Raw genomic sequence first — 57,671 nt, forward strand, 5'->3', positions numbered from 1 at the left:
AGCGGGGCATTAGCTCAGTTGGTAGAGCAGTTGACTTTTAATCAATTGGTCGATGGTTCAAATCCATCATGCCCCACCATTCTATGAGCAGTGAAAGTAAAGTATTAGTCGGCGGATTTACGCAATCAACTAACTAGCAGCCTTGCTAATTAGTTATCAAAGGGGGGCATTAGCTCAGTTGGTAGAGCAGTTGACTTTTAATCAATTGGTCGATGGTTCAAATCCATCATGCCCCACCATTTTTAGACAATCCCTTCTTAATAGCGTCTTTTTAAAACTTCAACTTTTTATTTATAAACACCTTGAGCAGATAGCTGTTATTTAGCTTTATATTCTCGTATAATTCATCGTAATTAATGCAATATAGATGAAGTGGTCGAGAACATGAGTCTAGCTCAAACTATTATGCCTGAAGGCTATATTTTCCCTCCTAAGCCAGCACCGTTAACACAAAACGAACAAGGCGAATACAAAGCACGTATAAAGCAACTACTGCAAGAAAAAAATGCCGTATTAGTTGCCCATTACTATACCGATCCTGAAATACAAGCACTAGCCGAAGAAACCGGCGGCTGCGTTGCCGACTCGCTAGAAATGGCGCGTTTTGGTACACGCCACGATGCCGACATGATCATTGTAGCGGGTGTGCGTTTTATGGGTGAAACCGCAAAAATATTAACGCCTAACAAAACCGTGGTTATGCCAACGCTCGAAGCGACTTGTTCGTTAGACATAGGTTGCCCGGTAGATGAATTCTCAGCGTTTTGCGATCAGCACCCCGACCGCACAGTAGTAGTGTATGCAAATACTTCTACCGCAGTAAAAGCGCGTGCAGATTGGATTGTAACCTCATCGTGTGCACTGGAAATTGTTGAGCACTTAGATGAACTAGGTGAAAAAATAATTTGGGGCCCAGACAAGCACCTAGGTAGCTATATTCAAAAGAATACCGGCGCTGATATGATCATGTGGAATGGTGCATGTATCGTTCATGACGAGTTTAAAACTAAAGCTCTAAAAGACATGAAAGCGCTGCACCCAGATGCGGGCGTACTCGTACATCCAGAGTCGCCAGAGGAAATTGTTGCCCTTGCTGATGCAGTTGGTTCAACCAGCCAGTTAATAAAAGCAGCGCAAACAATGAGCAACAAAAAGTTTATTGTAGCAACTGACCGCGGTATTTTTTATAAAATGCAGCAACTATGCCCAGACAAAGAATTCTTCGCCGCTCCAACAGCCGGTGAAGGCGCTTCATGTAAAACATGTGCGCATTGCCCTTGGATGGCAATGAACGGCTTAAAAGCGATTGAAGAAGCTCTGATAGACCCCAAAGGTAAAGAAGTGTTTGTTGACATGGGCTTACGCGAAGGCGCACTTAAATCACTTAACCGCATGCTTGATTTTACCGCCACAATGGCAAAGTAAAGTTAACGAATATAAAAACGCACGTTAAGTTAACGCTTAAAAAACGGTTATGCCACCCGCATAGCCGTTTTTTGTGCACAGCATAAAAAATATGAATGATAAGTGAGCAGTTAAAAGCTCAAAACTAAAAATGCCTTGCACCTATGGCAGCTATTTCATACTATAGCGCGCTTGTTGCACTACCTAGTATGTAGCAACGCCGTGGAGGGATGGCTGAGTGGCTGAAGGCGCACGCCTGGAAAGTGTGTTTAGGTTAATCCCTAACGAGGGTTCGAATCCCTCTCCCTCCACCATTATTCAATATCAGGACGTCTCATGACGTCCTTTTTTGTGCCTGCAATAAAGTAAAATCAATGACTTAGCGTTTTACAGCGTCCTACCGCGTCTCATCAAAGCTTAAAGTTTTAGTATTCCATTTAGTATTCCTATAATAAGCTGTCATAATTAGGAATACTAAAATAGAACGGAGTTAATTTGTTATGGCCAGATCTGTAAAACAACTTACTGATACAGCGCTCAAGAAAGCAAAAACAGAAGATAAAGATTTTATTTTATCTGATGGCAACGGCCTACAAGTCAAAGTTAGAAAGAGTGGAACTAAACTCTGGAATTTTAATTACTACCATCCAATTACAAAAAAGCGTATTAACATGGTATTGGGTAAGTATCCCGCTCTATCCATTGTTAATGCACGAAAATTAGCCCAAGAAGCCAGAGAGTTGGTTGCATTAGGAACTGACCCAAAAGAGCATAGAGATGAAACTTTAGCTTTTAAACGAGCACAAGAAGAGTTAACACTAAGTAAGGTCGCTTTAGAGTGGTTTGAGGTTAAAAAGCCTGATTTTACTCAAGCTCATGGTGAAGATATTTGGCGCTCATTAAATAACCATGTTTTACCGGTTATTGGTAAATACCCAATTGGTAAAATTAACGCACCACAGGTAATAAAAATATTAAGGCCTATAGAGGCTAAAGGTACCCTAGAAACAGTTAAGCGTTTGAGCCAACGATTAAACCAAGTTATGACCTACGCAGTTAATAGTGGTTATATTCAAGCTAATCCGCTTGCTGGAATAAAAGAAACTTTTAAAAAGCCTCAAAAACAAAACATGCCTTCGTTAAAACCTGAAGAGTTGCCTGAATTGATGCAAACGCTTGCTACAGCTTCAATTAAACGTGTAACTCGCTTTTTAATTGAGTGGCAGTTACATACTCTTACACGCCCTGGTGAAGCTGCAGGTACTCGGTGGGATGAGATCGATTTTGATAATAAACTTTGGGTTATCCCAGCTGAACGTATGAAAAAGCGCAGAGAGCATGTTATTCCTTTATCAAAACAAGCTGTAGAGTTATTAGAGGCAATAAAACCAATTTCAGGGCACAGAGACTTTGTTTTTCCGTCAGACAGAAACCCGAGAAACCATATCAACAATGAAACAGCTAATATGGCTCTAAAACGCATGGGGTTTGAAGGTAGATTAGTAAGCCATGGCTTGCGCTCGCTTGGCAGCACAACATTAAATGAACATGAGTTTAATCCAGATATAATAGAAGCCGCACTTGCGCATGTAGATAAAAACCAAGTTCGTTCTGCTTATAATAGAGCTGAATACATAGAAAAACGCAGAGAGCTAATGAATTGGTGGAGCGAGCATATAGGCCGAGCATCTCAGGGTACATTGTCGGTATCAGGACATAAGCACCTTTTAAAAGTTGGTTAGAAGGGAATAAAAATAAGGATATTAAATGGCTTTAACACAAATGCTAATTATTCAGTCTCTTGAGAAATGTGATCTGGTTAGAAAGGGAGTTAGTTGGGGTGTACCAGCAACTGAGCTTAAGCATTTAACTGGGAGAATAGGGGAGTTATATGTAGCGCTGATAACTAATGGTCGTATGGCAACGGAGGTTAATCAGGCTGACTATGGTGTTGCATCAAGCCTATGGCATAACAATAGGTTAAAAAGACCGCTAGGCTGCATACAGGCGGTTATATAGGCTTGTATGCTAATACGTTAGGCTTAGTTGAACGTATAATTATTTTAAGAATCAATACCGACGAAATTCAAGTTTAAACCCTATTAGATGCGCCGTAGAAGAAGCTAAACGACTAATGAACAATGTAGCAACAGGTAAAAGCTTTATTACAATGAGCAAGTTAATAAACCCACCTGCTAAGCCACGTACTTTATTAAACCTAAAAGAAGCTATATGGCATAACTACAAATTAGTAGAGCTTGAAAACGGTACCATAGGAGTGTTTTTAAATGGCGAATTTGTAACACCAAGTAAGCTTTACTTGCTTGATATTGCTAAAGAGTTAGGGGTTTCAATTTTAAATGGCAACGGAAATCCATTTAATACAAGACAGTTGGGTTCTTTATTATTGAAAACAATTAGGTAGCTGATATACATTTGGAGCGTACATAGATAAAATCAAACTAAATGATTTACTTAACGTCAAATAAAAGGAATTAATCATGAGTCAGCAAAGAGCGCTGGAATTATTGAGGCAAGGTGTTGGCAGCCCAACAGCTAATTTTCATGAGCATCAGTGGGAATCTGTTAATGCAATTGTAAATCAACGCTGTCGTTTAATATGTGTGCAACGTACTGGTTGGGGTAAAAGTTCAGTTTACTTCATCTCAACTAAAATGATGCGTGAACAAGGCCATGGTCCTACAATTATTATTTCCCCTTTACTGGCCTTAATGCGTAATCAAATTGAATCTGCTGCTAAATATGGAGTAGCACTCGGAACCGTTAACTCATCGCAAACACGTCAACAAAACACGTTAAACAAACAACAATTGCTATCTGGCCATTTAGATGCATTAATCATTGCGCCTGAACAACTGGCAAATCAAGAGTTTGTAGATAATGTAATAATACCATCTAACCCTGGATTCTTTGTTATAGATGAAGCGCATTGTATTTCAGATTGGGGGCATGATTTTAGGCCTGATTATCGTCGTATATCAAGAGTGCTTGGTAATATTGCTGATACACCAGTTTTAGCGACAACAGCCACAGCAACTAGTCGTGTTGTTGAAGATGTTGTTGAGCAGCTAAGAGTTGCAGAGCAACAAATATATTTATTACGTGGTCAATTAACACGAGAATCTATTCACCTTCAAAATATACATCTAGATAAACGTTCAAAGCGCTTAGCTTGGCTCGCTCACAATATTCCAAAAATTGAAGGTACAGGTATAGTTTATGCGACAACAATAAATGATGCATTTTTGGTAGCTGCTTGGTTAAGAAGTTGCGGTATAGAGGCTGAAGGCTATGCAGGCTCAATTCCAGGCTTATCAACAGCTGAAAGTGCAATTAAACGAGAGCAACTAGAACAACAACTACTAAATAACGAAATTAAAGTACTAGTTAGCACATCAGCTTTAGGTATGGGCTTTGATAAAGGTGATTTAGCTTTTGTTTTTCATTACCAAAGTGCAGGATCAGTTGTAAGTTATTACCAGCAAGTTGGTCGAGCAGGACGCAGTATTGATGATGCTTATGGTGTATTACTGTCTGGCGATGAAGACGAAGAAATCCAAAACTACTTTATTAGAGAGGCCTTCCCTAAAGAAGAGCTCGTACGAGACTTACTCGCTCTACTCGAAGAAGACAGTTGTGACGGCCTTAAAAAAGCTGATTTGGAAGCACAGCTAAATTTTGCACCTATGAAAATAGAAGCTGCGCTAAAGTTTCTATTAGCTGAATACCCAACACCGATAGTTAAGGAAGGCTCTTTATACAAGCGTACGATTAATAATTACTCATTACCGACAGAAATGATCCAACGTTTATCAAATAGAAAAACAGGTGAGTGGCAAGAAATTCAAGCTTACCTTCAAAGTGACCAATGTTTAATGCAAGTATTAGCCTCTGCGCTTGACGATACCCTCGCAGCTCTATGTGGAAAATGTGCTAACTGTGATCCTGATAATGCGTTTGAAACGACATATCCTCAAGAATTAGGACAACAAGCTTTCGAATTTTTGAGTAATACCATGATTGAAATTGAACCTAAAAAACAAGTAGGTAATGGACATGCTCAAGCGGCTGAAAGATTTCCGGTGTATGACTTTGGCTATAAATTTGGCGCATTAGAACATGAGCCTGGCGCTGCACTATGTCATTGGGGAGAAGCTGGTTGGGGCGAAATAGCCGCTGCTGGTAAACGCGACCATGTTTTCGACCCTAAATTAGCCGACGCCTGTGTGAAGATGATAAACGAACGCTGGCAGCCAAATCCTATGCCTACTTGGGTAACTTATGTGCCATCGCAAAACTATCCGAATTTAGTAAAAGACTTTGCTGAGTTAGTAGCACAAAAACTTGGTTTAGAATGTGTTGAAGCTGTAGTCAAAGTAAATCAAACATTACCTCAAAAGCGCATGGAAAATAGCGATTTCCGGTGTAAAAACCTTGATGGGGCTTTCGCTGTTCAAAATGTACGTGAAGGCGAGCCAGTATTATTGATTGATGATGCTTCAGACTCAGGTTGGACATTTGCTGTTATTGCGGCATTGTTAAGGCGTGAAAGAAGTGGCCCTGTATTTCCAATGGCTGTTATGTCAACGAAATCAAATTAAAGAGTGATAAATTGAATACTCAAAACACCCAATATAACGAAAATACACAAGCAGTTTTGCTGTTATCAACTTTTTTTAGTAAGCCTAAAAAAGATGAGGCTCGCCCACTAACCGCCATAGAGTATGGCCGTTTTGCTCGTTGGCTATATGAATTTAATTACACGCCCAGTTCGTTGTTTCATCAGTTTGATGAGGTGCTATCCAAATGGAAAGATCCTAAAGGCAAAATTACCGCTGATCGCCTATCTGAGATTTTAGGTCGTAAAGCAGCTATGGGTTTAGCACTAGAAAAATGGCAACGTGCAGGTGTGTGGGTTATAACAAGGCAAGACAGCGAATATCCTCAGTTACTTAAAAAGAAACTCCGCCATATTTCACCGCCGGTATTTTTCGGTGTAGGGAATAAGGCACTACTGCAAAAAGGTGGTTTAGCTGTTATTGGCTCACGTGGTATTGATGATGTTGATGAAAAGTTTACCGAAGATATCGCCATACAAGCTGCCAACGAGAACATTAATATTGTATCTGGAGCAGCAAGAGGTGTTGATGAAACAGCTATGCTGGCTTCGCTGAATGTAGGTGGTACAGCTGTTGGCATTATGGCTGATAGCCTTTTAAAGGCGGCTACTGCCAGCAAATGGCGTAAACACCTACAAAATGAACAACTGGTGCTAATCTCAAGTTTTTATCCTGAAGCTGGTTTTAGTGTTGGTAATGCTATGGCCCGTAATAAATACATATATACCGCAGCAAATGCTGCACTAGTAGTGCGTGCTGATGAAGGCAAAGGTGGAACTTGGGCTGGAGCTAAAGAAAATAACGAAAACCAATGGGTGCCTTTATTTGTTAAACAACAATCAGACGCCAGTGGCAATATAGTGCTGTTAAATAACGGGGCTATCCCACTTGAGTTGCAATCAAGTACCGAACCTTGGCTTGCTAATACATTAGGCACAGCTCAAAATGTTGATTCAAATAACAGCCAACCTAATACCTTAAATTTATTTGAGTAATGAATATGCTAGCAAGCCAATTATTAAATGACATTAAACACCAACTCACAGCACCTATGATGCTTAGTAAATTGATGCAAGAGCATAATAAATTAATTAAACAGCTGGAATGGCTGCCAGAGCAACTGGCTTTGTTTTTAGCGGTATTACCTGAATTTACCGTAACCAAATTTGAAAGTGGTGAAACCCAAATCAGTATGGGGGAAGTTGAAGTTACCTTGGAGCTGGCACTTGAAGCTTTATTAAAAGAAGCCAACAAGCCATTGCCAACAGATAAATTAATACAGCAGTTAAAAGAATTTAAAACCAGCGGTCCACAGTTGTTGGCAATTGCGAAAAAACACCCGAATATGAATGTGTTTGGTGGCCGAGCCATTCTTTATCGAGCTTAAAACTATAAAGCTTAAAAGTAACGAGCCTAATCATAACGCTGGCAACAATTACGCAATAAAATAACGAATTTATAAGTAGACAAACATGACTGAAGAAACAAAAACGAAGAAATTAAGCAAAGCAGAGCAAGATAAGGTCGACCAAGGCGAAGCGCTAAAAGCCCAAGTACTGGCTACGCTCGAATTGCAAAACACCGCTTACGCTGCTAAAGGTTTTGATCAACAAGCTAATTTAAAGATTAGTAGCGAAGAGCAGCAAGTCAGTTTAGTTTACGGTAAAGACAATAATGGTGAGCCGACTCACCGGGTGATGTTATGGGTATTGCCAGAAGGTCATTGGCAGTTAGTCGGTGTAGATAATGTAGAAATGACTGCCATTGAAGCTGCTGGGGTATTAGATGAACATGAATTCCCTAAATTTATCCACGTAACCGATGGTAAAAACGAAAAGTTCTTTGAAATGGACTTTCCACCAATGGAAGTGGACCAAATACCCAGTGTTAATGAAATAAACAACTACAAACAAATTAAGCGTGATCCTACGTATTATTGGTCTCGTGAAATGTACCAGCGTTTGATGGATGGTTTAGATGATTTTCATGAAACCGTTTATACCAAAACCAAAGATAACGTCAGTAATAAAAACGAAATCATTGAAGAAGTGGCGAAGTTTCTATTTTTGGAAACTTTCCGTATTCACCATCCAGACCAACAGTTTAAATATGAAGATAAAGTACTTCAGTTTAAAGATGTTTTTGACTGGAAGTACATAGAAATCAACAAAGGTGATGCGGTAAAGCAAATTAAAGTTGCGTTTGATGCATTAAAAGAGCATCAAGATTATAAAGTGACCGATGATAGCGGCGAAGCTCACCCAATTTTTGATGTTGAAACTCACCTGCGCCTCGCAAAGCCAGAAAACTACTTGGCATTGATGAAGTTGATACAAGATTTACCAGGTGTATTTTTAAACAGTGAGTATCAAAAACCAAAAGATAAACGCGCCATTGTTGCCGGTAAAGAGCACCCTAATTTAGGTCATGTCGCAGCTGATGTTTTAGGCCGGGTATTTGATGTTTTTTTACGAGGAAACTTTGAGTCGAAAGGTGGTATGGGGGTTTACTTAACACCAGCGCCGGTGAAGCAATGTATGTTGCAAATGGCGATGCATGATATTTTAAAAGAATCACCTGAAATCCTTAATACTAAAGGTAAAGATGGCAAACCTGTATTTCGTTATTGCGACCCAACTTGTGGAAGTTATGGCTTTGGCTCAATCGCCCTTGGCCATATAGAACGTGCCTTAATGGAAGTGTTAGGCAAAGAAACAGCCGATGATGTGCGCCGAGATGAGCACTTTCAAGCTATGTTAGAACATAGTTTTGTCGGTGCAGATGCCGCACCGTTAATGGTAAAACTTGCCCGAGTAAATATGGCTTTGTTAGGCGCACCAAAAGCCAATATTTTTAAAACCGATAATTCTCTTACTACGCCACAATTAAAAGCAGGCAGCTTTGACCTAATTTGTACTAATCCACCATTTGGTAAAGCAAAATCAGGTGTTACAGAAATATTAGAACAATACACTACAGACTTACATGAAGCGCCAAAAGGTAAAGATTGGATTTATAAACCAACAGTTTATGGCCGTGCCTTAGGCGGCAAGCCTAATAATAAAGATCGCTGGAAACTATCAAGTAGTAATATTGATATGGCAGTGTTATTTATTGATCGCTGTATAGAGTTGCTTAAACCCGGTGGTCGCTTACTGATGGTATTGCCTGACGGTATTTTATGTAACTCAGGAGATCGTTATGTACGTGAGTACATTATGGGTAAAAAAGATGAAGAAACAGGAAAGTTTAGTGGTGGTAAAGCCATTGTAAAAGCCGTGGTATCACTGCCATCAGATACCTTTAAACTCTCAGGGACGGGGGCTAAAACTAGTATTCTATATCTTCAAAAACGCGAGGCTCACCACGAAGATGAAAATACTTTTGCTAACCAAGAACAAGGTGATGTTTTTATGGCGGTGGCTGATACCTTAGGTTATGTCGTTAAAAACAAAATTGAGGATTATTCAACGGGTGTGCCAAATGATTTGGCTGCAATTTCTGGTGCATATGCGAGAGGTGAATAATGCAAATTAATAGAGTCCCTATTTCTGAGATAAAAACAAATCGTTTAGACCCTGACTACTACAAGCCAGAATATTTAACTTCTGAAAAGGCTGTAAAGGATTTTGGTGCGTTTAATCTTGGTGATGCGGGGAAGTTATTCGCTGGTCCTTTTGGTTCTAAATTGCCGAGTAAATTGTATTTAGATGCAGGCATTCCACTTTTCCGTATTGGTAACATAGGTAATATGGAAGCAATACCTCAGAATATGGCGCACCTAGCGCCAGAAGTTCATCAAGAACTCAAAACTTCAGAGGTAGGTGCTGGCGATCTACTTATAGTTAAAGCCAGTGTGAGCGAAAAAATATGTAAGGTCCCATCAAACATAGAAAAAGCTAATATTACACAACATATTGTGGCACTTCGAGGCAATGGTAAATATAACACGGATTATTTAATGGCATTTCTATTTTCTAGATTTGGCTGTCATCAACTTTTAAGGCGCTCTTTAGGTTCTATTATTCAATACCTTGGCATTAGTGATACAAGAAATGTATCAGTCCCTGATGTCGATGATAAGGTTCAAACCTACATCGGTGATAAAGTTCACCACTCAGAGTTATTGAGAGAAATGGCTCAATCTATTGAGTCAGCAGTAAATACAGATTTGGATAGCCTACTTTCACCCTATGAACGAGAACCAAAGAAATATGCAATTACGAACATCCATGAGTTAGAAGGTAGGCTTGATCCCAGACCTTACAGAAGTCATTACAAAAGTATGGTTAATGAGATAAAAAATCATACTTACAGTGAAGTCGGTGATATAGCCAACTTAACTTCAGGGGATCCAGTTCCTAGCGAACTTTTTGGACAAGAAGGCATACCTTTAATCCGAATTAGAAATATCGGGTCAAATGATTTTATAGATTTGGATGCTTGGCTGCCTAATGACTACATAAAAAATAAGCAGCAATACAATGCGAGAGCTGGCGATATTGTTGTAGGAATGGATGGAATTTTTAGAGCTCAGTTTTTTATTGATTATGATTTACCTGCTCGCATAAACCAGCGAGTAGCAATTTTTAGATGCCATGATATTGAGCCAGAGCTGTTATGTTTTTGGTTAAATCGTATTGAAGGGCAAAATCAATTAAATCAATGGGCTGTTAAAACAACAGTAGAGCACACTAGCCTTGATTATATATCTAGAATAGTTATACCTCGATTTGATAGAACAGAAGAAAATAATCTGGCAAAGGAATTAAACACACGAAGAAGATCAACCTATCTTTCTAAAAAGTGTTCTGAAGCTTCAAAGTATATTATTGAAGCTCTAATTGAAGGAAAAATCACGGAAAGTCAGTTAATCGAAGCACAACAGGCTTTGGAAAATGGTGATAATAGTAAAGACAGAGCTATTTTAAGTAAACTTACTGACAAAGGTTATTTAGCTGATGATGGTAAACCATTGTTTTCTGACTTAGACAAACTCTATGAACTATTAGATGAGGCAAAACAAGCGGTAGATACTGGAGAGGAATCTGCTTAATGACTGCTAGCATTTCCGCCCACCTTACTGAAAAAGAAGCGCAATTACTGTTAACGCTGATTCAACAAGGGATATGTGTGAATCAGACTGAACTTGAAGTATTCCAACCGCTTGGCTTTTGGCTATTTAGTAAAGATAAAAAAACACTAATTGCTAGTAAGAAATTATTGCTGTTACGCCAGACACTTAATACCGATTTAGATGCTGTTACTGCGATTTTGGCAACGATTCCTGAATTACAAACCGCCTGGGCCAATATTGTCGCTGCACAATTAAATGATGCGGCTGCGAGAAATGATGTTCAAGTATTAAGCGAACAAATAACTAACCTTGGTGGTGGTGCTGGTTTTGTATTATCACAAGAAAAGAATGGCTCACTTAACCCAACAGAGTTTACAACACTGGAAAATTTTGTCTTCGGCCAAGGGGCTGAACAAAGTGCCAGTTATCCGAAATTATTAAGAGCCTTATCCACTGCGGCTAAGCTAATAGACGATTCAACAAAAGTTAAAGCAGAAGCAAATGAACTTTCACCAATTGATGACGGGAATGTTACCTCTCATTGGTTAGCTCAACGTTTAATTGAGTTACCACTAATCACTGAAGCTAATATAAAAAGTCACGTAACGAATGGCTATCACCTTAATGGCCTAGTACAAGCACCAAGTGTCGATTTAAACGATAAAGCAATCATTGAATGGCTAGTGACCAACCCTTGGGCTTATTTGTTAGCGCAAATTATTTATACCCAAGATATGTGGCGCAGTGAACAGGTTTCGGGTGGCTTAGCCTTAGAAGTCGACTCAAGCCAAATAAAACACTTTATGCAGCCAAATGCTATCCAAGTAGTGGTAACGACTAATACAGGTTATGAGGTTAGTTGTGGTAGTTTAGCTGAATTAATTTTACGGGTGCTTGATGCACTTGATATTCATTTACTTACACCGCTTAAACACCCACTGCAAATTGAAGCACTTAATGCTGCGATTAGCCCGGTGATTGGCTATATGATTTCTGCCAAGGTATGGCAATTTATTGAAGGCAGCAGCCAAGATATTCCGCAATATAAAACCCACAGCAGTTTTGCTCGTATTCCTACTTCACGACTTGGTACTATTAACTTTGCCAGACCGAGCAAGCATATTACTGCGGCTATTCGAGAACAGGCACAAAGCTGGGCCAATGAATTGGTAGGGCTAAAAATATGATTTATTTTAAAATACTAGAACAGCAACTAAGCCTTAAAAAGGATTTAAAGAGGAAGTGTCAATGAACAACGCAAGCTCAAATAAAAATATAAGCAATAATAATTCTTTGGGTGTTGCTGAAGCGTCAACACAGTACGCTATAGCCAATCATCATTGGCAATCAGATGGGTTATCATCTTATCCTCCGCGTGACCCTTTAGTTGGCCAAAGCCAATTTTTTAATGATTTTGAAAGCTTTATTCATTTGGTTGATAAAGAAGAAAATGAATTTACTCAAGTGTTTTCTGTGGTTGCTGAATGGGGTCGTGGTAAATCACGTTTAGGGTATGAACTTATTGCCCAAGTAAATGATGCAAGCCCGGGTTGGTATTGCCGTGATAACGCAGGTGATTTAAACCCTGTTAAGTTATTTAGAAACGATGAAGATCGTGAACAGTATTTAAGTTTGTATATCCGCTATAGCCAAATAGCTACCGAAAACCAAAACCATGAAAATTGGTTTGCTTACGGTTTATATATGGCGCTGCAACCATTGGCTAAAAATCAATTTGATGGTTCTATTCAAGCTGAAGTTGCCAAGCAATGTTTTAATCGATTAGAAGTGGAAGGCTTTGATCATCAAGAGCTTGCAAACCGTTTAGAGCTTGATAAGAATTACTCAGATCAAGATTTATATGACGATGAGTTTCTAGCGACACGATTAGTAAATGCTGCGTATGAGTATTTAAACCAGTTTGGCATTAAATACATTCTAGTGGTACTTGATGAATTAGAAACAGCCGCAGAAGCAGCCACCTATGGCTTAGAAAGTGATGATATTAAACGCCTTGATGGACGTGCAATAAGCATTGTAGGTAGTGCGATTAAAGAGGAAGATCCTCGTCGTAAATTACCTTGGCTGCGCTATGTTACCTTATGTTCACCTGCTATTGGTGATGAACTGAGAGAAGTGACCTCTTTGCGACGTCGCTTTAATTTGGTTGATTTAGAGCACAATGCTTTTTCTGATGTTAGTGATTATGTTGCCACGTTAAAAAAGGATGGTCGTTTAGCACAAGATTACATTGAAGGCGTGGTTGAAGCTGCTTATGCCATGAGTGGCGGTAACTTTGGTTGGTTTAACGTGATTATGGCAGCGGTTGATGAAAAGCTTGCCAGTATGCAGATGAGCGGTGAAGCAGTAAAAAGCATAGGCCAACTGTTTAATGCCGTTTTGAAAAGCTCAGCAAGAGTGCGTGAATACGTTTTAGATTCTGGTGCTATTCAAGCAATTAAAACTGAAAACATTGGTATTAAAGATGCTGCTCTTGAACTTCTTTATGGTCAGTTGCCTGTAAATTTAAAAACGGTTGATGAAAGCACTAAAGCATTGGTCACTACGGTTAATGAATTTGATGATGCCGTTGCTAGCTTTTATTGTTTGGTTAATTGGGACAGAGATAATTGCCGTCCGGCACTGCAAAATGCCAAGTTTGTGCGTGATAAAGCAGACTTATGGACCTTTGAAGGCATAGAGCAAAAGCTAGATTTAACTCAGTTACTGGCTAACTTAGCTACATATGCTATTCACGAAGGTAGTAATCAGTTATTGGTCCCTAATAATAGAGCCGAATTTATTCAGTTGCTGCAATTATTGTATCCCCATGGAGCCGCTGAAGATGTAGCAAGAGCCTTATGGTTGCATCACTTTGGCGATCAAGAGCAATTAACACAAGCTGCGACCCATATAGGGCCTAGTGTTAACATGCTGAACCGCTTAAATCTTAGGTATCGTCAGCAAAGCCAACAATCGCTTATTTTTAAAACGCCAGATTCTGCTAATGCGCATTTTGAAGTAATGAAAGAAGCAAGCGATAAAGCTGCTGATAAACAGTTGTCGCGTTTAACTGGTTTAATGCGAGTATTAGATAGCCATTGGCAATATGACGCGACTGATGCGGGTTTTGATAATAGTTGTGACTTAGTAAGCATTGCGACCTCGCATACGCGTAACCAGCAAGAAGTGAGCGGTTTATCTACGTGTCGAGCTTTACATTTACACCCTAAAGGTCGTTTAGTATTAGCTTATGTGAACAACGAAAAAGAGCTCAAAGCGCTTTGTTCACAAGTGACTAAGCAGTTTGCTGATGAAGGGAAATTTCCTGTTTTAGCGGTTACTTCTTCTATCGATTTAGGCAATAAGTTTAATAACCCATCAGATCCTGTGCTGCAAAAGGCGCAAGATTATTTAATGCTGTATCGTTTAAGTCATAACGAAGAGCATATTTTAGAGCAAGTGGGGATGCCACTGGCAGACTGCCAAGGTTTTACCATTGAGCGTAAAGATTTAACCTCTAAGTTTTTACAGCGCCTTGATGCATTAAATAGAAGCTTGGTTGATTCTGCCACTCATTGGCGACAAGGCCTACATGAGCGTGGCTTAATTGCTATGCCATTACGAGCGAGCAATAAACTTACGCAAAAAGAACTGGAGTTATTAGCCGATGGTTGGGCTGATTTAATTGTGCGAAGCGATGTAAAAAAATTGAGCCGTTACGATCAAACACCTCAAACTGTTGAAGATGGCGCATTGTACGATTTAGTTAGGCAATTAAAAGTACCGCAAAAAGAACTTAATGATGGTTTTGGTGAACAAGAGTGGAGTCAAATATTTTCTTCTACTGATGAAATAACGGCTCAAGCACAGTTTCCTACTTTTATATGCCGTTTATTAAAAGAGCGTTTGTTTAAGCATACTAAAATCACTTTAGAATATGCTAAACAAGCCTGGTTTTTTGGCTACAGCTGGCACACAAAGAATCCTAATGATGTATTTAAAGAGTGGATGTTGTTATTAGATAGCGCTCTATTAGTTGATCAAAGTAGTGATCCTAGCAAACCTAAAGTTCCAGTTTATTCATTAAATGAACGCAGTGCTTTTGAAGGCAGGTTAAAAGAAGCTGAGAATTGGTTAGAAAATGATTACCCAACACGTGTTAGTGAGATTGCTACCTTATTTGGAGAAGGTCGAATTAATACCTTGTTTGCGCCTAAAGGTAAAAAAGAAGTTGGGGCTAAAACTCATATGGCACAGGCAAATTTAAACAAGGCGAGTTCACTTCAATCAGAAATTAAAAGGTTAGAAGAAACTACATTACCGAGCATTGATGATTGGTTTGATTATGCCAACCAGTTAGCTACAACCAGTCAGGCCAGATATGCACATCAAAAATCTGTTGAGTGGGTATACCAAGCAGAAGGTTATCAGCAAGAATTGCAGCAAAAGCAGTTTGCTAATTTAGATTTTGAACAGGATAGCTCGCCTCTTTGGAAGCGTATTGCCAAAGCAAAATCGTTTGCCGATCAGGTTTATAAAATTGAAAAAGCAGTAACGACTCAAACCACAGCGCTTATTTCTGAAATAAAATCAGATGCTGAGAGCAAACCACCATTCCCGCAAAATATCTTCACTTTATCGTTAGATAAAATCTCTCGTATTCTTGCTGGTGCTATTAGGCCGGGGACATTGCCAGGAGAAACACCAGAGAAACAACACACTGAAGCGGGAACCTTAGGTTTCTATTTGCGTAATTTAGACGTTGAACATGCTTTAAAGCGTTTAGAACAATTAGCCCAGGAGGTTGGCTATAACATTGATAGTGAGCAGTGCTTACCACTTGAGGATATAAGTGGTGCGGTAATTTCTAGTTATGTAGATTTGAAAGCTGAGTTTTTAAAGCAACATACCCGTGCTGATGAAGCTGTTGCGGGGCTGGAAGAGGTTAAACAGTCTTTAGATAATGTACCTGCGGATTTTGCATCAATATACCCTGACGCTTTAACAAAATTAGAACAGCTCAATAAAAAGGTTAAATACGTTGCTGGCTTGTTTGATGACATTCAAGATGAAGCCGATTCGTTAAAAGATAGAATTAATTCTGATCTGCAATTAGGACAGTTCAAATTATTGCGAGAACAAGTTCCGCCACTGCTAGCTGATGTTAAAAAGCAGCTTACACAGTGGTCTGGTGATATTGCGACCTTAAAAAACTATGTGATTGGTTATCGTGAGAAATTACTTAAAAATCAGAATTGTAATTTTGATCAAGCCTTGCATGTTCTACAAACAATAAATGGTGAAGCGCAAACTCCTACGTTAACCATTAAAGAAGTAGAAAGTATGGGCTCTTTAGCGCAAGCCAAAAAAGAGCTAGACGCAAGAGAAGCCAAAGTGAAAACTAAAATAAATACTTTGCTTGATTCACATATTGTTAGCGCTGAACGCTGGGCAGTAATTGTTAATGATTTAGCTGAAGGAAAAGATCCTAATTTCACCCATGATGAAACCCAAGAGCTAGTGAACAAACAGCTGATTGTGCAAACCTATCGATTAGGCGGGGCTTAACGGTTTGACTATTAATACCTATTTAGTTGGAAAATTAGCAACTCATCGCCGTGGCAGTGTCATCGCTGATATTTTGCCGGTAGAGGTACTAGCTGATATTGAAGCGCTTCCTGATTGTGGATCATTACTGATGTTTGGCCAAAATTGGCAGAAACTGACAAGTGAACAACAAGGTGGATTTAGAGAATGGTTAGCGTTACCGGGTCGTCAGTTGCTGTTGATCCCACCATTTAACGATGGCTTGGTTTCAGCCAATTTAGATTGGCAGGTACAACTACAAAGTGAAAGTTTAGTAGGTGAAGGTTTAGCTGCTAGTTTATGTGACGAAGTTAAATATGTTTTTGAGGCTATAACTTGTCAGTTTGAGCGTTCATTAGGTCATAGTTGGCAGAATGGCTCTTTGAATACCTTGTTCTTTAAACAGCATGCTACGTCAGGCCAGTTTGCTGTTACGTCTTTACCGCTTTGGTCTTTAACTTGTTTGGATGAAATTGAAGCAGTGAAAGGTTGGTTTGAAGCATTATTTAATTTTGCTGGCATTGCTAAAGTAAGCGAACAGGATTCAACTAGTGAAAAGGAACAACTAATTTTACAAGATGCGCATCATGTATTGCTTTGTTGTGCTTATGGTAAAAGCTTTGAGTTAGGCACACAGTTGATAGAGAGAGTGAAGCGGCTAGCTTTATTTAATGTTAATGATGAAAGTTTAATTAATGCGTTAACTGATATTGAAACGCACCAATTATTTACAGACGGGAGTTTAAGCCAGTCAGGTGAGGATACCTTAATGGCAAGCCCGTATAAGCTTTATGCTGATGAATTAAAAAGGATGGCTCCATGAGTAGTTTAGGTACAACTAATCGTAGTTTGGCACAAACATTAGCAGTGCAAACTCAGTTGCATATGCCAGGCACTGTTGGTCGCCTTTTACAGCAAATAAGGGATTTAGAGCAGTTAGCGCCTTTATTTGTCTCAGCAGGTTTAGTTAAACCGATTGAACGGCCTAACCCGCTAAATATTAAAGTTGCAGGTATTGCGACCCGTAGCGCTACACAAAAAACGTTAGGTGGCTTTTTATACGCGAGTGCTGCGGTGAGCCTTGAACTGACGATAAAAGATAATGCTGTGGCGACATCAGGGCAAAATAGTACTACAGAACTTGATGATATTGATTTTGTAAACCAGTCAAAGCGATTAGCTCTAATTCAAATAAAACAAGCCTACCAACTTGCTGAGCAACGATTACTCAATGGTGAACCTGTTGATTTAATATTGCTCGATTGTCCGTTGTTTCTTGGCCGCGATATGGCTCCCTTAAAGGATGCACCCGAGCATACCGAATATCGTAAAACTTATGATGATACCTTAGCTGTAATTGATCAGTTTTGGTTAACCCATAAAGAAAATCTTTATCCTTGGAACAAAGAAGGACCTATATTAGCTGGTATTGCTTCTGAAAAATTTGGCGCGATTTTATACATTGCTAAACAAGATTTAAGAACCCCTGATGGACTTTCTCAATTACTTGCCAGTGAAGATATAGACCAACAAGCAGCGGGTAATATTTTGTCTCACTTAAAAGGCCTCTCAAGTATTGGTGAACAGCGCTTTATAAATGGTATTTTAAGTAGTTTTACTCGAACAGCAGCTTTTAGAATTGCAGAGAATCAAGACCGTATGGAGCCTAAACAGGCAGCCGAAAATGGTTTAGTTGGTTTTCATTTTAAAGGTGGTAATAGTACCGGTATTCGCCTAGTTCAATTAGCAGGTGATGAGCCAGACTGGGATTCACAGGCATTAGATGTTTTGTGTGGTCAATTAATGTGTTTAATGGCTGTTGGTGGACAAAGGGCTTACCCGCTGCCAATACAGTTGGCCCAACAAGAATTGAAACAATTAGACCAGTTTGTGAAGTTTTATAAATCAAATATTCAGTCAGCACTAAAATCAAGAGAAGTTGAAGATGTTTGGTTATCAGATTTAGATGGAGAATTATAATGAAGCACCAAGTTTTAGGGACATTAGTAGGTAATACCGGCGAGCCGCACAATTTACACATGGTATTAAACAGTTCGTTTTCAGGAAGAAGAGGTGAGTTTGTTAGGATTCGACATCAAGAGCGTCAGGATGAGCCTGTAACTCATGTACTTGGCCGTATTGTTTCGATTCAACGAACAAATATGTTGTTTAACTCTGGTTTTGGTAACTCTGTATCTGAGCTTGAGTTATTGCCTGGTGCTGAAATTACTGGTGAGCATGTGTACGCGACTATTGATTTAGTAGGTTATAAAGATGCAACAACTAACCAAATTAAAATACCACGTAGGCCACTTGATCCAGGTTCAAAAGTTGAGACTGTTGATTATCAATTCTTAAGTGACTTCTATGAATTTAATGAGCAAAACAGCTTACATATTGGTAATTTGGTTGGTTATGAGCATGGTGAAAATACAGTTCCAGTCTATTTAGATGTAAATAAACTAGTTACTGAGCATATGGCTATTCTAGCGATGACTGGCTCTGGTAAATCTTACACTGTAGGCCGAATAATTGAACGTTTGGTTGCGTTAAATAATGGCACTGTTGTTGTATTTGATCCCCATGGTGAATATGGCAGAGCGCTACAAGGCGGTAACTTACAATTTGGCGATCATTTTGATACTGAAGATGAACGCGATAAAAAATCTTTACCAGAAATTAAGCACATGATGGAAAAGCTACAAGCTTCAAATGCTGGTATTCAAATATATACACCGCAAATGGATAACTTCCGTCAAAAGTATGCAAATAAAAACAAGGTATTAGCTCTTCAGTTTGATAAGTTTGAAATGGATGATATTTCAGAAATATTACCTGGGTTAACAGAGCCACAACAACGAGTATTAGATGTAGCAATTCGTTATTGGCGTACAGTGGAAACTGTTGAACCTAGGGATATAAATAAACTGAGATTCTTCTTAGGTGATGGTATTGAAGAAGTTAAGAAGTGGGATGATTTAAGTAGTGCTGAAGCACAAGCATTAAATGGTCGTTCTGCTGCTGTTGCTTCAATGAAGCTATCTCGCGTTTTAAATGAAGCACAAAGTTTCTATTCATCTGACTTAAGTGGGCCAACTGATATCTATGAAATGATTGGTCGCCCGAGTGATAAAAAAGGTCGTTTAGTTGTCATTGATTTACAAGGTTTAAGTGATACCGCTAAGCAAGTTATTTGTGGTTTGCTTTCAAGTGAAATATTAAGAGCAGCCTCAAGCAAAACAGATAAAACACGTCCAAGCTTCTTAGTTTATGAAGAAGGGCATAACTTTGCTCCAGCTGGTGGTAAAGCAGTTAGCCACAGGATCATTAAAAAAATTGCCGGTGAGGGGCGTAAATTTGGTGTTGGTTTTGGCATTGTTAGTCAACGACCATCAAAGCTCGATGCCGATGTAACATCGCAATGTAATACGTTGATCACAATGCGCCTTAAGAACCCTGACGATCAACGGTTTATTACTAAAGCATCAGATATGGTAAGTAAAGCCGACTTAGAAGAGCTACCTAGTCTATCAACTGGTGAAGCCTTGATTTGTGGTCGCTCCATACCTGCACCATTATTAGTTAAAGTTGGTTCTAAAGCCTTAGTACATGGTGGCGAGTCGCCTGAAGTATTAAATGTTTGGGGTACTTTTAGTGAATAACTCACTTCAAGAAAAAGTATTAAAGACAATTGAAAATAGCGAATTCGTTAAACACGCATTTCCAATGATGAGTGATTGGGGAATAAAAGATGATGATACGCTTATTCACAGCTTAGGTTGTAGTTATTGGATGGAGCTGGGGCATCACCTTGGCTTTTCCGGTGTTGTAGAAGTTCCAGCTCCTTTAACTTATGCCATAACAAGTAATCATGATGTTCGCTCAGATGCTGTTTGGTTTGATAAACAAACACAAAAACCTAATTTGGTTGTAGAGTTTGAACGCTACTCAGGTACAAATTCAGATCAAAAAAAGTTAATAGATAAAGTTAAGAATTTATTGCTAGCCCACAGGCGTTGGCAGTTACAACCTGAATTTGTGGTTCTTGCTTACTGGACCAATGGCTTAAAAACATTACCTGATAATAAAAACTTGAAAACAATATTTGAGCAAGGTTTTAAATTATCAAACGGCGAATTTGTTGAAGGCTGTGATACTAGACAGTTGCTGGTATTAAACTTTGTATTTCAAAGTGACAAGCAAGGTACGCATCGGTTAGTCGATGTAATTAAGAGAGGGTAAAGTGGCGAAATCAAAACATTATTTTATGCCTAGTAGTGATATGAAACTAGGTGATCGCTATTTATTAATCGAGCAATTAGGTGATGGCACCCATGGTTGGGTATGGAGTGCACAGCGATTAGAAGACAATGAAATTGTTGCCGTTAAAATACCTAAGGATTGTTCTGCTTCTGATAGCAGCTTACGTGAAGGTCATGACTTATTAAATGCACAACCTCACCCAAATGTTGTACAAATATATTGGATGGGAAGAATACCGCCAGAGAGAGAATGGTATGGTATTGAAATGGAATATTTTCCTAGCAGAAGCCTTGCCCAGTTGCTGGAAGATCGCGAAAGCGGTTTTGCCAAAACCTACAAACAAATATTTCAAATTTATGAGCAAATTCTTTTAGGCGTTAAACACTTATCTGAGTTAGAAAAACCAGTATCACATGGCGACCTCAAGCCTCACAATATTTTAATTAGTGGTGATCAGGTTAAGTTGACTGACTTTGGTAGTTCTGCTTTGCCAGAAGAGATATATGCCCGTAGCAGACAAAATGGCGGTACAGTGCTTTACTCGGCACCTGAATTTGCTGATTGTTCAGAAAGAAAAGGTAGTTTTCTGGAATTAATTAGAGGTGATATGTACAGTTTGGGTGTGCTTATGTACCAACTAGTTACAGGTAGGCCGCCTCATGATACGCCAAGTGCTGTTTATAGAAACTTACCTTATCCAAAACCTAGTGAACTTAACAAGACCGTATCTAGAAAACTTGAAGATTTTATTTTCAAAGCCTTAAGTGTTAACTCAGCTGATAGGTGGGAAAACATTGATGATATGTTAGCTGATCTAAAGGTTGTACGTATTGCTCAGGCTAATTTTGAACCTACGATTGCATTGTCTGCTCATAGTTCAGAACAAGGTGATTGGTCATCATATGCTTTTAAATTAATTGAAGATGAAAAATATGTTGAAGCAGCACAAGTAGCAAGAGCTGAGTTTGATTCAAGTAAGGATTATCATGCGCTTTTAGCACAAGTAAGAGCGCTATATCGAGGTGGTAGGTACTTTGAAATAGTTGACGTATTAAGCAATAACTCAGAGTGCATATCTTTAAATGACTACTTAGGTACTGAATTTAGAGAGTTATCAGTCAATACCTATTTGAAAAACAAAGATGTGTTAAATGCCAATAAAGTGATTGAAGATATTGAAGCTAGAGGTGAATTAAACAAGCCAGAGATGTTATTAAAAAAGGCCTCTGTGTGCGGTTTGCAATCTAGGTATGACGAAGCTATCGAATTGCTTACTAATTTAAATAAACAATATCCACGAAAGCCATCAATTTTAAAACGGTTAGCGCTAGCTTATGAGCAAATAAGGCAGCCGCAAAAGGCCGTAGCTTATTTAAAGGTATATCGTAAAGTTAGTGGCGATGATCTGTGGGCTAATACTCAAATGGAAAAATTTAGGGCTTTAGGGGTTATGTGACTCAAACCAATCTAGGGAATCGATTTAACAATAATAGTATTTTAATTTCAAAGAAATATCGTTAAGCTAAAGACATCATAAAGGGGTTTAAGCCAAGTTTTGACTCTAAGTTACTGTTAGTAAAGTACGCTAAAGAATTGACATCACTTTTATTAGTCAATGATTTCTTAAAAAATTCATTGACTAATAAATACTTTCATAATAGATTGCGTTTCAAGGGCAGAGGCTTACCTGCGGTTTGTAATGTACTTCTTACAAAACAAAGCACTCAAATCGTTTTACATCACACCTACGATATACACTTCATTCTTGGACTTAGTAGCCAGAAGTACGCCGTTTAAAATATACAACGGGGCTTTAACTATTTTTTAAGGTTATAGAATGAAAAACAATACTACAGTTCCAACTACATACATCCCTTTAGAAAAATTTCATATAGTGCCAATTGCTGGTTTAACGCCAGAGAACTTAAAACACTCAGCTAAAAAAACTATTAGAGACAGAGAAAAAATCCCTCATACCACAAAGCTTAATATATTAGCTAAAAATCTAGGTATTAAAGGCGGGTTCGCTAACTACGAAAAAGAGTTTGAAGAAAAGCTTAAACCATTTATGGTAAAGCATAACCTGCATAAACGAGTTAATTTACTTGAGCATAAATACCGTGGAATGCAATTAGGCTACACGCAATTTACCCACCAGCAAGTATCAGAGAGACTGTTTTATTCAAAAGAGCAGATGCCGAGTAAGTTATTTACTGGGTACGACTTCGATTTTTCAGGCGTTCTAGCTTGGGATATGCATGATCTTTCTGAAGTATTTGCAAAGGATAAATATTTAGAGAATATTTTTATACAAAAGCTGCATATTAAGCTCTTTTGTGATGATAGCTTTGAACTTGATAAATATATCGAGGCTATGAAAGAACACTATTTTGTAGATTTTAATGAAGAGCGCTTTAAGGAGTTATTATCATTAGACCTTAATACAAAAATCCCACTTACAAAAAGGCGAACAGGAAATCTTCCCTCTATTTTTGACTTTGCTTCTAATAACTTAAATGAAGCTTCTACTCAAACCGCTGAATACGAAGAAGTGATGGTAAGCATTTTAGATCTTATAATTATTAGTAATATGTTTGAGATTGGTGGTTGCTATAATTTACTTGGTAACAACCTCACAGAACTCTACGACCCAAGTCTTGGCTCTGAAGTTGAGGTTTATTACGAAAAAAACACCTCCCCAGATGAATCTGACGTATATATAAAATCAGCGCAATTTTTACAAAAGACATTAAATCAAAGGTTTCAACAGTCAAATAAGGGATGGGTAAATGTAATTCCTTATAACGAGAACCTTATATTCCTCTCTGACGATAACGGTAATTTTGACTTTGTCATAAAAAACCAAAGAGATAAGGTTTTTACACATCAAATTTACGGTGATTACCTAAAGCGAGCTGATATACCAAGCTTTATTGAAGACTATCGATTTAAGCGTTGGGAGTACTTTAACTATAAAGGTAATCGTGAATTAGACAGTCACTTAGCTGAGCAACATTATTACTCGAATGGTGGTTTAACTCAGAACTACCCAGGGCAACATGTAATATTACAAAATTATTATGAAACCTCTGGTGATTATATTACTGAAAGCCGCAGCTCGAATAAGCGCTTACATGGCTTTAAAAAGATTAAGCTAGCCGAGAAAGAGCTAATGGTTTCAGAGCTTATATCCATAGATGAACTGAATGATTTTTTACATAAAAATCATGAGTATTTTGCTACCAGAAAAGGCGACTCGTTACCCCCGTTAAATAGTGAGTGTGATAAAGATTTAGCGGCTACATGTACTTTTTATGATGTGCTGGCTTATATTAGCTGGGCAGAAAAAGAAACAAACGTACCACTAAGATTACTAGCATACGACGAGTACTTAGCTGTTAGGGATAACGACTTAGGGACAAATGCCAGCTTTAAAAGCGGTGGCTATATGACCTTTTATACACCTAACGGTAAGCAATACCCAAATCATCCGCCTTATATGAGTCAAAGTGACTTTGATGCATTAACATTACGGTTTCCTGAAGATTTAACTAATTTTGAAAAAAGTGGGTTGGAATTTATAGACTCAAACTTTTTCGCAGAATGGTTATTGGAAGGCGTAAGTATTCGCTCAGCAAGTTTAACCTCCTTTTATGGTGATGATCATGTATTGAGAGCATCTGGACCACGAGATTGTACTGGCAAATATAAAGGAGTAAAAACCGGCTTTAGACTTTGCTATGAATTAAGCCAGTAGGCTTTATTAAAGCTACCCCGCTATGGGGTAGCATTTTAAGCTGCTGTATTTATAGTGTCCCTTTTCCCAATTTTTTCACTTATCCATTCTTCAACTTCACTTTCTACCCAGGCCACAGAGTTACCACCAAGATCGACCTTCATTGGAAATCCACCAGCGCTCATAAAGCGATAAACAGTTGAACGGCTTAAGCCTGTGATATGTAAAACTTCTTTTAATTTGATTAAACGCATGGGATTTCTCCGGTTAGGTTAGTAGTACATATCCTTTCCGGGGGTAGTTATTTTTTACTGAAACGAAACAAAAGCGTTAAACATATACATCACTACTTTGCATAAACCATTAAGAGGACTTAACAATGCAAAGTAAAAAGTCACTATACGAATTTGATCATCCTGTAAGTGATGAACAAATACTTGAAGCTGCGGCTTACATAATCGCTCAGAAGCAATTTAGGCATGGGGCTTTAACATGCCCTAAAGACAGTGAAGAGTTTTTAAGGCATAAGCTGGCTTTGATTGAGCATGAGGTATTTGCAGTGCTGTTTTTAGATAGCCAAAATCGCATACTCGAATACAAAGAGTTATTTAGGGGCACTATTAACGCAGCGAGTGTTTATCCTCGAGAAGTCGTTAAAGAAGTATTAGAACGTAATGCTGCATCTGTAATACTGGCGCATAACCATCCTTCGGGTGTGAGCACGCCCTCACAAGCTGACAAGCTTATTACTACCAAATTACAGCAAGCACTTAACCTTATTGATGTTTCGATAGTTGATCACATCATCATTGGTGAAACCAGTTATTCATTTGCTGAACATGGCTTAATTTAAAGGGAGTAGGTTATGGCTATTAAAATAGAACAAGTAGCAGGTTTGAATGTACCTGAGTCATTTATTGATGTGATTGTAAATGCCATCACTAAACAAGATGAGTCGATAGGGAATGCTAGTGAGTTAACTATTAATTTTCGTGATAAAGACTACAGTGCTAAAGCTGGTGGATTTCATCCAGTCGAGGTCAGGCTAGAAAAGCGGGGTATTGGTTGGATGCTTGTATATATTACTGATTTTTCATACCAGGGCCGACCGGATTCTGAATTAGTAAAGGAGATTGATGTTTGCTTTGTGATTAAACGTGTATATCACATGCTGGTGGGCTGGTTGAGTGAACGAGAAGGCAAGGAGCTTTTAGCCTTGTTTGTGACTAACTTTGTTGAGTATTACAACACAGGTTGCTACCAGGTAACTATTACAACAGAGTAAGGAGTTGGCTATGGCTGAAGTACAAGCGATTAAGGACCTTGATACAGTTAAGTTAATTAGTTACTTGCTCGAAAAACGTTGCTCTAAGCAAATGAGCCATATTTGGAATATAGGATTGAACCTAGCATTGCGTATATCTGATTTATTGTCTGTTAAATTTACGGATATACAAAACGATAGGTTAATTATATTTGAGAGTAAAACAGGCAAGCTAGCAGAGATTAAGTTAAATCAGAAAGCATTAGCGTTTATCCATGAAGTACGTGTCACTCACCCCAACCATGTTTACTTATTTCAATCGTATCGTAATCAACAAGCTAAAAGTTCAAGACCACGGCCCTTATCACGCAGGGCTGTTACCAGAGCATTTGCGCTGGTGGGTGAAGAGCTTAATTTAAAGTTAGGTACTCACTCAATGCGTAAAACACGAGGTTACCACCTCTATCATAAAACCCAAGACATCGCCCGTGTAATGAAAATGCTCCGCCATAGCTCGGAAGCAACGACACTGCGTTACATTGGAATAACCCAGGAGGAAATCGATAAAGACTTTGAAGAGTTAGAGCTATAAATTTATTACATATAATAGGAGTAAGTTTGTTATGTCGTTAGAAAAAGCCGTTACATGCGGTGTAGTAGGAAATGAAGTATCTAAACAGATAACCGGTAGTAGTGAGCCGTCACTCGGACGAACGGCTATTGCTGTAAGCTCTGGTGCTGTAGCAGGAGCTGCTGTATCTGGTGCGATAGTAGTTGGGTTAGGTGTGGCATCTGCACCTGTTACGGTGCCATTAGCTCTTGCTAGTGGCTTGTTGGCTGGAGTAGCGAGTTTATTTGATTAGAAGTAAACAAAGAACGCATTTATGCAGTGCGTTCTTTTTTTGCTTTTGTAGCGTAAATAGCGCTTCTCGTAATGCTATTTTGGGAACTTGCCAGCCCTTATATACTAAGGGCGTAGGCTTATTTAGCTAGTTGAAGGTCTCAATAGCGCGTTAGAACTAATTATGAGAAGCACAGGTCTTAATTAGAATGTCACCTCTGACTATAACCAAAACAACGCTGCCCTAAACCATATTGTTTCGTATTAAGCTTTGCTAAATAACTAGCTCGTCTATAAAGACTGCTGTAATCCGCTGTAAAATTTGTATTGTTAGCGTCAAGGTAGTAGTGCGCATTTTTTGGTAAATGCACAAGCCGTAGCGCTTCATTAAAAGGTAAACTTAAAGCACTAGCCCATGCAGCTGTAATTCTAGTAAATAAATTGTCATTACCGATGTCAATCTTACCTGTGCAGTGATACCTATCCTTATTGAAAAGTAGTACCCAATGATAATGCTGTTTATGTGCAGTGTTTTTCTCTCTTGCCCAAATAAAACGAACACTAGAAGGGTGTGGGTTTTTACCTTCGCGCTTTTTACGTATCGCATCAGCTTTAATCTGTGCTGTAAGTGATGCAATAAAACGAGTACAAACATCATTGCTATTTAAATCAACTGTATTTGAATAATCAGGTAACCTTAAGTCAATTCTTACTGCAAAGGTTCTTTTATGTTCTGTGATAGCGTTATCCATTACTTTTTGAATAGCATCTAAGTATGGCCTAATTAACGGCTGTTCTTCTCTTGCTAGTACGCCGTACTCATTATATGAAGAATCTTCAATTATTTGGTACTGTGTTGGGTTTTTCATTCTCTTTATCCTGATAAGTATTAGTTCATATCAGGTGTATGAGTTGTAGTTTTTTAATTTGTATTTGTTGTAATAATGACTCAGTTACTAGTAACTCTAATATATATTACCAAACCGAAATTTACACTAATAAAAGCAGCTTAGTTTGTGATGGCTAATTCCATTAACGCATTGCTGATGTGTTGTCTAGCGTATTCATAATTGCTCTGAAGTTATGACTGTCTTATAAAAGTGCGCAAAGGATTCCGGGACGCATTGAAAAACGGGGTGTTGACCAGACTCTAAAGCCGATTTAGGGTCTCTAAAATCTACGTTCATATTGGTGATTTTGACTTTATCGGTAAAATCGATAGTAGAAGAAATAACTAAATTTTCTATTGAAAAAACACCTGGAAACTTAACTTTGGTAGGGGTTCTTATGAGCTCTATATCAATGTTTTTATTTGGACAAGTCAAGCTAGTTACCCATGAAAAGTACTCTTGTTTACTAGGGGGAATAGGAAGGTTCACATCATATCTATTTAGATAGAAGGTAAATAAAATATAATGAATGAGTATGTTCGCGAAACTTCCTATTAGCTCAGAGGTTAAACGCCCCTGAATAGCTGTCATGAACTCAAAGCTTGCAGGACTTAAAATCTGATTGAATGCATCTTCTTCTGAAATAGGATTAAGTTCATACTCCTTCCTAGTAAGTAAGCGTGATAAGCCGTAAGAAACTAGCTTAAACAACACATCGTCGAAGTAATCAAAAACTTGAGTTGGCTGTTGCCTTAAAAATTGAATTTCATCATTTTGTTTGGTATCACTATCTAACCATGAATTGTCGAAATGAAGTAACTCTACAAAAATTGAATCGTTTTTGAGATGTTTTTCCATTAGTAATGAAAAGAATATGGTTGTGAATGAATTCAATTTTCTTTTCCTGTTTGAGGGTAATGTTATTAAATAAATTGCATATGTTTCTTTATTGTTTAGTTTAAATGTTGAACTACGTTTTAAATTATTAGCTTCACTACCTACTAAGCCTTTTCTTACTTTTGGCTTTACACTGTGATATTTTTTTATCGTACATCCTGTTACTGACTGGCTTATTAAGTTTTCATTTTTAAGTAGCTTTATAGCCGTTTTTAGCTGAGTAGATTCTAACCCACATGCTGTAGCTATATTTGCCATTGTAAAGCCTTCTATGTAGCCAAATTCATTTTGGTTTAACACGAAGAAGCACCATAGTATTTTTATAGGCACTCTTAAATCTTTACCCTCTATTTTTGCAAGTATTTCGCTAGATATTAATTTACTAATTTCATTGGGTGTATCGTAGATAAAATTATAATAGATCTTAGGCCTTCCCCGATTAGACTGTTGAACTTTATGCTCTGAAATGGCATCGATATTTAGTAGTTCATCTACAACTTTATTGAATTTATTGTATGGACATTCTCGTTTAATGAAGTCAGTTTTAGATAATTCATCTCCAATAGTTTTATCCACAATTAAACAAATTAAAACCCATTTTGAATATGCTGATAGGCTAGCTGTTGAAGTGAAAAACTTATTCATTTAATTACCGTGCGCTATAATTTTTGTAGATATAGTAGCCAGTTTATCTATTTAATAACAGTAAAACAGGGTGTTTTTTTGTCATTAAAATATGGGGATATAATTTAATCTCAATTAGAGGTTGTTTAGAGTTTTAGTTTATTTAAAAAATCTAATTGAGTAGCTAACTGAGATTTTAACTTAGCGTCTAAGGGAGTTAACTGGAATTTTGATGTGAGCATTGATAAATATCTAACTTGGATTTTAGCTGGTGTCTAATTGCACCTCTTAATAAGAAGGGGTTTAGTTTCTGACTGCAAAGTAGTTGCTTATAGATTAGTGTTGGATTATTGTTTTTGATAACAGCAACAAACATTAAAGCACAGGGAAGAACTAATGACAGATTGGATTGATAGCAAGAATATTTTGAAGTGGGTCAAGGAAGATAATGAAGATTTGCGCAACTGGCTAGCATATCGATTTTCAAACTATGCTGAATATTTTAAATCTGAAAATGCTTCATTAAATGGCTTCATTAGATATGAAGTTAAAGGGTGCAGTTCTAATAAGGATACTCAAAAAGTCGAGGTGCAAAGGCTGCATAAAGCTTGGAAAAGCTATGAAAGAGGCTTAAAGAATGCATCTAATAAAGTGTGTAAACTTCAGTTAGAAGTGTCTAAGTCAGCACGAGATAAACTTAAGGTTTTAAGTAATGCAGATAAAATATCTCAATCTAAATACATTGAAAAGCTAATAAATTACGCTAGAACAAATCCTAAACTGATCTCTAACGATACAACGGTGAAGGATGCATATGTTTTAAAAAAGAGATCGTATAGCGACGATAACTCGGAGAACAAGGTAATAAACGATAAGTTATCAATGATTGATGATAAAATAACTAGGCTATTGGATACATGGGGCGAGTAGATTGAACACCACGTTTCTTTCTGATATTTAGGAGTTTTTTTTATAGTATTCCTATTAGTATTGCAGGTTCTTATGGTTTTCCATTTTTATCATTTTAAATCAGTTGCTTACGGTGTTTAGGTGAATCCCTCTCCCCCACCATTATTCAATATCAGGACGTCTTATGACGTCCTTTTTTGTGCCTGCAATAAAATTATATATGTTATTAAAAGCCAGTGGGTTAATCCAACTGGCTTTTTGGTTTTATTATTTAACCGTGGTTAATACTATTAACGGCGTACGTCTTTTGGTGCGCCGCCTTCAGGCCAGTCGTTTGCTTTAGCGGCAAATGCTGGGCGTGCTAGGTGGCTAAAGTAAAATGCAATATCAACGGCTTCTTGGTCAGTTAAAATACCTTCTTGGCCAAGTGGCATGTTGCCTTTTATAAATGCAGCGGCGGTATAAGTACGTGCCATACCTGCACCGTCGTTAAATGAGTTATCGCCTGCTACTGCTGGGAACATATAAGTGCCACTAGGGTATAAACCTTTGGCGTCCATTTGATGGCAGCTTGCACAGTGCTGTGCATACAATGTTTTACCATTTTCTGTGTTTGGCTCTAGGTCTTTATTAATTGCTATAAAACCATTATTACTTTTTAAGTCATCTTTCGTTTTTATATCTTGCGATAAAAAGTTCATGTAGCTGACCATAGCTTGCATTTGTGTAGAGTCGGTTATTAATGGTTGGCCGTTCATTGAGCGTTGAAAACAGCCATTAATACGATCTTCAATAGTGTTTATTTTAGCATTACGGCTACGAAACTTAGGATAAACCACGTTCATACCTACATAAGGAGCTGCGTTAGCTACGCGGCCTTCGTTTAGGTGGCAAGAACTACAGTTTAGTTTGTTATTAACGTTTTCGGGTAATTGGCGGTAGGTATCGATAACTAATAAACGCCCGTAACGAATTAAATCAGATTCAGGGCTATTGTCTAAATCGTTAATATTTGGCGTTGGTAAGGTGTTTGGGTGGCTTGCTGATAGGTTAGTAATTACTGGCGCATTGCTTAGCGCTTTTTGTATATCTGATTGTGGTTCGGCCGTTGCTTTTGTAGTAATGCTAGTTGCATTTTGGCTGGTTGCTTTTTCAACAGCAGTGGTTTTAGCGGTTGTTTGTTTAGCTGGTTCAGGTACTGGCTCAGAGCAAGCAAATAGCGCTAAGATAGCGCTTAAAATAGTAATGAGACGGAGTGTAAACATAATTTGACCCTAGGGTATAAAAGTGTGTGGATTATACGCCTGAAAAACCATTTTCCTATTGCTTTAAATCGGTTTGCCGACGTTATTTGGCTAAAAGTTAGCGATTAAAAAAACCATAATTTATTGTATTTAAAAATATAGTTAATAATTATTTAAAATGTATATTTTATTTTAATATTTAGGGCGTGTTGGTCATTAATAGTTACAATATTATGCTATTTAGCGGGCGATTTAATTGGACGGAAATTTATAGCTTAGTAATATAAAGCGAGGATTTAATAAGGGCCGCAATTGCAAAGGGGCTGTATAAAACAGTAAAACCATTATTGTGAGCATGGCTTTACTGTTTTGAGGGAAAGTGCTTAATACTTTTTCTTTGGCATTTTTAATTGTGTATCAAACTCATCCGGAAACAGTATAGTGCCGTCGTCGTCTTCGGTTGGAAAAACGGCAATAAGTAAGTCGTCGTCTTCTAAGCCGGGTGTCCAGCGGTTTATCCAATCTTGTGTGGGAATAGCTTTAGGCGTACAACCTTCCCATTCGCCAGTGGCCCATGCTTGTGCAAATTCGCGAGTTGGCCATACGGGTACGCAGTCGTCATCTTCGTTGGTGAGCATAACGCAGCCATCGTCATCGTTTAAAATCCATACTTGTTTAAATTGCTGTGTGGTTTCAAACATAAAAGCGAGTCGTTTTTTGGCACCAAGGCCTAAAATTACGTCGTGTTGTTCTGTGTTATTTGCTGTTGTCATAATTTGCTTACTCTAAGTTTATGGCTTGGTATTAAGTGTAAGTATATCGAGTTATATGACAGTGTGGTGAAAAGTTATTATTTAATTTACCCTATATAGATCTAATTTACGGCTCTGTAAGTATAAGTTTTATTATTAATTTGAGCGTTCATTCAAAAATACCCTTGAATGTTTACCAAATGGCCGCATTTACACACCATACTTGCTATTTAGGTTGAGCATTTAGTGCTTAGCCATTCCCACACAAAGGATCCACAATGTCGATTGATTTACTTGCCCCGTATAAATTAAACAGCACAATTGAGCTTAAAAACCGCATATTAATGGCGCCGTTAACGCGCAGTATGGCTGATGATAACCTAGTGCCAACTCAAGCTATGGTTGACTACTACGCGCGCCGTGCAGATACAGGGTTAATTATTAGCGAAGCGACAATTATTCGCCCAGACGCGCAAGGCTATCCTAATACGCCGGGTTTATTTACTAGTGAGCAAATTCAGGGCTGGAAAAAAGTAACCGACGCAGTACATACCAATGGGGGCAAAATATTTGCCCAGCTTTGGCATGTTGGCCGTGTTGCTCCCCCACACTTTTTTGATGGCGATGTACTTGCGCCATCAGCAATTGGTGTAGAAGGGACAGTTCCGCGCATGCGTGAGCTTACTTACATTACGCCAAAAGCGGCAACCACAGATGATATTAAAAGCTTAGTAGCCGATTACGCAAAAGCAGCCGAAAACGCAATAGAAGCAGGCTTCGACGGCATAGAAATTCACGGTGCTAACGGTTATTTAATTGATCAGTTTTTACATTATGCAGCAAATGAGCGCAATGATGAATACGGCCAAACGCCTGAGAACATGGCGCGTTTTGCGCTTGAAGTAACCGACGCAGTTATTGCTGTCGTTGGAAACGAACGTACCGCTATTCGTGTAACGCCGGGTGCTTATTTTAATATGACCGAGGATAGCCGCGACAAAGCTGTATTTGATTATTTGTTAGCTGAATTAGACACAAAAGATCTTGCTTACTTACATGGTGGAATTTTTGACGACAGCATGCGTTTTGACTCGCTTGAAGGCAAAAATACCTCTGAATTTTTACGCGCAGGCTACAAAGGTACGTTAGTAGGTGTGGGTAGCTATAGTTTTGAAACAGCAAAAGAGGCGATTAACGACGCTAAGTTTGACTTAATTGCCATTGGTCGCCCACTTATTGCAAACCCAGACTACATAAGCAAAATTAGTAATAATCAACCGCTGGTAGAATACAATGCCGATATGCTTAGCGAGCTGGTGTAACTATTAGTTTTATAATTATTTAAAACGATTTTTAAGACAACCCATAAGCTTACTTTTGGGTTGTCTTTTTTTGTACATATTCCTGCCATAAATTTCCCATATTTGTTTAATTATTTATGTAAATAAAGTTCATCCCCGTTGTCATATTTAAAACTCATACTGCTCCCGTTTTCATAATAATTAATTTTTAATAATTAAAACTAAACGGGACAACAATGTACGCTTTAAAAAACAAATCGCTTTTGAGTATGGCTATAGCCATGGCTGTATCAACATCTGTTTATGCAAACGACAAAACTATAGAAGAAATAACCGTAGTCGCTAAGCCTACCAGCTACGCTAACAACGTTATTGAGCCTGCAATGCTTGAGCAACAAAGTTCGGTAGCAAGTATATTGTCGGTGATTGATAATTTACCGGGTATTAGCATAAACGAAGGTGATGCATTTGGTGGTGACGACTGGTCTACCACAATTACAATGCGTGGTTTTAGTATTGACGGTAACCAACAGCAATTAGGGATGACAGTAGATGGCATACCCAATGGTGGCTCTAATTACGGTGGCGGCGCTAAAGCAAACCGTTACCTAGACAGCGAAAACCTGGCTACAGTTGAAGTAGGCCAAGGTACGTCTGATATTAAATCAGCATCGCTGGAAGCGCTAGGCGGTACATTTAATTTTGTAAGTAAAGATCCCAGCCTCGAAAAAGGCACTACGTTTGCCTATACATCGGGCAGCCACGACGCCTCGCGTTATTATATTAAGCACGAAACAGGCACTGTTTTTGATAATACCCAAGCATACGTAAGCTACTCGCAAACCGACACCAGCCGTTGGATTGGCTCGGGAAGTAATGGCGGTAAAGACAACCAACATGCTGAGCTTAAGTTTGTATCTAATTTTAACGATTTAACCCTAACCGGACGTTTATCTTACGACGATGTAAGCGAAACTAACTACAACAGCGTGAGTATTGAACAATTTGAGCAAACACCTAATTGGGATCAATTAACGTGGAACTGGACAGGGGTTCCGCATTTTGATCAAATGTTTGCTGAAGGTTGGGGGACGCTACGTGAAAATACCTTAGGTTATTTAAAGTTTGAATATGCAATTTCGCCCACATCACTATTAACGATCAGCCCTTATTATCATAAAAACTCGGGGCGTGGTGACTGGATCCCACCATATTTAACAACCCCAGTTGATGAAAACGGCGAGCCAACAACACAAGGCGGTACTAATGCTGGCTCTTATGGTTTTGCTGATAGCGAGGGTAACCCACTTGCACCTAACTCAGGCTGTACAGCAAGTTTAAGTTGGCCGTGGGTGTCGGGGCCTGATTTAAATCCGGCATGTTACGACGATACAGCAACGCCCGTTATGTCTTATCGCCATACCCATTACAAAAAAGATCGTTTAGGCGTAACCGCTAACTATCAAGCGACGTTTGGTGATCACGATATTGAGGCTGGTTTTTGGTATGAGCAAAGTGAGCGAGAAGAGTCGCGTGATTGGCACAAAGTAATTGATGCGCGTATTTTTCATCATTTTGAAAACACCCCTTACTGGACTCAGTACAAAAATACCTTTGATACAGATACGTTCAAATGGTACATCCAAGACTCTATTAACTTAGGTGATTTAACCTTAAATATTGGCGCTAAACAGTATTTAGTTGAGTTACAAAAGTACGACCACTTTGCTAACGAAAGCTCAGATAAAGTAGACAGCGACTCTGATGTTTTATTTAGTGGTGGTGCGCTGTACCAGTTAAATAACGATACCGAACTATTTGCAAGTTACAGCGAAAACTTTGCTGCAATTAAAGACGGGGTACTGGAGCGCGACAGTTCAACACTGACTGAAATAGAACCAGAAACAGCAAAAAACATTGATTTTGGTGTACGCTACCAAGTCGATAGATTAACGCTAAGCGCAACGGCCTACAGCGTTAAGTTTGATAACCGTATTACCTTTATTGCACCTGGCAGTGATTCAGGCGGAATTGACTACACTATTGGCACTAATGGTTCCTACATAAATGTAGGGGGCATCGATTCTAAGGGGTTAGAGCTCTCTGCAAGCTATATGCTCACACCAAGCTGGAGTGTTTATTCGTCGTATACCAATAGCAGCTCTGAATATTCGTCTGATGATCCAAATGCATATGACTCACAAGGCGTATTACTACAAGATAAAGATGGCAATACTGCAGCGCCAAGCTTTAAAAAAGGCGATAGCTTAATAGATACATCGGAAGATTTATTGGTTGTATCTACCGATTACTTTAGTGACGGCTTTCGTGTTGGTTTGTCGGCTAAATACACAGGTGAGCGTTTAGGTGCATGGAAAGACGAAGGCACGCGAGCACGCAATAAAGTAGACGGCTACACGGTACTCGACTTTAATGCCGGTTACTCAACCGATGTAGACGCAGGGCCATTTAAAGCCATTGATCTCTCGTTTGTTGTTTATAACATAACCGATAAAAGCTACTTAGCAGGTGGCACAGGTAATGGGACTACTTACTTTATTGGTGCGCCTCGTACTGCTGCGGTTACGTTTACTGCAGATTTTTAAGTCGTAATATAAATTATTTTAAGCCCATTATTAATGGGCTTTTTATTATAAAAATAGGCCGGTAACAATATGAAAACGATTTTAAAAGTAAGTGTATTTAGTTTAATTGCCCTAGGAAGCGACTTTGCAGCGGCAGTACAAACAGCTGATCAAAATGTAGTGTTGGTAACGCTTGACGGTGTGCGCTGGCAAGAGGTGTTTAGTGGCGCTGATAAAAACCTTATTAATAATTCCGATTTTGTTAAAAAGCCAGAGCAGCTAAATACAGAGTTTTGGCATAACAGCTCTGCAAAACGCCAGCAACTGCTGATGCCGTTTATTACCCAAATTGTAGCTAAGCAAGGGGTAATAATTGGTAATAGAGAGCAAGGCTCTAATATGTCGGTAAGTAACCCGTGGTATTTTTCGTATCCCGGTTATAACGAAATACTTAGCGGTGAGGTAGATGAAGGTATTAATAGTAATGATAAAATCCCTAACCCAAATCACACTATATTAGAGCGTTTGGAGCGCCAACCCGCGTTTAAAAATAACACCGCCTTATTTGGTAGCTGGGATGTATTTCCTTCAATACTTAATACTGAGCGCAGTAAGGTATATGTTAACGCCGGATTTATGCCAATTGAGGAGGATTTATTTGAAAATGCGCCACTTTTAAATGCCATGCAAAATGAAATTCCGAGCCCTTGGAGCAATGTACGATTAGACAGTTTTACTTATCGGTTTGCTAAGGCGTATATGTTAGCTAAAAAACCAAAATTATTAGTAATAAGTTTAGGAGAGACCGACGACTTTGCTCACGATGGTGATTACCACGCGTATTTAAAATCGGCAAAACAAAGTGATGCTTTTATAGCTGATTTATGGAATACCATTCAAACAACACCGGGTTATAAAAATAACACTACCCTCATTATTACCACAGATCATGGCCGTGGTAGTAACGCAAGCGACTGGCAGCATCACAGTTCAAAACGCGCCTTAGCAGCACTGCATTTAGGCGAAAATAAGTTTCCCGAGGGCATTATAGGCTCCGAACATATTTGGCTTGCCGCGATTGGCCCTGCAATAAAAGGCCAAGGCTTAGTTAAAACAACTACTGAGCTAAAACAAACGCAAATTGCCGCAACAGTGTTAAAGGCGCTTGGGCAAAATCCAAAGCAGATAAATTTGAATATGGCACCGGCGATTAATGAGGTTGTAAAATGAAAATAATAACCGCGGTAGTATTAACCAACTTACTTGTAAGCTTTAGTGCTTTGAGTGCTCCCTCTAAAATATTATTTGGCTCGTGCGGGCATCAAGATAAAAGCATTCCTATATTCGATGCTATAAACAAAGAGCAGAGCGATTTATTTATATTTTTAGGTGACAATATTTATGGCGACACCAATAATATGAGCGTACTTGCTAATAAATACCAGCGCTTAGGAGCAAAGCCCGGTTTTAAAACACTAAAAGCACAAACGCCTATTATAGCTATGTGGGATGACCACGATTATGGCCAAAACGATGCAGGTAAAGAGTATCCGCATAAAGAAGAGTCGCGGCAAATTATGCTCGATTTTTGGCAAGAACCTGCAAACTCACCACGACGCACTCGCCCCGATGGTATTTATACCTCGTATACGTATGGTGAAGGTGAGCAAACTGTGCAGGTGATTATGCCAGATTTGCGCTGGAACCGAGATGCGTTAAACGCAGTAAGTAAGTTGGAGTACGACACTAAGCGCAAACTAAATAATCAAGGCCCGTATAGCCCAAGTCATGTTAAAGGCGCGTCAATGCTTGGTGAGGCGCAGTGGCAATGGCTTGAACAAGAGCTTAAAAAGCCCGCGGCTATAAAGCTAATTGCCTCAAGCTTACAGCTACTTCCCGATTTTACAGGGTGGGAGTCGTGGGCTAATTTCCCCGACGATCGAAAGCGTTTATTTACACTGATCAAAAAGCATAAAGTAAACGGCGTAGTTATTATTAGCGGCGATACCCACTGGGGCGAAATTTCACAGTATAAGCATAACCTTGACTACCCACTAATAGAAATGACCAGTTCTGGCCTAACCGAAAAATGGAAAAATGTAAGCCCTAACACACACCGAATAGGGGACTTTACCCACCAGGTTAATTACGGCGATTTAAGCATAGACTGGCAACAAGCCGACCCGTCAATTTCATTACAGCTCAAAGATATTGATGGTAAAGCAATAATGCAAAGTCAGTTTAAACTCTCAAGCATTAGCCCTTATTAATTATCGCCCTTATAAAACGCACAGTAAATAGCATCACTACTGTGCGTATAAAATTTAACTAACCCGCTGATTTATTAAAGCCAATTTTCGCTAATCGCTACCCCTGTAATTGAAAATATCTTACACTCGTTTTATCTCAAGCAAGGACAGGTAAGTATGCTCAATATTATTCAATCAAACCGTATGGAAGCACTGCAAGCGCAGTTTCATCAGTTATTAAAAACCAACCCATTAGCAAGCCCATTCGACAAAGAAGTGGTACTGGTGCAGTCACCGGGTATGTCGCAGTGGCTAAAAATTGGTTTGAGCGAAAACTTAGGTGTAGCGGCGCAGGTGGATTTTCCGCTGCCTTCGAGCTTTATTTGGCAGTTGTATCAGCAACTTTTACCAAATGTACCTAAAGAGTCGGCGTTTAATAAACCCAACCTTGCATGGAAACTGTTTGCTATTTTACCAAGCTGTATTGATGAGCCACTGTATTTACCGCTAAAAACCTATTTAGAGGGCGATATTGACGGCCAAAAAACCTTTGCCTTGTGTGAAAAAATAGCCGACGTGTACGACCAATATTTAATGTACCGCCCGCATTGGATAGCCACATGGGATAGCGGTACGGATGAACTTGATGATGTTGATGTAACCATTGCCCCGTGGCAACCTGATTTATGGCGACGCATTGTACAGTTAAGCCAAGAGCTTGGGCAAAGTCAGTTTCATCGCGCTAATATGCAAGGACAACTGCTGGCAGCGCTTGAGACAATGGACAACAGCTTATTACCACAACGCATTAGTTTATTTGGTATATCGGCCATTGCCAGCTCGCAGCTTGAAGTATTTACAGCGCTGAGTGAAAAAACCGAGGTGTTTTTATTCTTTTTTAATCCCAGTGAGCATTATTGGGGCGATATTATTGATGAAAAAACCGCCGCTAAAATAAGTGCAAAATACGCCAAAATGCCGCTGGTGGAAGCGCAGCAAAAAAAGCAAACTAATCCCGATGAAGAATACTACTTTATAGGCAACCCACTGTTATCCTCGTGGGGTAAATTAGGTCGCGACTACTTTGAGCAGCTAGTACAGCTAGACGCCCGTTGGATTGATGGCTTTATTGATGTGTTTGACGACACCTTACTTGGGCAAATACAAAGTGAAATTTATCAGCTAGCGTTTAAAGGTGAGTCACTGACCGATAACAAAGAGTGGTTTATAAACAACGAAGGTAAATTGCCTATAAGTGCAACCGACACCAGTATTACGCTAAGCGATTGCCATACACCGCTTCGAGAAGTTGAGCGCCTGCACGACTACTTACTTAATTTATTTAATCAAAACCCTGCGCTTACCCCCAAAGACATAATAGTAATGATGCCCGATGTAGGCACTTACAGCCCGTACATTGAAGCCGTTTTTGGTGGCGCACAAGGCAGCCGCTTTATTCCTTACGCACTTGCCGATTTAGCCATAGAGCAAGAAAAACCCGTACTTAGCTCATTTGCGAGTTTAGCTAATTTACCGTTTTCGCGCTTTGGTGTGTCGGATATTCTCGATTTATTACAAGTGACACAAATAGCCGAAAAATTTGGCCTGGAGGCACACGAGTACGAGCAAATTCAATATTGGCTGGAACGTGTTGGCGTTAAATGGGGTATAAATGCCGATCATAAAAGCAGCTTTGATTTACCCGCTATCGATTTAAATACCTGGCAACACGGGCTTAACCGTTTATTACTAGGTATTGCGATGCGCGACGAGCAATGCCCGTTTAACGGCATTTATAGCGCCGATGAAGTAGAAGGCATGGCGCTTGATACGCTTAATAAGCTAGTGCATTTTATTGATGTGCTACAAAGCTTTAAAGAGCAATTAACGCCCGACGATACGCTTACCAACAAAGCGCATGTTTTAAGCGAGTTGCTTAGTGCAATTTACGAGAGCGAAAGCGACGACAGCTGGGATTTATTGGTGCTGCAAAACGTGCTCGAAGAGTTACAAAAGCATCATAATAATGGCGACTACAGCAAAGCGGTATCGCAGCGTATTGTTAGTTACTTAATTAAACAAGGCATTCAAGAAAAAGGCGTAGGGCAGCGGTTTTTAGTGGGGCAAGTTAACTTTTGTACCCTAATGCCAATGCGCGCCGTGCCATTTAAAGTGGTGTGTATGCTGGGTTTGAATGATGCCGACTACCCGCGTAACGTACAGCCGATTGGTTTTGACTTAGTGCCTTATTCTAAAAAACAAAAAGGTGACCGATCACGTAAATTAGATGATCGTTACTTATTTTTAGAGGCGCTACTCAGTGCCCGCGATAACTTATACATGAGTTACATTGGTCGCTCGTGTTTTGACAACCAGCCGCGCATGCCATCAACCCTTGTGAGCGAGCTGCTAGAATATATTGGGCGTAGCTTTGCATTAAGCGACGACAGCGAAAAAACACTGCCAGAGTGTTTAATTAGCCAACAGCATTTACAGCCCTTTAATAGCCATTATTATTTAGCCAATGAGCAAGCAAACACTGTGCTGAGCAACCACAGCTATAATCCAATTTGGCTGCCAAGTGAGTCAATAACCCCACAAGTCGTGAGCGCGCTTAATGCAACACCGCCTGAGCAGTTAGAGCTCGATGTGTTTATTCGCAGTGTTTGCAACGCCCAAGAGAGTTTTTATCAACAAAGTTTAGGATTGCGATTACCGCAATTTAACGAAGTAGTAAAAGACGAAGAGCCCTTTAGCCTAGATGCATTGCGCCGCTATTTTTACCTTGATGAAATACTCGAAGCCAACATTAATGAGCTGCCACTTAGTACAGAACAAATATTGCAACGCGGCGAACTACCACAAGCCAACGTAGGTAGCTTAATATTTGAGAGTATGCAGCACCGAGTAGACGCATTGGCAGGGCAAGTGAAAGAGCAAATTAAAGGGGGCAAAAGCGACCCTATAGAGGTAGCCCTCGAACTAGAAAACACTAAAATAGAAGGCTGGTTAAACCATATTTATTTGCAAAAACAAGTGTTTTATCGCAGCGCTAGTATAAAAGCGAAAGATTTAATTAAAGGCTTTATTTATCACCTAGTAGCGCAAAGTATGGAGCAACAAGTAGAAACGCTAATACTTGGGCTTGATAAACAAGTTACCTTTGCGCCAATAAGTAAAACCGATGCCGATGCATTGTTAGTTGATTGGTTTGAGTTATACAAAGCACTGCGCAACGAGCCTGTGGCGTTTTTTCCGGTAAGTGGCTACGAGTACGTAAAAAGCGGCGGCGATATAGCAAAAGCCATGAGTAAATTTAGCCCGCAATACATAGGGCGAGGCGAGGGCGAAAACCCCTATATTCGCTTAACGGTACAATCGCTTAACGATTGCCAAGACGAGTTTATACAGTGGAGCGATAAATTACTCGCCCCGTTATTTGCACACGCTAAGGAGAGTGACCATGCAAGCGCTTAATCCACTTACTATGCCACTAACAGGGCAAAGCTTAATTGAAGCCAGTGCCGGTACGGGTAAAACGTATACAATTACTGGCCTATATTTACGTTACTTATTGGGAATGCAAATAGCCGATGATGCAAACTCGCTATTAAATAAGCCGCTAAGCGTTGAGCAAATACTGGTGGTAACTTTTACCGATGCTGCCACGCAAGAAATTAAAGACCGCGTGCGTAATCGCATTATCACCGCGCGCGATGCACTTCTTGGGCAAGACCCAAGAGATGAACTTATAGCAGGAGTTATAGCTGCCGTTGATGATAAACACCGCGCCTTTGATTTACTCGATGCAGCGGCTAAATCGATGGACGAAGCGGCTATTTTTACCATTCATGGCTTTTGTCAGCGCATGCTAAAACAACACGCGTTTGAGTCGGGTGTGGCGTTTAACTTAGAGTTTATTTTGGATGAGCGCGACATATTGCTCGAAACCATTAAAGATTTTTGGCGCGCCTTTGTATATCCACTCAATAAAGAAAAAACCGATGCTATTTTAGGCGTGTTTGCCGCGCCAGAAGCTTTGTTTGGCAAAGTGTCGAGTATTTTAAATAAAGCGAATGTGCAAATAACCCCGCAAGTAAACTTAGATGATGTATGGCAAGCGCGTGACGAGTACATAATCCGTGTACCTGCATTTAAAAAAGCGGTATTAGAGCAAGAGTTTATAGCTGCGATTAAAGGCTCGGGCTTAAGTGGTTCTAAAACGCCAGGGCGCAAAGGCAGCCTTGCAGCACTTGAAGCCTTTTGTTTAGGCGGCGATTTGTTTTTTGAATTTGGTACTAGCAAGTATTCGTTTGAGGTATGGAGTAGTGAAAACTTAAGCGATATAAGTAATTATAAAAAAAATCAGCCGCTATTTACACATCCGCTATTAACTGAATTTGACCAACTTGCTGCACTTAATAACACCATAAACCAAGGGCTAGCAATTGCTGTAGTGCAGCATGCGGCAAAGTGGGTAAAAGCAGCCGTAATAAAGCGCAAGCAAGAGCAAAGCGTGATCACCCCAGATGATTTACTTAGCAATTTACACAGTGCATTAAATAACGAGCAAGGCAATGTACTGGCGCAAAAAATTGCCCAGTTGTTTCCGGTGGCTATGATAGATGAGTTTCAAGATACCGATCCGATTCAGTACGGTATTTTTAGTAAAATTTACCAGCAAGAGCACACTACACTGGCGATGATTGGCGATCCTAAACAGGCTATTTATGGTTTTAGGGGCGCAGACATTTTTACCTATATTGGTGCCAAAGAAGCGGTGCAAAAACAGCAGCAATTTACGCTAGGTACTAACTTTCGCTCTAGCAGCGATGTAGTAAGCAGCGTAAACAGCTTATTTGGTAAGCACGCTAACAGCTTTATTTATAACGATGCCATACCGTTTAATGCAGTAGCCGCTAAAGGTAAAAAAGCAGACGAGTCGTTTTTGATTGACGGACAACCAGCCACTGCGTTTGAATTTTGTGTATTTAGCGACACCGCCGCAGATGAAAAAAACAAGCCGACTGGCAAAGCCATTGGGCAGCAGCATTTAGCCACCTTTTTTGCCAATAAAATAGTCACCTTACTAACGCAGGCCGAGCAAGGGCGTGCCTGTATTGGAGAAAAGCCAGTAAGCGCTGCAGATATTTGTATATTAGTGCGTGACCGTGTTGAGGCGCAAATAATGAAAAAGGCTTTAAGCACCGCTAAAATTGCCAGCGTGTATTTATCGCGCGAGAGTGTGTTTAGCCAAGAGCTTAGCCATCACTTACTTAATTTTTTAACTGCGTTACATGGCCAGTATGATGAGTCGCTATTACGTGGGGTGTTAGCAGGGCCGTTATTTTGTTTAAGCTATAACGAAATATATGCACTGGCAGATGACGAGGCGCAATGGCAAGAGCACTTAAACTTTTTTGCGCAGCTTAGCCATATTTGGAACAAGCAAGGCGCTATGGCAATGCTTGAGCGCTTAATGAGCCACAATCAACTTAGTGCTAAATGGCAAGGCCTAGGCTACAACGTTGAGCGTTGGCTTACCGACTTTAGGCACCTTGGCGAAATACTACAGCAAAAACAAATTGAGCTTGAGGGCACACTGCGTTTACTGCGCTGGTTTGCACAAAAGGTAAGCCAGCAAGATGGCGAAACAGTGCAAGTACGCCTAGAGAGCGACGCTAATTTAGTTAAAATAGTGACTATGCACGCCTCAAAAGGGCTTGAGTATCCGCTGGTATTTATGCCCTTTGCTAGTGGCTACCGCGAAACGAAAGAAGCGCTGTATCATAATAATGGCGCACTAATTTACGATTTAAGTAAAGGGGATGACGCACTGCAAAAAGCAGAGCAAGAGCGCCTTGCCGAAGATTTACGCTTACTGTATGTAGCACTCACTCGCGCGGTACACTTTTGTGCTATTGGTATGTATAACATTGGCCAAGGGCAAAGTAGCCGTTTGGCAATACAAAGCAGTGCGCTGGGGCATGTGTTATTTGCAGGGCTTGAAATTACAAGTAGTCAAATTTGGCGTAACCATTTAGCCGATTTTTGCAGCGAGCATACAGGTATGGATTATCAGCAATTCACCTCAGAGGACTTATTAGCCCAAGGTACTTTAAGCTTTAATAATAGCGCTGATGCTCAGCAAACATTGAGTATAAATAATGTAACAGCCAATATTGAGCGTAATTGGCGAGCAACCAGCTTTAGTGCGCTGAGCTTTAAAAAGCATATCGACCATTTAGCGCCTGGTCGCAGTGATGAAGATCATGAAAAAGATGAATTTGCCGTACAAGAAGACGAAGCACCTTCTGTGTATAGCTTTCCTAAGGGGGCAAAACCGGGGAGTTGTTTACACGAAATTTTTGAGCAAATAGATTTTACTAGCCCAATAGAGCACCCAGTTAATAAAGAGCACAACTTAGCAGAAGTTATTAAACGCAGCCTAGAAAAGTACCATATTAGTGAACACTGGCAAGATATTACTGAGCAGTGGGTATTAGACGTTCTTGCTTGCCCACTGAATGACGATAGCAATGCAAATATTAATACCTCAGCTAATAGCTCTTCAGTTAACAGTAATGGCCTGAGTTTAAGCCAACTAGCGCCAAGTGATTGCCTAGTAGAAATGGAGTTTAACTTACCGCTTAAAAGTTTAAGTGCGCCGCAGCTTAATGAAATTCTTATAAAACATTTTGGTTTTGAGCACAGTAAGCTCGAATTTAGCCATGTAAAAGGGCTGTTAAAAGGTTTTATCGATTTAATATTTTGCCACCAAGGTAAATATTATATTTTAGATTATAAATCTAATTACTTAGGTAGTAACGCTGCTGATTACGAGCACGATATGCTTGAGCAAGCCATGAGTAGCCACCAGTACCATTTACAGTATTTAATTTACACCGTAGCGCTGCATCGTTTGCTAAAACAGCGTATAGCTGATTACTCAGTTGAAACTCATTTAGGCGGCGTGTATTACACCTTTTTACGCGGCATGCCAGCTGGGCAAGGTGTGTACTTTAAAAAGCTCACCACTGAGCAAGTGACTATTTTAGATGGTTTGTTTAGCCAAGGAGCCATGTTATGAGTGAACTAAATAATCAACCGGGCCTTTTTGATCAAGAGTTTGATCAAGAGTTTGATCAAGAGTTAGATCAGGAACTTGAGCTAAATGAGCAAAACCCTACTTTAAGTACAGCAGTGCCTTTACTTACCTATTTACTTAGCGAAAACCGCATTCGCATTGTGGATGTAAAGTTAGCTGAAATGCTCAGTAAAAGTAACAGCGATAGCGAAAATACGCACAATGAGATGTTTTATCTGGTGCTATTACTGTGTTTATCGCAGCAAAGCCAGCATAGTTGTTTAACCTTAAGCGAGGTTGATTGGAGTAACCCTTTTAATTTACGCCGCAGCGATTTTAGTAAAGCACAGGGGAGCGTGCCAGATAAGCTAAGCCCGTTTAGTGAAGGGTTTAATTATGAGCAGGTGCTTAGCTATTTACAAAACCATACAAGCGTTGGAGCCAATAAACCACTGCAACTGTTTAACCAACGCCTTTACTTTGCGCGCCTTGCTGGATACGAGCAAACATTAGCGAGCCGCTTAATAACAATGAGCGAGCGTATACTTAATATAAATAATGAGTTATTAGCCGCGCTACTTAATGAGTATTTTACACCCGATGCAAACATTGCCACCGATTGGCAAAAAGTAGCCTGTGCTATTGCAGCCACCAAAGGTTTTAGTGTTATTACTGGCGGCCCAGGTACTGGTAAAACGACCACTGTGACTAAATTACTCGCCATTTTACAGTCGCTTTATAAAACTGCGCCACTGAGTATTAAGCTGGTGGCACCTACAGGTAAAGCTGCAGCGCGTTTAAGCGAATCAATTTTAGGCGCTAAAGATAAGCTCACTAATATACCCGCTGATATTAAAACGTTAATCCCCGAAAGTGCACAAACTATTCACCGGTTATTAGGGGTAAAACCCTTTACCAATAAATTTAGGCACAATAAAGCGAATCCACTGCATTTAGATGTGTTGATTATAGATGAAGCCTCAATGGTCGACTTATCGCTGATGGCAAAACTAATTGAGGCATTACCTGCACATGCACGGTTAATTCTCTTAGGTGATAAAGATCAGCTGGCCTCGGTAGATACCGGCAGCGTAATGAGCGACTTATGCCAAGGGTTAGTACTGGGGCAAACACCTGGTTATTCACCTGCACGATGTGATGAGCTAAATAACTTATGCTTTAACGGCGAGGCTAAGTTAATAGCGCAAAGTAATAGCGCGTTTAAACTTGCCGATTGCATTGCATTTTTACAACACAGCTACCGCTTTGATGCACAAAGTGGTATTGGTCAACTTGCGTTAGCGGTAAATACCAATAACACAGGTGTTTTAAATTACGTTGAGCAAGAAAGTGTTGAGGGGCGTTTTAAGGATGTGATTTTAGATTACGACTTTATAGCTAAACCTATCGAAAAATTGGTTAAAAGCGCTGCAAGTAAATACACACATTACCTTAGTTTAATTGCTCAAGGTGCAAGCGTTGCAGAGGTGCATAAAGCCTTTGCAAGTTATCAGCTACTGGCTGCAGTACGTGAAGGTGATTACGGAGTTAATAGTTTAAATCAGCGTATTGAGCGCGTTTTACAACAACAAGGACTTATTACCCTAAGCCCGAATCAGCGTCATTATACCGGTATGCCAATAATGGTAAGCCAAAACGATTATCAGCTTAAGTTGTTTAATGGCGACATTGGTATTTTAATGCCCGATGAAAGCGGCCAGCTTAAAGCACTATTTATAGACGAGCAGGGGAATCAACGCGCGTTTTCACCAGCACGCTTACCTGCGCACGACAAAGTATATGTAATGACTATACATAAATCACAAGGATCAGAGTTTAGCTACACCGCCATGGTATTGCCGCCGCTAAAACAAGCCCGCATGGGGATAAATAGGCAGTTAGTGTATACCGGCATAACGCGTGCTAAAAATACCTTTGAGCTGGTGGCAGATAAAAAAGTGTTGTTACTGGCAATGAATAAAAGTGTGTCCAGAGCATCTGGTTTATATGAGCGTTTAGTAAATTAACGATATAAATTTTATCTTATTAATTCCTCAAATTTAGCGATTAAAAAAGGGTTTGCCAATGCAAACCCTTTTTAACTTAGTGCGTTATTTACTTCTAAACTAGGTATATTTTAATAGCTTAATATAAATACTCAGTTTATTGATTGACTGGTGACCATGCAGGCAATGCTTTTTGAAGTGGTTTATGTAATTTAGGAAAGCTTTGTTTTGCAGCATACTGCACTTTACCATCTACAACGGTTAACTCTGCTTGCGTTTTTAATAGTTTGCTCTCAGTCACCGTTAAAATATCTTGGTTTAAAATAGCAAAATCTGCGTACATGCCAGGCTCAATTTGACCTTTTAACATTTCTTCGCCTGAAAAATACGCACTACCTTGGGTGAATACCTGTAATGCAGTTAGCCTGTCTAGGGTATTGGTTTTATCGTACAGGGTATAACCGCCTACGGTTTTACCCGATACCGCCCAATAATAAGTGGCCCATGGGTTAAAGCTAGCAACACGGGTACCGTCAGTACCAAAGCCTACCGGTATGCCCATAGCGAGCATTTTTTTAATGGGTGGTGTACGTTTAGTTTGCTGTTTACCATAACGCTTGGCAAAATCCTCTCCTGCAAATGCCATACGGCCTTGCACAGCAATAGCACCGCCTAATTTTTTAATCCGCGCTAGATTTTTATCAGACACGGTTTCGGCATGGTCAATAATCCAACGGACTTTGTTGAAGGGTTGTGTTTTATTGATTTCTTCAAATACAGTTAACATGCGCTCAATAGATTGATCGTAGGTAGCGTGTATTCTAAATGGCCAACCTTGTAGTAGATGTAAACGCACTACTTTTTCAAGTTCATCTTCAGCGTCTGCGGCAAGATCAGGGCGTCCTGATGTGAAGTTTTCATAATCAGAGGCGCTCCAAGCAAGTAACTCGCCACCGCCTTCAATTACATAACCATTGTCCATGTGTGAGTGTAGATCTTGGTTGGCGTTGTAGCTGCTCATCCATTGCGTAAAACTTTGAATTTCTTTGCCAGGTGTTTGTGGAAATAAATAATTAGACACGCGGATAGGTAGTTCACCAGTTACCGCTAAGGCTGTTGATGCTTGATAGTTTTCAGGAAAAGTGTGACCACCGCCGCCTGCATCAATAACGCTTGTTACGCCTAAGCTTAATAGCTTGTTGTAGTAGTGCTTACTAGAATTTAGTTGCTCTTCGGCGGATAATTGCGGTAGTGCAGCAATCGTTTTATATAAAATCATTGGGTTAGGATCAGCTACTAAGCGCCCAGTTAATTCACCGTTGGCATCTTTTTCATAGTAACTGCCTTTAGGGGGGACGGTATTTTTAGTGATACCTAATACTTGCATTGCTTTTTTATTCAATACACCGCCTGAGTACAAATGCAAAACAAATACTGGAGTATCAGGTGCCGCTTCGGTTAATTCAGCTGAGGTTGGTAAGCGCTTTTCTTTAAATTGGTATGGGCTCCAGCCACCAACAACACGCACCCATTGACCTTTAGGAGTTACTTTTGCATTTTTCTTTATCATCTCCAGGCCAGTGGCTAAAGAGTCAATACCTTCCCAGCGGGTTTCGAGGTTATAAAAGCGTCCGCCACGCACTACATGCAAATGTGAGTCGTTAAGACCAGGGATCACTCGGCGACCTTGCGCGTCAATAACAATAGTATCGGCGGTTTTTTCTTTTAATAGCTGTTCTTTATCATTAGTTAGTTGCTCAAAACGGCCATCTGTAACCGAAAAAGCACTGAATTTTTGACCGTCATAAGTATCAATCTTACTATTGTAAACAATCATATCGGCGGCAAGTGCATTGAAAGCGATAGTCGAGCTAATAGCAACAGAGAGTAAACTTTTAATTAGTTTCATAGCGTATTCCTTACATTAAATTATTGATGTGAGCTGGCGTTACGCCCAGCTTGCGATGAAAAATACAGTGCTAAATCTTTAATATCTTGATCCGATAGGGCACTGGCATTGGCGCGCATAATAAAAGCCATTCCGCCTTTACGCTCGCCGCCACGATACGCTTTTAAAGCATATTCGAGATATTCAGCATTTTGTCCTGCTAAGTTAGGATTAGTAGTAATTGGCGCAATACCAAATTCGCCATGGCAACCTAAACATTGTTGGGATAATTGCTTTGCTCTTGCTAGGCTTTGTGCTTGTTCAGAGGTGCTTACTTCCTCATTGGCATAAAGTGAGGCTGAGAGTAGTAAAGCTAATAATGGAATGATTTTCATGCTGCTCTCCAATGAAAAGGCCACATAAGTGGCCTTTAATTATTGATAAAACTAGTGACCTTCTTTTGCATTAAACATGTCTGTTGCATAAATAAGGCCTAAACCATAGCCACCTGCATGCTCTTTAGCAATATCAGTTACGTCAGCATAAGTGCCAGTACGCGCCCAGTCACGTTGTAGTTCTAGCATGTACTGTAACCATGTGATTGGTTTTGCACCCGCTTGAACCATACGTAATACTGCCATGTCGTGTGCTTCTTTACTTACACCACCCGATGCATCTGTTACAAAAAATACTTCATAACCTTCATCAATCGCAGATAACACTGGGCCTACACCACATACTTCGGTCCATAGTGCTGAGATAACAATTTTGTTTTTCTTAAACGATTTTATTTTGTCAGTTACGCGCTTATCTTCCCATGTGTTCATTGTTGTACGATCAATCGGTGATTGTTTAGGGAATACCGCTTGTAATTCAGGAAAAATTGGACCACTGAAAGACTTAGCTGCAACGGTTGTTAAAATAGTAGGCACTTTAAATGCTTTAGCAGCTTTAGCTAAGCCAGTTACATTATTGCGCACGCTTTCAACCGTGTGCGAGCGAGTAGCAAAAGCCATTTGTGGTTGGTGGTCAATTAAAATTAACGAGTGGTTGTCTGGTGTTAACATGCTTTTTGATGGCTCACCAGCAAAAGCAGAACTGTACGTTGCAGCAACTAAGCTTAGGCCTACTGCTAGCGTCTTTAATGTTTTATTAATTTTTAACATAAGTTCTTCCTATTTATTGGTTGATTACAGAGAGTCAGTTTGTTTTGACCTTTATATAATAGGTTCACTTTTAACTGTTGTACATTTGTAAAAACCGTGTTTTTTGTTCTTTAAAATAGAATGGTTGTGACGAGGTTGTTGCAATTAAGCTAGATCTAAGGGGGGAATGAATACGTAATTTACACTTTATATGCATTGCTAGCAGGGCATCAGAGAGTAAAGCGCGACTCTTTCTGTTTAAAAGTAAACAGTGTGTTTTAGCAAAAAAAAGGAGCAGGGGATTGATGTTACATTGTAATTATAAGGTAATGTAACCAAAATAAAGTGGTTTTTAAGCAATAGAATTAGCTCAAAAACTAGAAGTGGTAGGGTTTGTATTGGCATACAAACCCTATGTAACACTAGCTTAAGTTAATCGTAACAACTTCTGCGCTGGCATCTTCATCTTGTAAACTATTAATTGGCACTTTAGGAATGTCTGGTTTATCTAGGGCAATATCGCCACCATCAATTACTTCGCCAGTTTGCAAATTAGTAAAATCAAATAACTGATTATCTGCTAAGTGCGAAGGTACAACGTTTTGCATGGCGGTAAAAATACTTTCTATACGCCCTGGGTGCTCTGCGTCCCACTTAGCTAGCATAGCTTTTGTGTGTTTACGCTGTAGGTTTTCTTGCGAGCCACATAAGTTACACGGAATAATAGGGTAGCCCTGTACAAACGCATATTGGCTAATATCGCTTTCTTTACAGTATGCAAGTGGGCGAATAACCATATGTTCACCGTTATCGCTCATTAGCTTAGCTGGCATACTTTTAAGTTTGCCGCCGTAAAACATATTTAAAAATAGGGTTTCGATCATGTCATCGCGATGATGGCCAAGCGCAATTTTAGTTGCACCTAACTCTTTAGCAGTACGGTATAAAATACCCCGGCGCAGACGCGAACAAAGTGAACAAGTCGTTTTACCTTCAGGAATAATATCGGTCACTATGCTGTAGGTGTCTTCTTCTACAATTTTGTATTCAACATTTAGTTTATCTAGATACTGGGGTAAAACGTGCTCAGGAAAGCCAGGTTGCTTTTGATCTAAGTTAACAACAAATAGCTCAAACTTAATCGGTGCTACACGTTTTAAGTGTTGCAGCATGTCGAGCATAGTGTAGCTATCTTTGCCACCAGATAAGCACACCATAATGCGGTCGCCTTCTTCAATCATGTTAAAGTCCATGACGGCTTGACCTGTTTGGCGGCGTAAACGCTTTTGAAGCTTGGTTAAGTTAAATTGAGCTTTAGCTTGATCTGAATGAGACAATTACGCCCCCTTATTAAACAATACGGCAAAGTTATTTGCTAAAAATAAAGGGGCGCATTATATACTTAAAATGCCCGGTAACAAAATTTAATCTTTTGCGAGTGGGCTTATATAACCATCGGGTTTGAGTGCCAATACATCGCAATCTAGGCTATCAATTACATGCTCTGCAGTATTGCCTACTAAGGCCGCGCTTAAACCAGTACGCCCTACAGTGCCAATAACCACCAACTCGCTGTTTAAACGTTTTGCTACATCGGGAATAACGTCCTCAGGCAAACCCTCTTCAATAAAGCACTGCTCAGGGGGTAAATTAAACTCATCAGCCAGTGCATTAGTAGATTGATGATGATGTTTTTTAACCGACTCGTTATAAATGCCAGGGTTAAATTCAGGTATTTCTATGGCAATATTAATTGGTGTCGCAGGGTAGGCGTTCACCAAGTTTAGTTGGGCGTTGGCCAGTTCAGCTAAAAATTGTGCGTCTTTAATAATACGTTTATTAAGGGCTAAGTGTTGCTCGTTTTCGCTCACTGCATTAACAGCCGCTAAAATGTTGCCATTTGCAGGCCATGCCATTTGTTTTACAAATAAAACCGGAGATGGACATTTTCGTACTAAATGCCAGTCGGTTGGGGTGAAAATAACGGCTTTAAGTGTACTGTGCTGATGAGTGCCTTTAATAACAAGGTCAAATTTTTGCTCAATAACGGTATTAATAATGGCTTCGTAAGGGCGATTGTGCCAAACAACTTGTGTATCAATATTAACATTTTGATAAGGCGATACTAAATCTTTTAACCAAAGCTCGCGGTCGTTTAACACGGCTTTACGCATAGCTTCGCGCTCTTCGCCAGAGAGCATTGTAGTCATTTCATAAGAAAAGTCGTAAACCGTCATAAAGGCGGTAATACTCGCACCAGATTTTTTAGCTAAATCAATCGAACGAGCTAAACCGTGCTGGTCGTCTTTGGTGGGGTCAATAACCGCAAGAATGCGTTTAATCGTGTTCATGTGCAACTCCATTCACTTTACGGGTGTACTTTGAGTGTAACGTAAATAGAGCACAGTGAAAGGGATAGCACAAATATTATTGTTCTAAATCAAACTATTTAATCTAAGGAATTAGTTTAAATAGTTTAAATATTACAATGTAAGTACGCTAATTAGCGAGGTTTTACTATTGCCGCTGCTTTGGCTAGTGCATCGTTATTTAAAATAGTAATAAATTTACCTTCAACTTTTATTAAATCGGCTTTTTGAAAGCGACTCAATAAACGACTAATCGTTTCAACGGTTAAACCCAGGTAATTGCCTATTTCGCCGCGGGTCATGGTAAAGCGAAATTCTTTACGAGAAAAACCACGTTCACCAAAGCGTTCCGATAAGTTAAAAATAAAGCTGGCTAAGCGCTGCTCGGCAGATTTTTTGTTAAGCAGTAACAGCATTTCTTGATCATAGGTAATTTCGCTACTCATTAAGCGCATTATTTGTTGGCGTAACTTCGGGAGTCTGCCTGCTAACTCGTCAAGGGTATCAAACGGAATTTCGCATACCATAGATGTTTCTAACGCTTGTGAAAAACTTTGGTGCATCATTTTACTTATTGCATCAAAACCAACTAAGTCACCGGCTAAATGAAAACCTGTAATTTGCTCATCGCCTTGCTCAGATAAAGTATAAGATTTAAACGAACCCGAACGCACAGCATAAATAGCGTTTAATGGCGCGCCCGACTCAAACAAAAAGTCGCCTTTGTGTAATGGTTTTTTGCGCTCGATTATTTCGTCAAGCTTATCCATTTCTTGACCATTAAGAGAGAAGGGTAAACATAACTGGCTGATACTGCAGTTATTACAGCTAATAGCACAATTACTTTTAGCACGACCTTGAGAAAAATCCATAAATTCAATCCGTTAAAATTCAAGCCACAATATGATCAATGTTAATGCACAAGCTTATCTGTTGCAATGATCAGTAAATAAATACCATACCAAATTATTACGCTGCCTAATATTATTCGCGTCCAAGGGTGATTAAATAGGGTGCTCAGTTTTTTTGCACTAACGCCTATTGTGATCATCGCGGGAAATGTACCTAGTGCAAAACACAGCATTACTAATGCACCATCAAGCGCATTTGCGCTGGTCATGGCCCAAGTAAGTGCTGAATAAACTAAACCACAGGGTAACCAGCCCCATAAAGCGCCGTATCCAAGTGCTTTAAATGGCGAGTTAATCGGCATTAAATATTTATTAAATTTAACTAGGTGTTGCCAAACTAAGGTTTTACCTACTTTTTCGAGCCATTGTAAGGTAGCTGCTAAGCGCATTATATATACCCCTACCAACAACATAAAAATGCCTGCTATAAAAGACAGTGATAATGCAAAAACAGAGTTTTGCGTGGCAAATTTACTGCTAATGCCTGCCACTAATGCGCCTGCAAGCATGTAACTTAGCGCTCGGCCTATATTATAAGCAAAAGAGTAAATGAGGGTTTGGCGTTTATTACTGGCTAATTGCAATGAGCTGGCTATGCCACCACACATTGCAATGCAATGGCCGCTGCCAATTAGGCCCATAAAAAAAGCACTGACAAAAATAGGGTCAATCATTACTTTTGTTATGCAGCTCTTTGTCATCTTCAAACAAGATACTATGGCCTTGTTTATTTAAATCAGAAAATTGCTCGCCTTTTACTGCCCAAAAAAATACTCCTATAGCTATTAGTACAAATAAAATAGCGATAGGAACTAAAATGTAAATTATGCTCATAACTTTAACAGCCTTAATGAGTTGCATATCACAATAATTGAGCTGGTCGACATACCAATAACAGCCATCCAAGGCGCTACCAGCCCCATTGCAGCTAACGGTAATATTGAGCCATTATACAATAAAGACAAAGTTAAGTTTTGTTTAATAATACGCCTAGTTTTTTTGGCAACTATTAATAGGTGCTCGATTGAGGCTAAATCGCTATTGAGCAAAACCACATCAGCGCTATTTTTTGAAATATCGGCCCCAGTTTCCATGGCGATTGATAAGTGCGCGCTGGCAAATACTGGGCTGTCGTTTACCCCATCACCTACCATGGCAACCACTTCACCTTGTGTTGACCATTGCTCAACCGCTGTTTGTTTGTCTTTAGGGCTACAGCCCGATTGCACGCTGTGTAATTTAAGTTTTTTAGCTATACGTTGCCCCGCATCAGACGCATCGCCAGTAAGCATATGACACGTTAACTTATGTGTGTGTAGAGCGTTAATTAACGTACTCGCATCATCTTTTATTTTATCGACAAAGTAAAAACGGGCAATAGGTTGCTGATTAATATACAAAGTTGCTTGCGCGTTAGTTTTTTTACTATTAAACCAGCCGCTTTTACCAATAGCATAATGGGTGTCGTTATACTGTGCACTGATCCCTTTGCCTGGATGTAATTGAATGTCGTTAAGTTTATGCCCTGGTACTTTATATTGGCTAAACGCACGGGCAATTGGATGCTCTGAATAGCTCTCTAGTTGGGCTGCAATCTCAAGTACTTGGTTTTTAGTGTACTCTTCACTGAGTATATCGACCGCATCTAAGCTAAAGCGTCCTTGGGTTAGCGTGCCGGTTTTATCAAATGCGAATAAAGTGATTTTAGATAAAGTTTCGAGCACATGCGCTTGTTTTATTAAAATACCTTTACGAGTAAGGTTGGCTACCGAACAGGTTAATGCGGTTGGAATAGCTAAACTTAGCGCGCAAGGACAAGTAGCCACGAGTACAGAAATAGTGATCCAAAATGCTTGCTCAGGGGCAATTTGATACCAGCCAAATGCCGTTATCGATGCAAATATAAGTAACACGGCTACAAACCATTGGGCAACTTTATCTGTAATTTCTACTAGTTTAGGGCGTTTGCTAAGTGCATTGTGTTGTAGGCGAATTATTTGATTTAGCAGCGTGCTTTGACCTATTTTATTGATTTTTATTTCAATAATACCGTCATGATTGACTGTGCCGGCGTAAACACTGTGATTAATAAACTTATTAACCGGCAGGTGCTCTCCGGTCATCATTGATTCATCAACGCTGGTTTTACCTTTAATTAAAATTCCATCGGCAGGAATGGTTTCGCCGGCTTTAATTAGAATAATATCGTTTAATTTAAGCTTTTTAGCGGCAATAATATGTTCTTGCCCATTTGCATCGAGAGTACGGGCGGTTAGTGGCAATAACTTTTGTAAGTTAGCTGTAAATTCACTGGCTTTTAATCGTGCTCTAAATTCTAGATATTTACCTAATAATAATAAAAAGGTGAACATACATACCGATTCAAAGTACACCTCGCCAACATTCATAATTGTGGCGTAAGAACTTGCGCCGTAAGCACCAAAAATAGCCAGCGAGACGGGTAAGTCCATATTAAGCTGTTTTGCTTTTAAACCATTAATGGCATTACTTAAAAAGGGCAGTGCGCTATATAAAATAACCGGAGAAGCTAAAACGAGGCTGATCCACCTAAAGTATTCCTCAAAATTACTGTCCATACCGGAGAACATGCCAAAGTACATAGCAAAGGCAAACATCATCACTTGCATGGTCATTAAACCGGCTACACCTAAGCGGCGAATATAGGCTTTTGCGGTTTGCTGTTTTTGCTGTGCTTCTAAGTCGGACTGAAACGGATAGGCTTTATAGCCAATTTTAGCAAGGCTAGTAATAATTTCGCTCAATGGGGTGGCGGTTTTATCCCATTGCACCATAGCGCGGTTAGTTGAGGTATTAACATCAACACGCTTTACTGTTTTTAAACTGAGTAATTGCTTTTCTATAAGCCATGCACAAGCTGCGCAGGTTATACCTTCTACGCTGAGCAATACTTCTGAGAAGTTGTCATTGGTCGTTATAAATTCGTCTTGAATATCTTCATTGTCGTAGCTTTTAATAAAGGCGAGTTGCTCTGGTACTAACTGCTCTACTTTACCAGCTTGAACGGTACGATATTTATAATAGTCGGTCATACCTTGATCAATAATGTTTTGCGCAACGGCTTGGCAGCCAATGCAACACATTGGCTGAGATTTATTATCAATTACTACGTGTGCGCTAAACCCGTTAGGTACACTTTCAAGGCAATGAAAGCAATTTATAGACATACTAAATACTACTTATAATTAGGCGTAACTAAAACAGCAAGGGTGGTTGGTAAGGTAATGTTTTCTTTTAACTTCCAGCTACCATCAATAGGCTCAATAAATACTGAATAAGCACCGTCGGTAAACCCGTCAAGTAATGCGGTAAATTCTTGATTAGCATTAGGCGTTAGCGTGGCTTCAAAGTCATGCGCTTTAATTGTACGATGATAAAACGACAGTTTTAATGCATGTATGTTGCTCGTATCGCCTTTGGTAAATTTAAAACCAACGCGCTCACTGGTAACATTCAGCTCGCCATGTAAGTATAAAGCTTTTGCCTTATCAAACTTAGTAAGCTCTAAGTTAATTGCTTTGCCTTTTTTATAGTAGTCATCTACCACCATATCAGGGCCATTGCCTATGGCGGTAAAGAATAAGCTAATGCAGCCAATAATTGCAGCAGAGGGAAAAAAGATTAAAAACCAAGGCCAAAAATTTTTATACCACGGAGTAGGTTGCATAGTTACTCTAAAATAAAATGAAGATGCGGCTATACTATAATAAATATTTGTAAAAGACTAAAAAAAAGCCTCCGAGTGGAGGCTTTTTTGATCTGGATTAATCTATTGAATTTAAAAGATTAAATATTCGTTAACGGTGTAACTATTTAGCTTGAGATAAGCTGTAAACGTAAGCCGTTAGTAGGTGTATTTTATCTTCACCTAAAATATCTTTCCACGCTGGCATTACACCGGCACGACCATGGTTAAGTGTTTCTTCAACAGCACGTTGAGAACCACCATATAACCAAACGT

Annotated in this window: 45 protein-coding genes and 3 tRNA genes (1 of these 48 cut by a window edge); 32 read left to right on the forward strand and 16 right to left on the reverse strand. The window is 39.5% G+C overall.

Going from position 1 to position 57,671, the window contains the following annotated elements; genetic code table 11:
- The first annotated feature begins 3 nt into the window (after window positions 1-3).
- From H5079_RS02505 to H5079_RS02595, 20 genes are all read left to right on the forward strand, one after another.
- Window positions 4-79 (forward strand) — tRNA-Lys (locus H5079_RS02505).
- 84 nt (window positions 80-163) lie between these two features.
- Window positions 164-239 (forward strand) — tRNA-Lys (locus tag H5079_RS02510).
- A gap of 145 nt (window positions 240-384) precedes the next feature.
- A complete protein-coding gene (gene nadA, locus H5079_RS02515; protein WP_182683347.1) occupies window positions 385-1,425 on the forward strand; it encodes a quinolinate synthase NadA in 1,041 nt (346 codons plus the stop codon).
- A gap of 203 nt (window positions 1,426-1,628) precedes the next feature.
- A tRNA-Ser gene (locus H5079_RS02520) sits at window positions 1,629-1,718 on the forward strand.
- 186 nt (window positions 1,719-1,904) lie between these two features.
- The gene (locus H5079_RS02525; protein WP_182683348.1) at window positions 1,905-3,146 is read left to right on the forward strand and encodes an integrase domain-containing protein; all 1,242 of its coding nucleotides are present in this window, start codon (window positions 1,905-1,907) and stop codon (window positions 3,144-3,146) included.
- Between the two features lie 25 nt (window positions 3,147-3,171).
- Window positions 3,172-3,423 carry a hypothetical protein gene (locus H5079_RS18390; RefSeq protein ID WP_259398039.1) on the forward strand — a complete coding sequence of 84 codons (252 nt, stop codon included), beginning with the start codon at window positions 3,172-3,174 and terminating at the stop codon, window positions 3,421-3,423.
- A 115-nt stretch (window positions 3,424-3,538) separates the two neighbouring features.
- Window positions 3,539-3,829, forward strand: a complete 291-nt coding sequence (locus H5079_RS18395) for a hypothetical protein (RefSeq protein WP_259398040.1) — start codon at window positions 3,539-3,541, stop codon at window positions 3,827-3,829.
- A 76-nt stretch (window positions 3,830-3,905) separates the two neighbouring features.
- The gene (locus H5079_RS02535) at window positions 3,906-6,026 is read left to right on the forward strand and encodes a RecQ family ATP-dependent DNA helicase (protein ID WP_182683349.1); all 2,121 of its coding nucleotides are present in this window, start codon (window positions 3,906-3,908) and stop codon (window positions 6,024-6,026) included.
- An 11-nt stretch (window positions 6,027-6,037) separates the two neighbouring features.
- A complete protein-coding gene (locus tag H5079_RS02540) occupies window positions 6,038-7,039 on the forward strand; it encodes a DNA-processing protein DprA (protein WP_182683350.1) in 1,002 nt (333 codons plus the stop codon).
- Window positions 7,040-7,044: 5 nt separating this feature from the next.
- Window positions 7,045-7,431: a hypothetical protein gene (locus H5079_RS02545; RefSeq protein WP_182683351.1), complete on the forward strand. Its 387-nt coding sequence runs from the start codon at window positions 7,045-7,047 to the stop codon at window positions 7,429-7,431.
- 85 nt (window positions 7,432-7,516) lie between these two features.
- Complete coding sequence (locus tag H5079_RS02550; protein WP_182683352.1) at window positions 7,517-9,571, forward strand: class I SAM-dependent DNA methyltransferase; 2,055 nt, start codon at window positions 7,517-7,519, stop codon at window positions 9,569-9,571.
- Window positions 9,571-11,100: a restriction endonuclease subunit S gene (locus H5079_RS02555; protein WP_182683353.1), complete on the forward strand. Its 1,530-nt coding sequence runs from the start codon at window positions 9,571-9,573 to the stop codon at window positions 11,098-11,100. Before H5079_RS02550 ends, H5079_RS02555 begins: the two co-directional genes overlap by 1 nt.
- Window positions 11,100-12,308, forward strand: a complete 1,209-nt coding sequence (locus H5079_RS02560) for a hypothetical protein (RefSeq protein WP_182683354.1) — start codon at window positions 11,100-11,102, stop codon at window positions 12,306-12,308. Before H5079_RS02555 ends, H5079_RS02560 begins: the two co-directional genes overlap by 1 nt.
- A 61-nt stretch (window positions 12,309-12,369) precedes the next feature.
- Window positions 12,370-16,692, forward strand: coding sequence for a hypothetical protein (locus H5079_RS02565; protein WP_182683355.1), 4,323 nt, complete (start codon window positions 12,370-12,372; stop codon window positions 16,690-16,692).
- Between the two features lie 4 nt (window positions 16,693-16,696).
- Window positions 16,697-17,533: a hypothetical protein gene (locus tag H5079_RS02570; protein WP_182683356.1), complete on the forward strand. Its 837-nt coding sequence runs from the start codon at window positions 16,697-16,699 to the stop codon at window positions 17,531-17,533.
- Window positions 17,530-18,690, forward strand: a complete 1,161-nt coding sequence (locus H5079_RS02575; RefSeq protein ID WP_055015695.1) for a hypothetical protein — start codon at window positions 17,530-17,532, stop codon at window positions 18,688-18,690. Before H5079_RS02570 ends, H5079_RS02575 begins: the two co-directional genes overlap by 4 nt.
- Window positions 18,690-20,372 carry an ATP-binding protein gene (locus tag H5079_RS02580; RefSeq protein WP_182683357.1) on the forward strand — a complete coding sequence of 561 codons (1,683 nt, stop codon included), beginning with the start codon at window positions 18,690-18,692 and terminating at the stop codon, window positions 20,370-20,372. The genes H5079_RS02575 and H5079_RS02580 overlap by 1 nt, the downstream gene beginning before the upstream one ends.
- On the forward strand, window positions 20,365-20,952 hold the full coding sequence (locus H5079_RS02585) for a hypothetical protein (protein ID WP_220488927.1): 588 nt from the start codon (window positions 20,365-20,367) through the stop codon (window positions 20,950-20,952). The genes H5079_RS02580 and H5079_RS02585 overlap by 8 nt, the downstream gene beginning before the upstream one ends.
- A gap of 1 nt (window position 20,953) precedes the next feature.
- Window positions 20,954-22,429: a protein kinase domain-containing protein gene (locus tag H5079_RS02590; protein WP_220488928.1), complete on the forward strand. Its 1,476-nt coding sequence runs from the start codon at window positions 20,954-20,956 to the stop codon at window positions 22,427-22,429.
- A gap of 381 nt (window positions 22,430-22,810) precedes the next feature.
- Window positions 22,811-24,730 (forward strand): hypothetical protein, encoded by a 1,920-nt coding sequence (locus H5079_RS02595; RefSeq protein ID WP_182683359.1) that lies wholly within the window; start codon window positions 22,811-22,813, stop codon window positions 24,728-24,730.
- A gap of 35 nt (window positions 24,731-24,765) precedes the next feature.
- Here the strand turns inward: H5079_RS02595 and H5079_RS02600 are convergent, their stop codons facing one another.
- Window positions 24,766-24,963: an AlpA family transcriptional regulator gene (locus H5079_RS02600; RefSeq protein ID WP_182683360.1), complete on the reverse strand. Its 198-nt coding sequence runs from the start codon at window positions 24,961-24,963 to the stop codon at window positions 24,766-24,768.
- A gap of 125 nt (window positions 24,964-25,088) precedes the next feature.
- On the opposite strand from H5079_RS02600, the gene radC reads away from it, so the two are divergent.
- The 4 genes from radC to H5079_RS02620 are packed head-to-tail and all read left to right on the forward strand — an operon-like array spanning window position 25,089 to window position 26,836.
- Entirely contained in the window at window positions 25,089-25,562 is a 474-nt protein-coding gene (gene radC, locus H5079_RS02605) for a DNA repair protein RadC (protein ID WP_182683361.1), read from the forward strand.
- A 12-nt stretch (window positions 25,563-25,574) separates the two neighbouring features.
- Complete coding sequence (locus tag H5079_RS02610; protein ID WP_182683362.1) at window positions 25,575-25,994, forward strand: DUF2787 domain-containing protein; 420 nt, start codon at window positions 25,575-25,577, stop codon at window positions 25,992-25,994.
- Window positions 25,995-26,004: 10 nt separating this feature from the next.
- Window positions 26,005-26,565 carry a tyrosine-type recombinase/integrase gene (locus H5079_RS02615; protein WP_089368472.1) on the forward strand — a complete coding sequence of 187 codons (561 nt, stop codon included), beginning with the start codon at window positions 26,005-26,007 and terminating at the stop codon, window positions 26,563-26,565.
- A gap of 31 nt (window positions 26,566-26,596) precedes the next feature.
- Window positions 26,597-26,836, forward strand: a complete 240-nt coding sequence (locus H5079_RS02620) for a hypothetical protein (protein WP_138488857.1) — start codon at window positions 26,597-26,599, stop codon at window positions 26,834-26,836.
- 190 nt (window positions 26,837-27,026) lie between these two features.
- On the opposite strand, the gene H5079_RS02625 is transcribed toward H5079_RS02620, so the two are convergent.
- Both H5079_RS02625 and H5079_RS02630 read right to left on the reverse strand, forming a co-directional pair.
- Window positions 27,027-27,683, reverse strand: coding sequence for an inovirus Gp2 family protein (locus H5079_RS02625; RefSeq protein ID WP_182683363.1), 657 nt, complete (start codon window positions 27,681-27,683; stop codon window positions 27,027-27,029).
- Between the two features lie 195 nt (window positions 27,684-27,878).
- Window positions 27,879-29,246, reverse strand: a complete 1,368-nt coding sequence (locus tag H5079_RS02630; RefSeq protein WP_182683364.1) for a hypothetical protein — start codon at window positions 29,244-29,246, stop codon at window positions 27,879-27,881.
- A gap of 375 nt (window positions 29,247-29,621) precedes the next feature.
- Here H5079_RS02630 and H5079_RS02635 point away from each other — a divergent pair, with 375 nt between their 5' ends.
- On the forward strand, window positions 29,622-30,155 hold the full coding sequence (locus H5079_RS02635; protein WP_089368468.1) for a hypothetical protein: 534 nt from the start codon (window positions 29,622-29,624) through the stop codon (window positions 30,153-30,155).
- 269 nt (window positions 30,156-30,424) lie between these two features.
- Here H5079_RS02635 and H5079_RS02640 read toward each other — a convergent pair whose 3' ends face one another.
- Together H5079_RS02640 and H5079_RS02645 are read right to left on the reverse strand one after the other, a co-directional pair.
- Window positions 30,425-31,399 (reverse strand): c-type cytochrome, encoded by a 975-nt coding sequence (locus tag H5079_RS02640; RefSeq protein WP_220488929.1) that lies wholly within the window; start codon window positions 31,397-31,399, stop codon window positions 30,425-30,427.
- Window positions 31,400-31,761: 362 nt separating this feature from the next.
- Window positions 31,762-32,151, reverse strand: coding sequence for a DUF2750 domain-containing protein (locus H5079_RS02645; RefSeq protein WP_011328538.1), 390 nt, complete (start codon window positions 32,149-32,151; stop codon window positions 31,762-31,764).
- Window positions 32,152-32,408: 257 nt separating this feature from the next.
- Here H5079_RS02645 and H5079_RS02650 point away from each other — a divergent pair, with 257 nt between their 5' ends.
- The 7 genes from H5079_RS02650 (at window position 32,409) to recD (ending at window position 47,379) form a co-directional block, all read left to right on the forward strand.
- Complete coding sequence (locus H5079_RS02650) at window positions 32,409-33,452, forward strand: alkene reductase (protein ID WP_182683365.1); 1,044 nt, start codon at window positions 32,409-32,411, stop codon at window positions 33,450-33,452.
- Between the two features lie 215 nt (window positions 33,453-33,667).
- Window positions 33,668-36,037 carry a TonB-dependent receptor domain-containing protein gene (locus H5079_RS02655; protein WP_182683366.1) on the forward strand — a complete coding sequence of 790 codons (2,370 nt, stop codon included), beginning with the start codon at window positions 33,668-33,670 and terminating at the stop codon, window positions 36,035-36,037.
- Window positions 36,038-36,106: 69 nt separating this feature from the next.
- Window positions 36,107-37,246, forward strand: coding sequence for an alkaline phosphatase family protein (locus H5079_RS02660; protein ID WP_182683367.1), 1,140 nt, complete (start codon window positions 36,107-36,109; stop codon window positions 37,244-37,246).
- On the forward strand, window positions 37,243-38,286 hold the full coding sequence (locus H5079_RS02665; RefSeq protein WP_089368465.1) for an alkaline phosphatase D family protein: 1,044 nt from the start codon (window positions 37,243-37,245) through the stop codon (window positions 38,284-38,286). The genes H5079_RS02660 and H5079_RS02665 overlap by 4 nt, the downstream gene beginning before the upstream one ends.
- A 156-nt stretch (window positions 38,287-38,442) precedes the next feature.
- Window positions 38,443-41,742: an exodeoxyribonuclease V subunit gamma gene (recC, locus tag H5079_RS02670; protein WP_182683368.1), complete on the forward strand. Its 3,300-nt coding sequence runs from the start codon at window positions 38,443-38,445 to the stop codon at window positions 41,740-41,742.
- Complete coding sequence (gene recB / locus H5079_RS02675) at window positions 41,729-45,355, forward strand: exodeoxyribonuclease V subunit beta (RefSeq protein ID WP_182683369.1); 3,627 nt, start codon at window positions 41,729-41,731, stop codon at window positions 45,353-45,355. The genes recC and recB overlap by 14 nt, the downstream gene beginning before the upstream one ends.
- Entirely contained in the window at window positions 45,352-47,379 is a 2,028-nt protein-coding gene (gene recD, locus H5079_RS02680; protein WP_182683370.1) for an exodeoxyribonuclease V subunit alpha, read from the forward strand. Before recB ends, recD begins: the two co-directional genes overlap by 4 nt.
- 136 nt (window positions 47,380-47,515) lie before the next feature.
- On the opposite strand, the gene H5079_RS02685 is transcribed toward recD, so the two are convergent.
- From H5079_RS02685 to H5079_RS02735, 11 genes are all read right to left on the reverse strand, one after another.
- On the reverse strand, window positions 47,516-49,267 hold the full coding sequence (locus H5079_RS02685) for an amidohydrolase (protein ID WP_011328530.1): 1,752 nt from the start codon (window positions 49,265-49,267) through the stop codon (window positions 47,516-47,518).
- A gap of 20 nt (window positions 49,268-49,287) precedes the next feature.
- Window positions 49,288-49,641, reverse strand: a complete 354-nt coding sequence (locus H5079_RS02690) for a cytochrome c (protein WP_011328529.1) — start codon at window positions 49,639-49,641, stop codon at window positions 49,288-49,290.
- Window positions 49,642-49,692: 51 nt separating this feature from the next.
- Entirely contained in the window at window positions 49,693-50,412 is a 720-nt protein-coding gene (locus tag H5079_RS02695; protein WP_220488930.1) for a hydrolase, read from the reverse strand.
- Window positions 50,413-50,813: 401 nt separating this feature from the next.
- Window positions 50,814-51,728: a tRNA 2-thiocytidine(32) synthetase TtcA gene (ttcA, locus tag H5079_RS02700; protein WP_011328526.1), complete on the reverse strand. Its 915-nt coding sequence runs from the start codon at window positions 51,726-51,728 to the stop codon at window positions 50,814-50,816.
- Between the two features lie 87 nt (window positions 51,729-51,815).
- Window positions 51,816-52,742: a universal stress protein UspE gene (gene uspE / locus H5079_RS02705; protein WP_011328525.1), complete on the reverse strand. Its 927-nt coding sequence runs from the start codon at window positions 52,740-52,742 to the stop codon at window positions 51,816-51,818.
- 152 nt (window positions 52,743-52,894) lie between these two features.
- Window positions 52,895-53,632 carry an FNR family transcription factor gene (locus H5079_RS02710; protein ID WP_182678313.1) on the reverse strand — a complete coding sequence of 246 codons (738 nt, stop codon included), beginning with the start codon at window positions 53,630-53,632 and terminating at the stop codon, window positions 52,895-52,897.
- A gap of 41 nt (window positions 53,633-53,673) precedes the next feature.
- A complete protein-coding gene (locus H5079_RS02715; protein ID WP_041454477.1) occupies window positions 53,674-54,345 on the reverse strand; it encodes a sulfite exporter TauE/SafE family protein in 672 nt (223 codons plus the stop codon).
- Complete coding sequence (gene ccoS, locus H5079_RS02720) at window positions 54,338-54,505, reverse strand: cbb3-type cytochrome oxidase assembly protein CcoS (RefSeq protein ID WP_182683371.1); 168 nt, start codon at window positions 54,503-54,505, stop codon at window positions 54,338-54,340. Before ccoS ends, H5079_RS02715 begins: the two co-directional genes overlap by 8 nt.
- Window positions 54,502-56,877, reverse strand: coding sequence for a heavy metal translocating P-type ATPase (locus H5079_RS02725; RefSeq protein WP_011328522.1), 2,376 nt, complete (start codon window positions 56,875-56,877; stop codon window positions 54,502-54,504). The genes ccoS and H5079_RS02725 overlap by 4 nt, the downstream gene beginning before the upstream one ends.
- An 8-nt stretch (window positions 56,878-56,885) precedes the next feature.
- Window positions 56,886-57,377, reverse strand: coding sequence for a FixH family protein (locus H5079_RS02730; protein ID WP_011328521.1), 492 nt, complete (start codon window positions 57,375-57,377; stop codon window positions 56,886-56,888).
- Window positions 57,378-57,519: 142 nt separating this feature from the next.
- Window positions 57,520-57,671, reverse strand: the final stretch of a protein-coding gene (locus H5079_RS02735) for a c-type cytochrome (RefSeq protein ID WP_011328520.1). It continues 883 nt past the right edge of the window; 152 of the gene's 1,035 nt are visible here — the last part of the coding sequence; its start codon lies off the right edge, out of view — the gene reads right to left on this strand; its stop codon occupies window positions 57,520-57,522.

Source organism: Pseudoalteromonas sp. SG44-5 (assembly GCF_014164175.1).
GTDB lineage: Bacteria > Pseudomonadota > Gammaproteobacteria > Enterobacterales > Alteromonadaceae > Pseudoalteromonas > Pseudoalteromonas nigrifaciens.

What these genes read in the sequence shown, in the direction of transcription:
- nadA (WP_182683347.1), top strand. Translation starts at nt 385, where the DNA reads ATGAGTCTAGCTCAAACTATTATGCCTGAAGGCTATATTTTCCCTCCT.
- H5079_RS02525 (WP_182683348.1), top strand. Translation starts at nt 1,905, where the DNA reads ATGGCCAGATCTGTAAAACAACTTACTGATACAGCGCTCAAGAAAGCA.
- H5079_RS18390 (WP_259398039.1), top strand. Translation starts at nt 3,172, where the DNA reads ATGGCTTTAACACAAATGCTAATTATTCAGTCTCTTGAGAAATGTGAT.
- H5079_RS18395 (WP_259398040.1), top strand. Translation starts at nt 3,539, where the DNA reads ATGAACAATGTAGCAACAGGTAAAAGCTTTATTACAATGAGCAAGTTA.
- H5079_RS02535 (WP_182683349.1), top strand. Translation starts at nt 3,906, where the DNA reads ATGAGTCAGCAAAGAGCGCTGGAATTATTGAGGCAAGGTGTTGGCAGC.
- H5079_RS02545 (WP_182683351.1), top strand. Translation starts at nt 7,045, where the DNA reads ATGCTAGCAAGCCAATTATTAAATGACATTAAACACCAACTCACAGCA.
- H5079_RS02550 (WP_182683352.1), top strand. Translation starts at nt 7,517, where the DNA reads ATGACTGAAGAAACAAAAACGAAGAAATTAAGCAAAGCAGAGCAAGAT.
- H5079_RS02555 (WP_182683353.1), top strand. Translation starts at nt 9,571, where the DNA reads ATGCAAATTAATAGAGTCCCTATTTCTGAGATAAAAACAAATCGTTTA.
- H5079_RS02560 (WP_182683354.1), top strand. Translation starts at nt 11,100, where the DNA reads ATGACTGCTAGCATTTCCGCCCACCTTACTGAAAAAGAAGCGCAATTA.
- H5079_RS02565 (WP_182683355.1), top strand. Translation starts at nt 12,370, where the DNA reads ATGAACAACGCAAGCTCAAATAAAAATATAAGCAATAATAATTCTTTG.
- H5079_RS02575 (WP_055015695.1), top strand. Translation starts at nt 17,530, where the DNA reads ATGAGTAGTTTAGGTACAACTAATCGTAGTTTGGCACAAACATTAGCA.
- H5079_RS02580 (WP_182683357.1), top strand. Translation starts at nt 18,690, where the DNA reads ATGAAGCACCAAGTTTTAGGGACATTAGTAGGTAATACCGGCGAGCCG.
- H5079_RS02595 (WP_182683359.1), top strand. Translation starts at nt 22,811, where the DNA reads ATGAAAAACAATACTACAGTTCCAACTACATACATCCCTTTAGAAAAA.
- H5079_RS02600 (WP_182683360.1), bottom strand. Translation starts at nt 24,963, where the DNA reads ATGCGTTTAATCAAATTAAAAGAAGTTTTACATATCACAGGCTTAAGC.
- radC (WP_182683361.1), top strand. Translation starts at nt 25,089, where the DNA reads ATGCAAAGTAAAAAGTCACTATACGAATTTGATCATCCTGTAAGTGAT.
- H5079_RS02610 (WP_182683362.1), top strand. Translation starts at nt 25,575, where the DNA reads ATGGCTATTAAAATAGAACAAGTAGCAGGTTTGAATGTACCTGAGTCA.
- H5079_RS02615 (WP_089368472.1), top strand. Translation starts at nt 26,005, where the DNA reads ATGGCTGAAGTACAAGCGATTAAGGACCTTGATACAGTTAAGTTAATT.
- H5079_RS02620 (WP_138488857.1), top strand. Translation starts at nt 26,597, where the DNA reads ATGTCGTTAGAAAAAGCCGTTACATGCGGTGTAGTAGGAAATGAAGTA.
- H5079_RS02625 (WP_182683363.1), bottom strand. Translation starts at nt 27,683, where the DNA reads ATGAAAAACCCAACACAGTACCAAATAATTGAAGATTCTTCATATAAT.
- H5079_RS02630 (WP_182683364.1), bottom strand. Translation starts at nt 29,246, where the DNA reads ATGAATAAGTTTTTCACTTCAACAGCTAGCCTATCAGCATATTCAAAA.
- H5079_RS02635 (WP_089368468.1), top strand. Translation starts at nt 29,622, where the DNA reads ATGACAGATTGGATTGATAGCAAGAATATTTTGAAGTGGGTCAAGGAA.
- H5079_RS02640 (WP_220488929.1), bottom strand. Translation starts at nt 31,399, where the DNA reads ATGTTTACACTCCGTCTCATTACTATTTTAAGCGCTATCTTAGCGCTA.
- H5079_RS02645 (WP_011328538.1), bottom strand. Translation starts at nt 32,151, where the DNA reads ATGACAACAGCAAATAACACAGAACAACACGACGTAATTTTAGGCCTT.
- H5079_RS02650 (WP_182683365.1), top strand. Translation starts at nt 32,409, where the DNA reads ATGTCGATTGATTTACTTGCCCCGTATAAATTAAACAGCACAATTGAG.
- H5079_RS02655 (WP_182683366.1), top strand. Translation starts at nt 33,668, where the DNA reads ATGTACGCTTTAAAAAACAAATCGCTTTTGAGTATGGCTATAGCCATG.
- H5079_RS02660 (WP_182683367.1), top strand. Translation starts at nt 36,107, where the DNA reads ATGAAAACGATTTTAAAAGTAAGTGTATTTAGTTTAATTGCCCTAGGA.
- H5079_RS02665 (WP_089368465.1), top strand. Translation starts at nt 37,243, where the DNA reads ATGAAAATAATAACCGCGGTAGTATTAACCAACTTACTTGTAAGCTTT.
- recC (WP_182683368.1), top strand. Translation starts at nt 38,443, where the DNA reads ATGCTCAATATTATTCAATCAAACCGTATGGAAGCACTGCAAGCGCAG.
- recB (WP_182683369.1), top strand. Translation starts at nt 41,729, where the DNA reads ATGCAAGCGCTTAATCCACTTACTATGCCACTAACAGGGCAAAGCTTA.
- recD (WP_182683370.1), top strand. Translation starts at nt 45,352, where the DNA reads ATGAGTGAACTAAATAATCAACCGGGCCTTTTTGATCAAGAGTTTGAT.
- H5079_RS02685 (WP_011328530.1), bottom strand. Translation starts at nt 49,267, where the DNA reads ATGAAACTAATTAAAAGTTTACTCTCTGTTGCTATTAGCTCGACTATC.
- H5079_RS02690 (WP_011328529.1), bottom strand. Translation starts at nt 49,641, where the DNA reads ATGAAAATCATTCCATTATTAGCTTTACTACTCTCAGCCTCACTTTAT.
- H5079_RS02695 (WP_220488930.1), bottom strand. Translation starts at nt 50,412, where the DNA reads ATGTTAAAAATTAATAAAACATTAAAGACGCTAGCAGTAGGCCTAAGC.
- uspE (WP_011328525.1), bottom strand. Translation starts at nt 52,742, where the DNA reads ATGAACACGATTAAACGCATTCTTGCGGTTATTGACCCCACCAAAGAC.
- H5079_RS02710 (WP_182678313.1), bottom strand. Translation starts at nt 53,632, where the DNA reads ATGGATTTTTCTCAAGGTCGTGCTAAAAGTAATTGTGCTATTAGCTGT.
- H5079_RS02715 (WP_041454477.1), bottom strand. Translation starts at nt 54,345, where the DNA reads ATGATTGACCCTATTTTTGTCAGTGCTTTTTTTATGGGCCTAATTGGC.
- ccoS (WP_182683371.1), bottom strand. Translation starts at nt 54,505, where the DNA reads ATGAGCATAATTTACATTTTAGTTCCTATCGCTATTTTATTTGTACTA.
- H5079_RS02725 (WP_011328522.1), bottom strand. Translation starts at nt 56,877, where the DNA reads ATGTCTATAAATTGCTTTCATTGCCTTGAAAGTGTACCTAACGGGTTT.
- H5079_RS02730 (WP_011328521.1), bottom strand. Translation starts at nt 57,377, where the DNA reads ATGCAACCTACTCCGTGGTATAAAAATTTTTGGCCTTGGTTTTTAATC.